Below are 57,671 nucleotides of genomic sequence, written 5' to 3' on the forward strand. Positions count from 1 at the left end.
TGCATTCTGGCGCATCAACATTAAAAGATGCGTGTAATGAAGCATTACGCGATTGGGCTGGTAGCTACGAAGAGACACATTACCTGTTAGGCACAGCAGCAGGTCCTCACCCGTTTCCGATTATCGTGCGTGAATTCCAAAAAATGATTGGCGAAGAAGCGAAACAGCAGTGCCTTAAAAAAGAGGGTGTATTACCCAATAAGGTAATCGCTTGTGTAGGTGGCGGTTCAAACGCAATTGGTATGTTTAACGACTTTATCGAAGATGAGTCGGTTGAACTGATTGGTGTCGAGCCTGGTGGTCATGGTGTAGAAACAGGTAAGCATGGCTGCCCTATCTCATATGGTTCAAAAGGTATCTTCTTTGGTATGCATTCACTGATGATGCAAGATAAACATGGACAAGTGCAGGAATCATATTCGATCTCTGCGGGACTTGATTTTCCATCTGTTGGTCCACAGCATGCACATTTAGCTGAGACTGGTCGTGCACAATATGTGAATGCCACCGATGATGAAGCACTACTTGCCTTTAAGGCATTAGCACAGCAAGAAGGTATTATTCCTGCTCTTGAGTCTGCACATGCCCTTGCTCATGCGCTTAAAATTATCGAAACAGATGATAAAGATCAGATAATTATTGTTAACTTATCAGGCCGTGGCGATAAAGATATCTTCACCGTGGCAGAGATTTTTGAAGAAAGAGGAATGATGTAATGACTACTAAACGTTATCAAACCCTATTTAATCGTCTTAACACTGAAAATCAGGGTGCATTTGTTCCTTTTGTAACGATTGGCGATCCAAACCGTGATTTATCTATCAAGATCATCGACACCTTGGTGACTGCAGGTGCGGACGCACTGGAATTAGGTGTCCCATTTTCAGATCCGGTTGCCGATGGTGTGGTTATCCAAGATGCATCGACACGTGCACTTGATGCAGGTGCGACGCCAGATGGTTGTTTAGATATAATAAAAGAGGTACGTAAACTGCACCCAACGGTGCCAATTGGCCTGCTTTTATACGTAAACCTAGTTTACCGAAATGGTATCGAAAATTTTTATGAACGTTGCGCAGAAGCGGGTGTAGATTCTATTTTGATAGCCGATGTGCCATTAGAAGAGAGCGCGCCATACCGTGCAGCTGCCGATAAATTTGGTCTACAACAAATCTTTATCGCACCGCCTAATGGTGATGTTGAAACACTGCAAAAAGTGGCAGAATATAGCCAAGGTTATACCTACCTGTTAAGTCGCGCAGGTGTGACTGGTGCAGATGCAAAAGCGGGGATGCCCATTGAGCATATGTTAGAAACGTTAACCAAACATAACGCACCACCATCGCTACTTGGTTTTGGTATTTCTAAACCAGCACAAGTAAAAGAGGCGATAAAATCTGGTGCTGCAGGTGCAATATCAGGCTCTGCTGTGGTTAAAGTGATTGAAGCAAACCTAGATGATCCTGATAAGTTATTACAACAGATGGATAAGTTCATCGCTAAAATGAAAGCCGCGACCTATCTTTAAAGATCAATTTATAGGTTAGCTTAATAACATGTGTTTCTTGATCATCGGTTGCTTAGGCAGCGTTCAAGAAACACATTTAGCAGCGTCATAAAAACTAACTTAACTAATTTACTAACATAACTCCTCTTCCCTATTCTACCCAGCTCAATTCCAATAAATTATTTACGTATCAGCAACAATTTATATCGCTGATAAATGTAATGAATGCTATCTTTTAATCTGTTTTTATTCGAAGAAACCACCTATTCAATTAATAAATTAAGGCTACTTACCTAGCTTTTAATGGAGTGTTTTATGATGCGTTTACTCTTTATTACCCTATTTGCTTTATCTGTCAGTGCTTGTGCCATAAAACCAGCAACAGATTACCGTAGCAGCCAAAATTTTTCTCAATACACCACGTTTGCTTTTGCAGCATTACCCGAAGGTGTCGTTGATAGTCTCGATAATTCACGCATAAGAGAAGCCGTTGCAGCGCAACTTGAAAAAAAAGGAATGAGTCAAATTGACCTTAAAGACGCCGATTTACAAGTTTTGTTTCGCATAGAAGATGAAAGTGAAATAGAAGCATTTGGTACTTCAGCCCATTTTGGATTTTCTCGCGGCAAAGGCGGCGTCGCGATGAGTACACCAGTACAATATTATGAAAATAAATACGGTAAATTAGTGTTAGAGCTAGCCGATGCGAAAACACAATCCATCATCTGGAAGTCAACGTCCCAAAGAAGATTACGAGAAACAACAAAGGTAGAAAAACGCACCCAATTTATTAATGATGAAATTGTAATGATGCTTGCGGAATATCCACCTGAAAGCAAGTAAATGAGGTGGCTTTAAGGTGGGCGGCATTGCTCACATTTAATCATTTATTTGTACAACAAGAGCATGTTACAAGCAGTTCATTGACAGATAATATGCTAATGTAAATGCTTGTTCACGCCATATAGCATAATGCTACAAAAGAGAAATACATGAAACAGTTAGTAGAATTTATCCCCTTAGTCATCTTTTTTATCGTTTATAAAATGGTTGATATTTATGCTGCAACTGCTGCATTGATGGTAGCAATGACCATCACCTTTATTTATAGCTATTTTAAGAATGGTAAAAAAGCGGAAAAAATGCAGATTATCACTCTCGCGATGATCTTAATCTTTGGTACTTTAACGCTCGTTTTACATGATGATGTATTTATAAAATGGAAAGTGACACTGGTATACGCTGTTTTTTCTATCGCGCTGTTAGTGACACAGTTTATCTTTAAGAAACCCGCTATCAAACAGATGTTGGGTAAAGAGCTCGAATTGCCTGATAATATTTGGAACAACCTTAATCTTGCTTGGGCACTCTTTTTTGCATCGTTAGGAGCGATTAATGTTTATGTGGCTTTTACTATGTCGCAGGAGGTTTGGGTAAACTTTAAAGTATTTGGTTTGCTTGCAGTGACACTGCTTTTTACCATTTTGAGTGGCCTTTACCTTTACAAGCACCTACCTCAAGATAGCCAGAAAAATTCAGTTAATGACAAAAAATAAAAGGAATAGAGATGTTATACGTAATTTTTTCACAGGATGTACAGAACAGCTTAGCACTGCGTATTCAATCACGCCCAGCGCACCTTGCTCGTTTGCAGGAATTGAATGATCAGGGGCGACTATTCGTTGCCGGCCCTAATCCAGCAATTGATAATGAAAACCCTGGTGATGCCGGATTTACAGGATCAACGGTGATTGCAGAATTTGATTCATTAATTGATGCACAAGCTTGGGCAGATGCAGATCCCTATGTTGAAGCAGGCGTCTATGCATCAGTGATCGTTAAACCCTTCAAAAAAGTATTACCTTAACAAAGTCCACCATGACAATAAGCCAGTGGCAACCTTGGCTTATTGTTTTGAACTGCCTACCTAAGTTGAAAAAAAGGGGAAAAAACATAACCAGGACTCCCCCTTTATGCCCTATTAACAATACGCCTAGCAATAGCCTAATTTTTCATTGTGAACGGTTTTATAGGCAACAATGACCTTGGTCTTATATTAAGCAGAAACACGCTATTGCAGCTCACAGAGGCTCTTAAAAGTAGGATTTAAGTGTGCGACCAACTTTTGTGCCTGTAATTGCTGTAATGGTGATAGTTCGCTGTATAACAGCAAACTAGTCTCTGTGGTTAACGTTTCATGCACAACAAACAACTCCCCTGCTTGTAAGTAATAAAAGCAATTAAGGTACTTTCTATCACTCCCACAATATTTATCTAATGGCTGTACTCTATTGAATTGACGATGATTAAATTGCACCGCAGACTCTGCTTTATCAATATGCGTCATATTGGCTGATAATAAATGGGCTGGATACTCTCTTTGCTGCTGCGCTGATTGTGCGTGTTGGATTTGTTGTTTAAACAGTGTTGCCTCGACAATAGGCAAACTCACAAAAAGATCAGCTAATCGCTCTTTGGATAAAAGTAGTGCTTTTTGTTGTGCTTTTTCAGCAAGGTAAAAACGAGTTAACGGTAAACATTGTTTACTAACAAAATACTCAGTGCCCACGTTGTTTTTTTCTAATACAGCCCTTAATTGCTCTGCGGGTGGCATCAATATCGGTAAGGCGCTATTTAAATTTTGATTAACTTGTTGCTGTTCTAGTAAATTAAAGTGAGTAAATAAGTCGATTAAAGCCGTTCTATTTTTTAGTAAATAACTCATCATATTCTCCTCTAAAACACCCAGACCTCTACTCGACGATTTTTACTTCGTCCTATTGAACTTTTATTTGAAGCGATAGGTAACTGCGCACCAAAACCTTCAACGGCGGTAACATTTAGACCATAGCGATTAAGCGTTTTTTCTAACTTTTTAGCACGCACTAATGATAAAGAGGTCTTCATTTTGGGATCACCTAGCGAGTCAGAGAAGCCCATTAACACAACTCTTTTTCCTCGATGCTTGGTAAGGTAGTCAACAAGTCGTTGAATGTCTCGCTTGCCTTTATTATCAAGTTCATTTTTACCACTTGTAAAACGGAAGTTTACCGATAAACGGCTCGCAATCTGAGCATAATCATTATAATTTTGCGGTGCATTTTTTATAACGGAAGCATCTTCTAACTTAATGTTTTGAGAGACTAACCCGACTTTCTCAACAATACGCTGGCCTTCATCTGAAATAACAAATCGACTGAACTGTTGCGCCATCTGATTACCACTACTCGGGGTATACATATATAAACGACGTGACAGTAAATAATCTTCGGTACTCACGCTAAAACGCGTTGGATAGATAACCATACTTTCAGGTGTTTCTGAAATGGCTAATGCCTTATTATTATTGACATAAGGTAAACCAATAAAGCCGATAGCAGCAATATCCTGTGAAACGTTATTAGACAGTTCACTGCTTGATTCGAAGCGTAAACTCTGCTCGCTAAGCTGCTTATTATGAACGTTTAAAAGTAAGTTATTGAAGGTGTCCCATGTGCCTGAGTTTTTATCCCGCGCATAAAGGTTAATTGCTAGATTTTGACCTCCAAGTTGCTGCCAGTTATCAATTTCTCCTGAGAAGACTTGGGCAAGTTGTTCACTGGTAATATCAGCGATTGGATTATTTTTATTAACAATAACCGCAACACCATCGAGGCCGACAATATACTCTTGACCCGATCTTGATAAATCGCCCTTAGTGGCCCTCAGCGCTTCTATTTCTGATACTTTTATCTGTCGTGAAGACATCGCCGAATCTGCAGAGCCATTAAGTAGACTTTGAAAACCAGTACTCGAACCATGTGCGTATAACTGAATTGCATGTACTTTGCCATGCTGAATATATTGCAACTCACGTTCAACAGCGACATCCCCCTGTAACCATTGCATTTGAGTCACAGAAAGCGATCTAAGGTAGGCTTCCAATAATGCGGGGGCTAACTCTTCTCCGACGGTATTTGAACCATGTAAACGGAGCTTTACAGTACGCTGCATGCTAGGTAGGGTCAGAGGCTTCATAATAGTAGCACTTTGCTCACTAAAGGGCTGGGTTGCTTTAGCATTAACTGCACTAATATTAAGATAACCATTTTGCCAACTCACAAAAAATGCAATGAGTGCAATTAAAATGAATGAAATAAGCAGGACGACTAAGGATGATTTTTTTTCGGTTGTTTTTAACTTAGATGTTATTTCAATGTTTCTCGTGGTGCTTTGAATATAAACAGGGGTGTGTTTTAAAACGGTGACTAAGTCATTTAATATGTCACTACCTACCCCCTCAAGCTCGCTTAATACCGTTAAACAATAGTGCTTATCCGAGAACATCTTATGCACTGAAATTTCAATGTCGAGTTCAGATTTAGCACAGTTTTTGAGTAACAATAATTGTTTTTTAAATTTAGGGTTTATCGTTTTTTCTGCTCGCATCCGCTTTCCACACCCATGATTTCATCACTGTAATTTGTGATAATTATAAGGATTACTATGACAGGAGGATGACAGGTATTGATCGTAGGCGAGCGATAAATAAAAAAGGCTACATTAACAATAATGTAGCCTTTCAAAATAAAGAATAGATTTATAAACTAGTTAGAATGCAACATGCTATTTAGTTCAACAGCGCTCTTGTTTGCAAGGCACTCAATTTGACCCGTCATTGAGTTACGACGGAATAATAGATCATCTTTATTAGCAAGTTCACGTGCTTTTGCAAAGCCAGCATCGTTACCTTCATTATCTAGCATTTTTACTTTTGAACCAGCAGTAACGTATAAACCAGACTCGATAGTACAACGACTACCTAGTGGAATACCTAAACCAGCGTTAGCACCTAATAGGCTATTTTCACCTATTTTGATGACCATTTTACCGCCGCCGCTTAATGTCCCCATGATAGAAGCACCACCACCTATGTCAGAACCTTCACCAACCATCACACCAGCAGAGATACGACCTTCAACCATGCTTACGCCAGTTGTACCCGCATTGAAGTTAATGAAACCTTCGTGCATAACAGTTGTACCTTCACCAACATGTGCGCCTAAACGTACACGCGATGTATCCGCAATACGTACTCCAGCAGGCACCACGTAATCCACCATTTTAGGGAATTTATCAACACAATCAACGGTGATTGTTTCACCATTTAGGCGTGCTTCAATTTGGCGATCAGCAAGTTCAGGTAGGTCAATTGCACCTTTGTTTGTCCATGCGATATTGTGTAATACACCAAAGATGCCATCTAATACTAAACCATGTGGTTTAACTAAACGATGCGAGATAAGTTGTAGTTTCAGATAACCTTCAGCCACGGTAGCCGGTGCTTCATCGGTTGCTAGAATAGTTAAGACAAGTGGTTGTGCTGATTTAGTCGCAGCAGTTGCAAAATCTGCATTTGCAGTCTCATCGGCACCATTGAACGCAGCGCTAAGTTGCTCTGCAACTTCAGTGCTTACTTCGATAGTTGCATTACCACCTTCATAACCAACTAACGCACCAACAACAGCAACAAGGTCATCGCTTGGGTTTAATAGTGGATTAGGGAAAAAGGCTTCAATAATTTTTTGATCGCGATTTTTAGTAGCTGTACCAAAAGCAAGTGCAAATGTAGACATGAATTAAGCTCCAATTTAAAAGTCTAAAATAAAGCAGTCATCATAAAGAAGTAAGCGAAGATTTAAAGCGTTAAATGCAAAACAGCCTAATTAATTGATTTTTGCTGTTGCTTAGTTATCCATTTTCTAAATAAAAGCGGTAATAACATCAATAAGATTTCTAGCAAAATAGTAGTTACTGTCGCCACGCTTAAACCGACAATAATAGCTTGCTTATTGAGCACGATATTAGCTTGGTAATTGTTTTGTGTTTCAATAAATAGCGGTTCATTAATCTGAGTGATTAAAAAAGCGAAACGTTGAGAGAGAGGACCTTGTAAATTTATTTTTTGATTTGATAAAAATGTATTACGTTTTATCAGTGTTTCAATGATCTCAGTCTCCGCCTTAAAAAGCGCTATTTCACTGTTTTTATGCTTTTCAACTAGAGCGGCTAAGTCACCAGCAAAAAGTAGATCAGCTAATTTCTGATAATGACTTAACTGGGTATTTGACTCGAGGTAATGTGCGTCGAGACGTGTTTCATATTGGTCTAAAAAATGCGGAAACTGAATCCCTATTAACAACGTTAAAGCAAAGGTTAACTTCAAGCTATAACGCTGTAACAGAGACCACATCATTATTTAAAACCGCGTTTTTTGCGCAATGTTTCATAAGCTTGCTGAATATCCTGCGCTTTCTCTTTAGCAAGATTCATCATCTCTTCAGGTAAACCTTTTGAAGCTAATTTATCAGGGTGATTCTGGCTCATTAATTTACGGTAAGCGCGTTTCACCTCTTTATCAGTTGCTGTTTCATCAATACCTAATATTTTATAAGCATCATCAGCACTCGCTTGTTGCTGTTGTTGCTGTTGTCCTTGGTGATAATGTTGTTGCCCTTCAATCATTTGTAATAAACGATCTAACTCAATACGAGAGAAACCCAGTTGCTCAGCAATGGTGTAGAGGATCGCTTTCTCTTTTTGGTCAATACTGCCATCAGAAAAAGCAACTTGTACTTGAATACCTAAAAACATCTGCAGTACGTTACGATCGCCACGTACCATCTGCGCAAATTCAGCTAATGTTTGCTCAAGTGGAAAATCAGCGTTTTTCCCTTCAGCAAACGCACTTTGTGCTTGTGAACGTGCTTCACCTTGCAAACGCATCTGATCCATATAAGCATTAGCAACTTGAATGTCTGTTTGTGTTACTTGCCCTTTGGCTTTAGCAACATGACCCATTACTGAAAAAGTGGCTTCAAAAAACAACTTTTGCTTCTCTTGGCTCGTTGCACTATTACCAAATAATCCATTTTGGATATTGAAGTTTCTCGCACTTGCACGATCAAAGCGATGGCCTAACCACAAGCCAAATAATAAGCCAATAGGACCACCAAGCATGTAGCCAAAAAAAGCACAGAGTATTTTTCCCCAAATTCGCATAAACCTTCAAACCTTTTTGTATTTAAATATATATTTTCTCCATTTTGACCAACTATCACCTAATTTGCCAATTTTTTAACTTAAATTGAAAAATTTAACTAAAAATAGCGACCAAAAATTGGAGCGTTTCTTTGTTTGCTGATATTCTTAGCTATTTGTGCTTAGCGCCTTCTTATTTCCTAAGCTATTTTGTGAGTAGTTAATGCTTAAAACAATCCCATGGTTATTACTGTTACTGCCATTAACGAAAAGTTATGCTGAGCAGGAGACAATTCAACAAACTGATAATGAAACAGAGAGTGCTATTGAAAATAGTGAATTACTCACTGAAGAGCAAATTATCTCTCCACGAAATCGCAATGAATTTCTGCGTCAATGTTATATTAGAGTACCTGCGCAAGTACCCTCAACAGAAACACGTCCCGATGAACAAATTCCGGTTAATATCGATGCATTGTCTGTTTCAGGTTCAAAAGCGAAATTTATCTATCAAGATGATGTATACCTTAAACAAGGTGATAAAAATCTCTCTGCGGATAAAATGACCTATTTTGTTGATCAAGAGCGGGCAACAGCAGAAGGAAATGTGAACTTCGTAAATGGTGAATTAACGCTTTATTCTGATGATCTAGAAACTAATCTTAACAATGATCAAACCACGTTAAACCAAGCCGATTATCAATTTCATGGTCAAGGTGGCCGTGGCACAGCAGATCGCATCTACGATAACGGTTTAGACCTTTATGAGTTAAACGCGTCAAGTTACACCGCGTGTCCGCCTGAAGATACCACTTGGCGACTTGATGCCACCACGTTATATATCGATAATACAGAAGAGATGGGCAGTGCTTATAACGCCGTATTACGTGTTAAAGACGTACCGGTATTTTACTTCCCATATATTAGTTATCCATTAACAGATAAACGTAAAACAGGCTTACTTTTCCCAAGCGTGGAATACGCCAACACCAATGGTTTTACTTATACGCAACCCCTATATATCAACATTGCCCCTAATATGGATGCAACGATCACTCCAACCTATATGCAAAATCGTGGAACAAAATTGGCAGCAGAATATCGTTACCTGTTTGACTCGGGTAAAGGTAGCCTGCAGGGTGAGTACCTCGGTAACGATAAAATTCGAGGCTACGATCGTTACCTTTACCACTGGGATCATAATGTATCCTTTGGCCAAGGTTGGAATTTCAACGCAAAATACAACAAGGTAAGTGATGATTACTATTTCACCGACCTCGATACTGAATACGGTGACCGTAGTGATAATCAGCTGTTACAAACGGCAAAATTAAGCTATCGCCAAGAGAGTTGGAACAGTGAACTTGAAGTACGTGACTTTCAAATTTTAGGTTCAGGTGATACACCTCATAGCGTAATGCCAAAACTTGCTTTTAGCGCCTATAGACCAATCGACTGGAAAAGTTTACAGCTAGACCTGTATTCGGAAATAACCCAATTTGGGCATGATGATGAAGATGTGTATACCGGTACACGTATTCATATTGAGCCAAAATTATCCTTACCACTTTATTATAACTCTATGTTCGTCAATACTGAGCTTAAGTATATGCTTAGCTTTTATGAACAGGATTTACCTGATAGCAATAAAGAGAGCTGGTACAGCGACCTAGAGCGCACCGTAACACGAAATCTACCTTCATTTAAAATCAACTCGGGCGTGAATTTTGAACGTGATTTCTCTTTTATGGGAAGTAACTACCGCCAAACATTAGTGCCGCAGGTACAATATTTGTACGTACCTTACCAAAACCAATCTGCAATAGGTACTTACGACACCACTAGCTTGCAACAAGATTATTATGGTCTTTTCCGTGATAACCGCTATTCAGGTTACGACCGTATTGCCGATGCCAACCAAGTAACTTTGGGTATTTCAAGCAGCTTCTTAGATAATAATGGCAAAGAAAAAATGCGCTTTGCAATTGGTCAAAACTATTATATAGAAAGCTCAAAAGTACATTTGCCTGACAGTGATAATATCTCGGAAACGAGTCGATCATCATTGGTAGGTGAGTTTGATATGAATTTCAAAAACAACTATTTTGTTCATGCTGGCATCGAATGGGATACTGATAACAACCAGATTAAACGTGCTAATGCGACCCTTGAGAAGCGTTGGTTGTATAATACCTTCGCACAAGTAAACTATCGCTATCTCGGTTTTTCAGAGGATAATGAACTAGCAATTGATGAAGATGAAGTGGTAAACCAACTAGGCGCAAAAGCAAATTGGTCTATTAATAGCCAATGGACCGCATTTGCCAGTTACTATCATGATTTAGAGTACAACCAAACCTTTGAAAGCATTATTGGCGTTCAGTATCAATCTTGTTGTTGGGCAGTGGGATTAACTATTGATGAGCATATGCTCGCTTATTATGGTGATCTATCAGATATTACAAGTACGCGTGAAACAGAACAAAGTATTAAATTAAACATTGAACTAATGGGACTTGGTGGCGTCGGATTTAGTTCCGGTGATCAAGGTCTTTTTGATTATGGCCGCCCTTTCTACTTAAAATAACGGACAAAAAATGAAATCACTGAAAAGAGTCTTTTTACCTTTTATTTGTGCAACACTTTTATCGCCAGTTAGCATGGTTTCAGCACAAAATGAACAGCTCGATAAAATAGAAGCTGTTGTTAACCAAGAAGTAATATTAAGCAGCGACATTACACGCATGCGTAAAGATATTATCTCTCGTTATGAAAAAGGTGGACAAGCATTACCCGCTGATGAAGATTTACAGAAACAAATTCTGGATAAATTAATCGCGGATCGATTACAGCTACAAATTGCAGATCGTATTGGCTTACGTATCAATGATGCTCAGCTTGATCAAACCCTACAACAAGTTTCAAAAGATGAGGGTTTAACGCTTAATCAATTTAAAGAAAAAATAACCCAGCAGGGTGATAGTTATACCGCTTATGTTGATATGGTGCGAAATGAACTGACCATTAATGAGATTCGTCAAATTCAAATTCGTCGACGCATTAATATCTCAGAGCAAGAAGTTGAACAGATGGTAAAACGTCTTAACGAACACGGACAAAAAACCACTCAATTTAATTTTTCTCATATCATGCTTAAAGTATCACAGGACGGATCTGAAAAAGAGCAGTCATTAATACATAAACAAGCAGATCTACTCGCTGAACAGATCAACCAAGGTGAAGATGTCAGAGCATTAGCGATTGAGTACTCTCAAGGACCTAAAGCACTTGAAGGCGGAGACTGGGGTTGGCGTACTATCGATGAGATACCAAGTCTTTTCGCGAATGTATTTGATGACCAAAAAACCCAAAAAGGCGATTTGATTGGCCCATTTCAAACCAGTATGGGTTTTCATTTAATTAAAGTATTAGACAAAAAAGGCACTGAAAATGTGATTACGACAGAGGTCAATGCACGTCATATTTTAATAAAATCGAACATTATATTAAGTGATGAAAAAGCTGAAGAGTTGCTTGAAAAATACCGCCAAGAAATTTTAGATGGCAGTAAAACATTTGCAGAATTAGCGAAACAAAACTCTCAAGATCCTGGTTCTGCAATTAAAGGCGGAGATCTAGGCTGGGCAGACCCGAGCATGTACGTGCCTGAGTTTAGAGATCTATCGCTTTCAATGCCTGTCGGTGAAATCAGCAAACCTTTCCGTACGATGCACGGTTGGCATATTTTACAAGTGATGGATAAGCGCGAATCGGATACCACCGCTGATGCTACCAAACAAAAAGCGTACGGTATTTTATTTAAACAGCGCTTTCCTGCTGAGTTATACGCTTGGATGAATGAAATTCGTCAAGAAGCGTATATTAAAATTAACAACCCTGATTATGTAATGGACGAAAATTAACATGAGTTCACTAAATAACACATATGCAGGTGTTAAACCGATTATTATTACTGCAGGTGAGCCTAGTGGGATCGGTGCTGATATTATTCTTAAGCTAGCTGAAACAGTTTGGCCTATCGCACTTATCGTTTGTGCAGATAAGTCACTCTTAGCAGCGCGAAACAAGCAACTTGACCTGAATGTAGAATTAGTTGATTACGACAGCACAAAAATGATTACCCCAGTTGGCATAGGTCAGTTAATTGTCGCGCATCAGCCATTAAATAGTCCATCTGAAGCGGGGCAACTTGATAAAAGCAATGCGCAATACGTGCTTGATACGTTAAGCTTTGCTAATGATGGCTGTTTATCGGGCGAGTTTTCTGCTGTTGTTACCGCTCCTGTCCATAAGGGCATCATTAATGAAGCGGGCATCAGCTTTAGCGGCCATACGGAATTTTTTGCTGAACAGTCAAATACCGATTTAGTAGTAATGATGTTAGCAACAACCGGGTTACGTGTTGCTCTTGTGACAACACATTTGCCGCTTAAAGATATTTCAGAGGCAATCACAGAGGCGCGCTTAACTTCAATCATTAATATATTAAATAAAGAATTACAGCTTAAATATGGCATAAAAACACCTCGAATCTATGTGTGTGGATTAAATCCACATGCGGGTGAAGGTGGTCATATGGGCACAGAAGAGATTGAAACAATAGAACCAACACTTGAAAAATTGCGCTTACAGGGAATCGACCTTATCGGTCCATTACCTGCCGACACCCTTTTTCAAGAGAAATATCTGGAAGATGCAGACGCAGTACTAGCGATGTATCATGACCAAGGACTACCAGTATTAAAATACAAAGGTTTTGGTAAAGCGGTCAATATTACCTTAGGGCTTCCCTATATTCGCACCTCAGTTGATCACGGCACCGCCCTTGATTTAGCGGGTACAGGAAAAGCGGATACGGGGAGTTTACTGTGCGCAGTAGATGAAGCAATTACCATGGCAACTAGCCAACAAAGCAGATTAAATAGAGCAAAATTATGAATGATAAAACACACTTAGGCCACACCGCACGTAAGCGTTTTGGACAAAACTTTCTACATGATGATTACATCATCGATTCGATTGTGGCAGCGATTGCTCCACAACCTGATGATAATATTGTAGAGATTGGGCCTGGTTTAGGGGCGTTAACAGAGCCAGTTGCAAGCAAAGTAAAAGTGCTCAATGTGGTAGAGCTAGATAGAGACCTTGCGGAGCGTCTTGCTAAGCACCCAACATTAAGCGAAAAACTAAATATCACTCAAGCGGATGCGATGCAGTTTGATTTTGGACAATTAGCAAGTGAAGAGAGACAACTACGTGTATTTGGTAATTTACCTTACAACATATCAACACCGTTAATGTTCCATCTTTTTGAGTTTGCGACCAAAATTAAAGATATGCACTTTATGCTACAAAAAGAAGTGGTAAACCGTCTTTGTGCTGGTCCAAACTGTAAAGCTTACGGCCGCTTAACAGTAATGGCACAATACTACTGTAAAGTTATCCCCGTGTTAGAAGTACCACCAACGGCGTTTATTCCAGCACCTAAAGTTGATTCTGCCGTTGTACGTCTAGAACCTTATGATGTGCCACCATTTATCGCTAAAAGCATGAAATCGTTAAACCAAGTATGTTCAATGGCGTTTAACCAACGTCGCAAAACAATCCGTAATGGCTTACGTGAAATTCTAGATGTCGAAGAGTTACAAGCACTCAATGTAGACCATACTAAACGCGCTGAAAATATTAGTGTTGAAGAGTATGTACGTTTAGCAAACTACGTGTTTGACAGAAAAGAAAAACAGGCACAACAAGATTAATGGCAACCTATATTGTTGGTGATATACAGGGCTGTTGCGATGAACTTCAGCAGTTACTGGCTTTAGCCAACTTTGATGCACATTGTGATGAGCTTTGGATAACCGGTGACTTAGTCGCACGTGGTCCAAAGTCGCTTGAAACTTTGCGCTTTGTAAAAGGGTTAGGTGCAAGCGCGAAGGTGATTCTTGGCAATCACGACCTGCACCTGCTCGCTATTTGGCAAGGTATTCACCAAGCGAAAGATAACGATAAATTAACCCCATTATTAGCGGCCCCGGATTGCGATCAACTATTACACTGGTTACGCTTACAACCGCTTTTATTACGTCACCCTGAGTTTAATTTTGTGATGGTCCATGCGGGTATTTCACCACAGTGGAGTATTCACCAAGCCGAACAATTAGCCAATGAAGTAGAACAGCGATTGCACTCAGATCAGTTCACAACACTATTACAGAACATGTATGGCAATCATCCTAATAGCTGGTCTGACAACTTAGCGGGTGATGAACGTTTACGCTTTATCATCAATGCATTTACGCGAATGCGTTACTGTTTTTTAGATGGCAGCTTAGAGTTTAAAAATAAACTTGGCCCTGAACAGACTGACAACAGTGTAATGAAGCCTTGGTTTGAAATTGAAACCTTAGATAAGAGCAGTGCCATCTTATTTGGACATTGGGCAGCGTTGCTTGGACAAGTTGACGAGGAAGGACTATACGCACTTGATACAGGCTGTGTGTGGGGAAATAGTTTGACTATGTTACGTTGGCAAGATAAAAAAACATTCTCGCTAAACTGCGCGATACATAGCAAGTAACCCCCTGCTATGTGATCATTCATCTTATATTAACTATCAAGTAAAACGAGTTGGTTGCGACCATTTTCTTTTGCTTGATATAGCGCTTTATCCGCCATTGTTATTGCCGATTCAATATCCAGAGACGGATCGGTAAATAAACCAATACTTGCGGTTACTTGTAAATTAAACCCATCATTTAAGACAAAACGCTCCTTTTCAATGTGAGCACGTAAGGTTGATAGCTTTTGTTGCATCTGTTCAGTATTTTCAGCAACTAATAAAAAACAAAACTCTTCTCCACCAAAACGCGCAACAACATCATGGTTTGCATTATCAGCTTCAAAATTTTCTATCAATAATGCCCCTAACTGACGTAACACAATATCGCCTGCATCATGCCCATAATTATCATTTACTTTTTTGAAGTGATCGATATCTAATAATGCAATGCCAATTTGTAAGCCTTTCTTTTCATAACGCGTTAATACTTTATTGCCCACTTCAAAGAAATGACGACGGTTAAACAACCCGGTTAGAAAGTCCCTTGTCGCTAAGAATTTTAATTTATTGATGTGCTCAAGTAGATCCATATTCTGATTAATACGACAGAAAAACTCTTCTTCAAGGAAAGGTTTATTAATAAAATCACTACCGCCTAATTTTAAAAAATGTGCTGACAACTGATTATTACCAAAAGCTGACATCCCAATAATTGCCATCTGCTGACTGCTATGTTCACGACGTAGTGCTTTGGTTAGCGCTAAGCCATCCATATTTGGCATGTTAAAATCTGTTAATACTAGGCTGATAGATGGATTTTCTTTTACCATTCGCAATGCATCAATACCATCAACCGCTTCCAATACATTAAACTGATAGATAACCAGAAGGTGTTTAATGTAAGAGCGAATACTTGCAGAGTCATCTACCACTAACACATCAATGTCGCTGTTGCGCTTTAATTGGCTTAATAAAGAGACAACATATTCAACGTTAGCGGGTCCCTCTTTTAAAACATAATCAACCAAACCTTTGGTATAGATTTTTTTTCGAAAACTATCATCAAGTTTACTGGTAAAAATGACTGACGGTATATTATGTGCTAAAACAAAATCAATCACTTCGCCGTTAGGTGCATCGGGTAAATTAACATCTAATAAACCGGCAAAAAACTGCTGTTTTTTCTCCGCTAATAACACTTTTAAATCTGCGAAGTTTTCCACTGCAACCACAGTAAAATCCCCCGTGGATTCAATACTGCGCTTCAGAATGCGAGAAAACATAACACTGTCTTCTACCACTAAAATTTGTTTTGATGACTTACTGTACATGACACTTCCAAAATCCATTTGACTAAAATTAACTATTTAACGTCTATATTTACACTTTATCTAATGTAACAAATTGATAGTTATAACCGTTTTTTTCATCCTTTAGGTGCTTCTCCCGCTCAACTTCTTGCCATTGTGCGCTCTGTAGATAGTCAGGGAATTGTGTATCACCTTTAGTTTCAAGATCAATAAACGTTAGGTATAAGCGATCGGCTTGCGCTAAAAACTGTTCATAAATCGTCGCACCACCAATAATCATCACCTCATCAACATCACCGACTAATTTCTGTGCCTGCTCAAGTGTTTGTACGCACTCAACACCATCAATACTTAGATTAGCATCACGACTTAATACAATATTCTGACGGCCTGGTAATGGGCGCCCAATTGACTGATAGGTTTTACGTCCCATGATCACCGGCTTACCCAGCGTGACACGTTTGAAAAACTGCAGGTCAGCAGGTAGATGCCAAGGCATTTTGTTATCTAACCCGATAACGCGGTTGTTAGCCATTGCAGCAATCATTGAAACTTTCATATTATTCCTCGAACTATGTAAACGTGATTTTCTGCAAGATTATCAAATAAATAGTTTAAATGATGCATAAAATTTTGAGCATTGTTATGATTAATAGATGACCTCTCTTAAAAATGGAAAGTATGATGTTAGGAAAAAAATCAATTATTAGTGGCGTGTCTATTATTACCTTAATTCTTTGGCTTGTTTCTATCTGGTGGGGATGGATGCCAAGCGCTTATGACGTAAAAATAAAAACGACTGAAACCGCACAAATTAATAACCATCAAGCAGTATCAGGTTATACCACTGTATCAACATTGATTGATGTTACAGAGTGGCTCATCAACAAGCCAGGTGGATTCATTGCCAATGATATGACCCCTCCAGGAATATTTATGGATAATATGCCCGCATTTGAATTTGGTGTATTAGAGCAATCACGTGATTTAGCCCTCGCAATGCGTTTAAATTTCAGTCGTTCACAATCACAATCAACAGGTGACAAAGATTTAGAAACGGCACAAAGCAAACTTAATATTTCCCACAAAAGCTGGCAATTACCCAGTGCTGAAAATGAATATAGCGATGCAATTAAAGCATTAAAGCGTTACCGTACACGATTAATATCAACAGAAAATAGCGATGCACAATTCTATACTCGCGCAGATAATTTAGGTGCATGGTTACGTGATGTTGAAAAACGTTTAGGCTCAATCTCACAAGAGCTAAGCGCAAGTGTCGGATACGATAGATTTGATACAGCACTATCTGGCGACCCAACAGCAAAACAATCAACCGCAAGTGCAGCAGAGTTAGAAGTAAAAACCTCATGGTGGAAAATTGATGATGTATTTTATGAAAGCCGTGGTTCAACTTGGGCTATTTTGCATTTCTTAAAAGCCGTTGAGATTGATTTTGCCGACGTACTTGAGAAGAAAAATGCGCAGGCGAGTTTAAAACAGATCATTCGTGACTTAGAGTCAACACAAGATACTGTCTGGTCGCCGATGGTCCTAAATGGTAACGGCTTTGGATTATTAGCCAACCATTCATTAGTCATGGCAAATTACGTTTCGCGTGCGAATGCAGCGTTAATCGATCTGCGTATATTATTAGAGCAAGGTTAATAAGATGAAAGGAGCAGGCGGTACATCGGGTGGAATTGGAACATTCTTTATCGGTTTAATAATGATGATCGGAGGATTCTATTTATTGCTTAATGCCATATCTGTTACCTCTAATTTTTCACTAGGTCGCAACTTATATCGGTTTTCAGGAATGGGAGGAAACTATTCGATTACCAGCGGTATGGTAATGATTCCTTTTATGTTTGGTATCGGCCTTATTTTCTACAACAGTAAAAATATTATTGGCTGGGTATTAGCAATAGGATCGATTACAGCACTTATCTTTGGCGTTATTGCATCGATCCAGTTTAGTTTTAAAAGTATGACGGCTTTTGATTTGATCGTCATCTTAGTGCTTGCTATAGGTGGCTTAGGGCTGTTTTTTAAATCCTTAAAAAGCATGCCATAAAATAAACGAGTCATTTACAGACATAAAAAAACCGCTTAAGGAGTTAAGCGGTTTTTTTATGTCTGGGCTTTATGAACGATTAACCGCAGCACTTTTTGTATTTTTTACCGCTGCCACATGAGCAAGGGTCATTACGCTTTGGTGTTTTCTCAAAAGTCGTTGTTTTAGGTTTATTTAGAAAACCTTCAAGCTCTACAATATTTTCTGCTTTGCTTTCATTTACTTCAATATCAGCAAATAATCCATGCTCTGTTAAGAGTGCTTCAACTTCTACTTTTCTTGCTTCTGTTTGCACTAATAAAGCAAATGGGAAATCTTCTGTACCTGATTTTGCAGTACGTTTAGTATTAAAACCGTAACTTGAATGTTTTGGTTTCTTCTCTTTTTTCCCTTTAAAGAAAAATTTATCTGACATGGTTTGTTCCTCAATATTAATTGAGCGCAGTTTATACGATTCCAAAAATGTATTAAAGCTATTAATAGCAATTGCAGCTAGAGAGGTATTAAGACTGCTCGAACAAAATAGAGCAGTCTCAAAAATTTCAGTGAGATAAGAGGCTAAAAGCAGTTATACGATAGGTCTACCGCGATAAATTAATATTGAAGGTAGTGCTAAGCCAAAACTTAATGCGCCTAATATAAACAGTGTTTTCAAACCATTTTCTGTAATAATTTGCATTAACTCTACACTATAACCGGCGGTATTAAGCTCAACCAAACCAATCATAGTGGTAAATGCGAAACTGCCAGGGATCATCGGGATAACCGATGCTACCGTGAAAACGGGCCTTGGAATTAAACGCTTACGCGACCAATACAGGCCTAAAAATCCCATTGAACTGGAGGCGATTAAAGTTGCCCACTCAATATGCAAGCCAAAATCCATCAACAAAAAGCGTAACGAGTGTGCAAATGCGCCGCCCACAGCACAATAGATCAACATTTTTTTAGGGACATTAAATACCATAGCAAAACCTACCGCCGGCACAGCAGCGAACATGGCATCGATGATGATTAACGCTATCAACTCCATGTTATAACCACCCAGATACGTTAGTTAAACTCATAGATGCAACAATCCCGATAGCCACACTAATACTTAGCAAGGTAGCAAATACCCAGCGTGCAATACCGGTACTGATATGTCCTTTCAGCATGTCAGATACAGCATTAATCAATGGAAAACCTGGTACTAATAACAATACCGAAGCCGCCATCGCAATTTGCGGGTTTTCACCAAACTCATAAATAACCCCAATACTCGCAATTGTAGTCGCCACAAAAGCCGCTAAAGCAAAGTTAACAAAGGGGTTATGGTGGCGATGGGCTAATTCTTGACGCAGGATCATCGCGCCAGAGGATGCAAAAAACGTAGTAATATAAACCGCTAAGTCACCGCCAAAAAAATGGCTAAAACTCGAACAAGACAGCCCGATCATAAATACCACTAACCAGCGGTTATATTTGTAGGGCTTGAGACGTGTTAAGCGCTCTTTCACTTGATCAGCTTCTAACAAACTTTTTTCAAGCATGATACAGATACGTAAGACATCACAGACCATTTGCATATTAATGCCACGATCATAGCAACGCCTAGTGGTGGTTACACAATTGCCTTTAAATAAGCTAGTGATCACTATTGCATCAGAACTGACTGACAGCTCGATACTTTGTGCACCAAGCGCCACACCAATACGCTGCGTTGTTTGCTCAACAAGGCGACTCTCTGCACCATGCTGATGTAGTATTTGCCCCGCTGTAACTGCAATGCGGGTCAATTCCGTTTGTTGCTCATGACTTAAACTCATGGAAGCTTTATCCTGATGGTAAAAATAAAATGATAACTAAACTGAAAGATATTTCTTTGTTTTTTATCATACAAAATAGATGATTTAAGGAATACCTGAACTAATATGCACTGCCGTTATGCAACCAATATTTTATATCTGCGATTCTGCTAATTTCAAATCTAAGGTCGCTTTAAGTAGCTTAAATAACAAAATAGCCGCATCAATCTCTTCTTTACGGTTTGTTAAGCTTTCAATATTCAGACCGAATGGAATATTTAACGGTAAACAAGCCTGCAGAATTTGTTCAAAATTGTTACGGTTAATTAACAACGATTCTTTAAGTGGATTTTCAGACTCTAAAATACGTAACTTGGTTGCTTCTGGCACCGAGATACCTAACCATTCAATAAACTCTAATGTTTTAGCACTACCACAAGGAGAGAATGTTAATACGATGCGTTTAGGCTTAACCCCATCAGCTTTACATTGAGAAGCATAACGCGTTAATAGGTCAATCGTCGCTTGTGCATTATAAACCGCTTGAGAGATAAAAAAATCACATCCCTGCTGTACTTTATTACCAAGACGCAAATGCTCATCACCTTTGCTGATATGGCGTTCTGCAATGGTAACTCCACCTAAATGAAAGTCTAAATTATGCTTTTCTAATACACTGTAAGCATCGTTTAATGACAGTTTAATCTCACCTTCAGCCGACGGACTACCCACCAGCACAATATCGCGTACCGAGAATTGGTGCCATGCATCATTTAACCAAGCAGAGAAGTCATTACCGTCACGTTGTGAAACACTTTTATAAGTGATCACCGGTTTATTGCATTTATCATGAAGCAGTTTGGAGTAAAGACGAGAATCATGGGTATATTTAAAAGGGAAAGGACGAGGTTTATCGATACGTGAAGTTTCATCTTGAATATCGTAAACAATTAAACCGTCATAATCTATCTCATCTAATCGATTCAAAAGCTTATCCGCAATACCAGACACTAATTCAATGTCTGTATCCTGTTTTGGTGGTGTTGTGCCAATAAAATAAACGCCCTGTTTAGGATCACTAGATTTACTTTTTAAAATAGAGTCAGCCATGCATACTTCCTTGAAATAATTGAGCGCAAATTGTCGCATAGTTAGTAATTAATTAATAACAATAAGCGTTAGTTTTCAACAAACTTTTCGCGTTATACTTAAGCCATTATTAGTTAACAGTGCTAAACATTATGCGACAACCTAGATTTTATGACTCACAGCCATTCAGTATCGATACAACTTATACGCTTGGTGATGACGCAACTCAACATATCCGTGTATTACGCCTTAAAGTTGGCGTGACTATTACGCTATTTAATGGTGAAGGTGGTGAGTTTCATGCAACCCTAAGCGATGTGCAAAAACGCAGCTGTAGCGTACACATTGATAGCTTTCATGAAACAACGAATGAAAGCCCACTCCACTTGCATTTAGGACAGGTTATATCACGTGGTGATCGCATGGAGTTTGTTATTCAAAAAGCGGTTGAATTAGGCGTAAATGAGATAACCCCACTGATTAGTGAACGCTGTGGCGTCAAAATTAATGTTGAACGTATGGCAAAAAAACAACAACAATGGCAAAAGATAGCGATTGCTGCCTGTGAACAATCAGGTCGCAATATTGTGCCTGTTATCCATTCCACCAAGCAACTGAACGAGTGGTGTGCAACCAATAGCGATGCAGTGAAACTCACTCTGCATCCGCGTGCTAAATACTCGATTAATACTTTGCCAGAGCAACTCAATAATATTGCATTGCTAATTGGTCCTGAGGGTGGCCTTAGTGACCAAGAGATTGAGTTAACAGAAACACTTAACTTTACTGAAACGCTTCTTGGCCCGCGTGTTTTACGCACGGAAACAGCAGCATTAACCGCAATTACTGCACTACAATGTCGCTTTGGCGATCTAGCTTAGGATAAAATAATGACTATTAAAATCGGGATCGTAATGGATCCAATTAAAGACGTAAAAATTCATAAAGACTCAAGCTTTGCGATGTTGTTAGAAGCGCAGTCACGTGGTTGGGAACTCTACTACATGGAGATGAAAGATCTTTATTTAGATGACGGACGCTGTTTTGCAAGCTCTCAAAAGCTGACGGTACAACGTGAAGTGGGGAACTTTTACCAACTTGAAGAAGCCGTTGAGCATCCCCTTGCAGAGCTAGATGCCGTATTAATGCGTAAAGATCCTCCTTTTGATACCGAGTTTATCTATGCGACTTATATGCTTGAACGCGCTGAAGAGGAAGGTTGTTTAATCGTTAATAAACCTCAAAGCCTACGTGATGCAAACGAGAAGTTGTTTACCGCTTGGTTTAGTGAATTTACCGCAACAACATTAGTAACGCGCAGCAGCGACAGAATCCGCGCCTTCCACAATAAACATAAAGACGTCATCTTAAAACCACTTGATGGCATGGGTGGCGCATCAATTTTCCGTATCAAAGAGAAAGATGCCAACTTAGGTGTGATCATCGAAACTCTTACAGAGCATGAAAACCGTTACTGTATGGCACAAGCGTTTATCCCTGACATTACCAGTGGTGATAAACGTATCTTAATCGTTGATGGCGAGCCAATGCCCTATTCACTTGCTCGTATTCCTGCGAAAGGTGAAACACGTGGTAACTTAGCCGCTGGCGGTCGTGGTGTTGCACAACCTCTTTCAGAGTCTGATTGGCACATTGCGAATAGCATCGGTCCTACCCTTAAAGAGAAAGGGCTTATTTTTGTCGGGCTTGATGTCATTGGTGACAAAGTGACTGAGATTAATGTGACTAGCCCAACCTGCATTCAAGAAATAGATAATGCATATGGTACTAATATTGCGGGTAAATTAATGGATGCTATCGAAAAACGCATTCGATAAGTTGCCATAAGTTGCAATACGTTGCCATACTCCAAATAGATGAAGTATGGCAACAGCAAGGACCTTCACATGACAGATAAAAACATTGAAAGCAGTAAGCCTGAACTCCAAGGCAATGAAATTTGTGTTAGTGGTGAGAATACAGAAGTAATCAATACCCTTAAAAATCATTTCTTAATTGCAATGCCAGTATTGACTGATCCCTACTTTAAAAAATCAGTGGTTTACCTGTGTGAACATGATGAAGGTGGTGCGATGGGGTTTATCATTAATTTCCCAGTTAAACTGACGGTGCAAGAGCTACTTAGCAATGTAGAAACAATTAGCCACCAGCCAGATCCACCACTTACGAATCCTGTATTTTTAGGCGGGCCACTTGAGCTTGAACGCGGCTTTGTATTACATAGCCCGCTCAGCGACAACTCACAAAGTACTGAGCTCAATGAACAATTATTATTGTCTAACTCTAATGCCGTATTATCAACATTAGGGACTGACAATGAACCTGAAAAATATATGGTGACTTTAGGTTATGCAAGCTGGAGTTCAGGACAGCTAGAGCAAGAGGTTATCGATAACCATTGGCTAACCATTGAAAGTGAGAATGATATTATCTTTAATACTCCCGTTGAAAAACGTTGGAGTGAATCATTACAGCGTTTAGGTATTTCACCAGAACAATTAACCACCACAAGCGGACATGCATGACAATCAATATGACAACAAGTACAAACACGGATAAAGCCCCACAGACACTGCTCGGCTTTGATTTCGGCACCAAGAGTATTGGCGTTGCTACTGGGCAAATGATCACCGCAACCGCACAACCTATCGACGCAATTAAAGCAAACGATGGTATTCCTAACTGGGATACGGTGGAGAAAGTAATTAAAGAGTGGCAGCCAGATTTAGTCGTGGTTGGCTTACCCTTGAATATGGATGGCACTGAGCAAGCCATTACACAACGCGCTAAAAAGTTTGCCAATCGTCTTAATGGACGTTTTGGGGTAAAAACCGCCCTACAAGATGAACGCCTTACTACAGCCAGTGCTAAAGAGTTTATTTTTGAACGCGGGGGATTTAAAGCGTTAGATAAAGGCAAGATAGACAGCGTTTCCGCTGCCTTAATATTAGAGAGTTGGATGGAAAATTATTATCATCAACCTTGATTAATACGCTCAGCAAGCGCTTTATACTCTTCACCAATATTATCGCCAAACAGTGGATCATCATAATGGTTATGTTGCCACTGTTGTTGAAGGTTAACCCAATCATCGGCTGATAAACTTGCACGAATAGCTGGCAAAATTTGGGATTCTTCATACATTAGGTGCACCGCTTGCATCTCAACAAAGTTAGTCAACTTCTCAATGCATAACTCCTTTGGCACAATTGCATCTAACAATACCATCTCAACTAGCTCATCAAGTTCAACCGTCGCTCCCTTAATCAGTTTATGTTCTCGTGATAAACGATTAGCAACTTCATCAGGTACCACCCTATACTTTAGATAATGAGCATAAATAAGATCTTCCATCGGATGGTGATACTTATCAGAATAGTTTCTTAAATAGCTAATAATGACCTTAATTAAACGATAATCAATCTCTTCATCATTCTCTAATAAATTAATTTTTTTACGTAATATTCTGAGCAACTGATTAATATTACGGTGATCATTGTGAATAATTTCTAGCATAGTAGGTATCCATTTTTGAATTCAGTGCTTAGTATAATCACTGAAAAAGATAAAATCTCTGGCTTAAGTCAAACTACCAGTTGATTTTACTTTTACTAAAAGAGGTTAATATTTCATTAACTTCGCTAAAATGCCCGCAACCTAGAAATCCACGATATGCCGACAAAGGTGATGGGTGAGTTGACTTTAAAACACGATGTTTATTGCTATCAATGAAGTGGCCTTTTTTATGTGCATAGCTGCCCCAGAGAAGAAAGATAATATCAGACTGTGTTTCGTTTAAGTGTTTAATCACATTATCAGTAAAGGTTTCCCAACCTTGTTTAGCGTGGCTTCCTGCATTACTTTTTTCTACCGTTAATACGGCATTTAATAACAAAACCCCCTGCTCAGCCCAATGCGTTAAATTACCCGACTCAGGTGCTTCAAAGCCATCAATACTCGCCGCTAACTCTTTATAAATATTACGTAATGAAGGCGGCACTTTGACACCATCAGGAACCGAAAAACTTAATCCGTGTGCCTGCCCTTCACCATGATAAGGATCCTGTCCTAAAATAACCACTTTGACACTTTCTAACGGTGTTAACTGCAATGCATTAAAGCGTAAATGATCTGCTGGGTAGATCGCTTTACCCTGCTTTTCCTCATTTTCTAAAAAAGTTGAAAGCGTTTGATAATACGCTTTTTTTTGTTCTACTTTTAGGAATTCATTCCAACTCATCTTTGTTCCTCGACCGTTTTTACTTTTCACAAATATAACACATAAGCAATTGTTAAATATTAACTTTATTTTAACATTTCATTAACCACCCACTATGATGTATTATTACACCCTCGAAAATTGACCTAAAACAAAGTCTTACAAGCAACATAACGGCGTTACAGAAAAAGCACTGACATAGCGCAACAAATAATCAATTAACCCACAGAAAAAATATGTGATTATTGATTTACATCAAGCAAAGTAGCCCATATAATCAAGGTAGATTTATTAAACGCAGTTTTGTATATTCGTCGAATTGTTACGTAACTGTAATTTTATTACATACTTTAAACTTTATTTAAGGAGCTCAACATGGCTTTCGGAATCCAAATCACTAAATCAGACAATGCATCTCTACTTAACTCTTTTTGGTTATTAGATGAAGCAAACGCTCAAGCTCGTTGCCTATGTGTAAAAGATAATGCATATGCAGAAGATCAAGTTATCTCAATTGCAGATCTTGGTGAGATTGAATATAAAGAAGTGGCAGTACAAGCGCCTGCAGCACAAGAAGGTGGCCAACACTTAAACGTAAATGTATTACGTCGTGAAACGCTACAAGATGCAATCGAACATCCAGAAAACTACCCACAGTTAACTATCCGTGTATCTGGTTACGCAGTTCGCTTTAATTCTTTAACAGCAGAGCAAAAAGCAGACGTAATGGCACGTACATTTACTGAAGCACTATAAATCTAGACTCAGTTAGCTTTAACAAGCAGAATTGATATTAGGTTAATATAAAAAAGCCGCATTTTAGATAACTAGAATGCGGCTTTTTACGTTTGTACGGTCACGATTTAAGAATAGATAAAGCAATACTGTCTTTACCTCGCAGTTATTCAACTTACTAATGTTAAGCTGAGTCCATCAACACAACCTTCAGCGCCTCCATATTCAGTATAAAGGGTTACCAAGGTTTCAATACCAGATTCAAACTGTATCTCAACCTCACTCCAGTCTTCATTAATATCACTGCGAGAATAGAGACGGCCAGCCACATTAACACCAAACTGAGTACTTCCCTTAACATAAGCCTTGAGAAGGTAAGTCCTATTTTCAGTTACCGCCACATTACGTTCGATGCTCTTTTCCCATTCAGAGAACATGGTGTCAGCAACGTAACTTGAAGTAGTATCGCCATCCCCCCTGTTATCAAAGTGAGCATCGAAACTAGCATTGGCTAATATCGCCTCCATTGAGGCTAAACTATCATCATCAATGGCATTGAGCTGTTCTGCTTGGGTTACGCTAAAGGCATCAAAGGGCCATTCATCATTGCCGTATTCAGCAAAAACAGTAACACTTGTTTCTGCACCTGAATAAAATGCGATGTTAACCTCAATCCAATTTTCACTACTCTCATTTTTTGAGTAAACAGTAGCCCCTACGTTAACACCAATTTGACCACGCCCTCTCACGTAAGCTTTCATGCTATAAGCAGTATTTTCAATCACATCAATCGTGCGCTCAATACGTCTACCGTTATCTAAAACCTTAACCGAATAATCACTTTCAGAACGACGGTTAAAAATTTCAACTGGCTCTATATCGGTCCAATTATCAAAACTCGTTTCAAAACGAGTATTCTCTAAGATCAGTTCAATCGAACTGTTACTATCAGAGCGGTTCGCAGTACTATTTAACTCAGTAGCGACAGCATCACTCAAGGGAAAGCTAACAAACCCTATTAATAAGTAAGAGGGAATAACATTTAAAATCATCAACAACATCCTTATTTTGTAATAATGTATTATTAATGTAGTGTGACAATTTTTATTAACCAACTTCCAGATGATTAAATATTTACCATTTTAACACCCCTTTATAGGTATATAAGTGACAATAAGAAGGTCAACATACTAATAAAAAAAGAATTTTGATAAATTTTAATTACCTTTCTGATAAAGCTTATTTAGTAAAATTGAGATCATGATATACAAGCGGTCGTTTAGCCTTGTTTAACGACTTTTAAAAAGTGCAAACAACGTATTTAGATAGACAACAAAGATTCTCAGCGCTTACTGATAACAAAGAAGATCAAGGTAGCACCTTACCTGTTTAAAAGGCCTCTGTATTAACACCATAACCAAAGTCATTTAAAAGACAATATTCTATTCTTGCTCTCTGATCGAAAGATCTGATGTGTTAAGGTGAGTTATAGATAACTTACTTAGGATATAAACATGAAGAAACTAATTGTTTTTTTTACCTTACTTAGCATCTCATTTGCTTCTTTTGCAGGAAATGTTGAAAAAGAACGAGCAAAAGTGTTAGATACAAAAACAGAGATATTGGCCCGCCTCTATCAAGAAAGCCCAGAAACTAAGGGTAAAATTGCTAATGCTGCAGGTTATGCAACCTTCTCAAATGTTGGCGTTAATGTAATTTTTGTTTCTGCCGGTGGTGGTAGTGGCGTTGTTCATAATAATGAATCAGGAAAAAATACATTTATGTCGATGGGCTCTGGTGGCCTTGGTTTAGGTCTTGGTGTTAAAGACTTCAGAGCCGTATTTATTTTCAATACGCAGAAAGCAATGTCTGATTTTACCAACAATGGCTGGGATTTTTCGGGGCAGGCTGATGCAGCGGCTAAATCAGGTGATAAAGGTGGTGAAGGCAGTGTTGCCAAAACCGCTGTTAAGGATGTAGAAGTTTACCAAATGACTGAAAACGGTATTGCGCTACAAGCGACTTTACAAGGCACTAAATATTGGAAAAATGACAAGTTAAACTAATTACAAGTCCCCTCCTTATAAGATAGTTAAATAAAGCGCCTTTTATTGAAAAATATAAGGCGTTTTTTATCCCTCGCAGCGATTAGTTTAAGCGACGAGATAGATTATATTGTAGCTGTATCAATAAAGATCCTTTCCCTCTCCCTATTCGTATTGGTAATTATTATGTAATTAAATCAATGAGGGGAATGGTATTAATTTTAAACATTTCAGCCAAGATGCATTAATGCAGATGCCCAATAGATACCGAGCAAGGTTTGTGAATAGCCTATCTGGTTTTAAAAGCGTTAATCTAATTGGTACGCAAAACGAAAACCAGCAAACTAACCTTGCCATATTCAGCTCTGTAGTACATCTAGGTGCTAACCCTGCGTTAGTAGGTTTTGTAATGCGTCCAGATAATGGCCAAAGAGACACGCTCAATAATATCATTGCTAGCCAACACTATACGATTAACCAAGTATCAAACGCCTTTTATCGTAATGCACACCAAACATCCGCACGTTACCCAAAAGAGATAACTGAGTTTTCCGATTCAAACTTAACTCCAGCTTACATAAAAGGGGTTAATGCCCCTTTTGTTGCACAGAGCCAATTAAAGTATGCGCTTCGATTGAAGCAAATTTTGCCAATTGAGCTTAATAATAGCCAGTTTATTATTGGAGAAATTACCCATGTAATTTGTGCAGAAAATGCACTTCAAGATGATGGTTATATTGATATTGAAGCACTGCAAACGGTATCAGTCTCCGGTCTGGATAGCTACCACCTAAGCCAACGTTTAGCGCGGTTAAGTTATGCAAAACCAGATAGTTACACCAGTCAAATATCCTTAAGCGGAGCAAAAAAAGGTCACAATCAACATGATTAAAACTAATTTTTCAAGCAAAACAAAGAGGCAACTGGCTACATGGGAGTGGCTAGGGTATATGGGCTTACTACCTTTTATCATTTGCCTATGGTTATTTAAATTAATCGGTAATGACCCAGAGCAACTGTTTAACCCGCAGCAAGCCTTTCAATTTTATAGCGTTATTATTCTCACTTTTCTGGCTGGCACACTATGGAGAAAAGAGAGTAATACTATCTACTCAAGCGCACAGATCATTAGTAACCTATTTTGTTTATATGCCTACATTTGGTTATTTATGCCTCTTTTTTATACGTTAATTTTTTTACCACTAGGCTATGTAGGTTTACTGGCAACAGAATACCTCCTACTGCAGGATAGAAAAACAGTTACTACAAGCCAGTATTTTATAATGCGACTAACCCTCACTACCGCAGTAGTGGTGTTACATGCTATCGCACTACTTGCGTGGTTTTAATAATGCTATTTACGAAGGAAGATTCAATGCAAGAGAATATACTCACTATTTTTTATGATGGTAATTGCCCATTGTGTAGCTTAGAGATGGAAAAACTCAAACAACATGATCAGCATAATAGGATCCGATTAGAGAACCTTCATCAGCCGAACTTTGAGCAACGCTTTCCCGATATTAACGTTGCTGCGGCATTAAAGGTTTTGCATGGAAAATATCAAAATAAGCGACTGCTCGCATTAGATGTCACCCATCGAGCCTGGACACTCGTTGGTCGTGGTGCTTGGGTCGCTCCATTGCAATTTCCAGTTATTAAACAAATTGCCCATGGTGGTTATTTACTACTGGCAAGGTACCGCAGACCGATATCTCACTTTATCCACCAACGCTTTGGCATAGGCATCAAAACCTGCAATAAAGGAACCTGTTATGAAAAACCAAACAACACTGATCATTGGCGCTAATAGCGGCATTGCAAGAGCGCTTGCGATACAAATTGCAACACAAGAAAAAAACACTCAACTTATTGTAATTAGTCGCAATAGTGACTTTTACCAGCAAAAAATATTTAATGATAGTGCAGTATTCACTGTGGCAGACTATCAAGAAGAGACAATTAAAAAGGTAATACAACAGGTTTGGGAGGTCAGCCGTACTCATATAGCACAAGTATTTATCTGCCATGGTGTTTTGCACACAGATAGAATCAAACCAGAAAAAAAGCTACAGGATTTTTCAGCTGAAAATTTATCTGAATTAATGCTCAGCAACGCCATTACCCCCTTATTATGGCTAAAACGGTTAACCCCGATGCTAAGCGGCAATAATCCATGTAAAGTAGTGTTTTTTAGCGCACGGGTAGGTAGCATTAGTGATAATAGACTTGGTGGTTGGTATAGCTATCGCGCGTCGAAAGCTGCACTTAACATGTTAATTAAATCAACTTCTATCGAGCTAGCAAGAAGCGCTAAAAATATTAAGTTGATCTCTTTTCATCCAGGTACGACAGATACACCGCTCTCTAAACCATTCCAGAAAAATGTCCCTGAAGATAAATTATTTAGCAGTGATTTTGTAGCAACTCAACTACAAAAAATAGTAATAAATAGTGATATTGATGGGCAAGCTAGTTTTATTGACTGGCAGGGAGAAGCCATACCTTGGTGAAGCGACACTAGCTATAAAACTCAACCTCAAAGACAGACAGCAAAAACATCTTTTTCTGTTTAGACGCGATCATAAAACCGACATTTGTCACGGTATCCGCTTTTAGGGTGGGGGCATCCTCAATAATGGAGCCCCTAAAAGAAGCTTTAAAATCAGTAAAGTGAAAGCGATAGGTTTCTGTCTGGTTAGCATTAGTTGGAAAATCAACTTTATAAAGCAATTCTTTCCCCATCACGACAGTGCGCAACCTCAGTTGATAAGTATTGCCATCCCCCTTAATAGTGATAGCAACGCAGTCTATCTGTTTAGATAAGTGTATTAATTGACTATAGGTACTACTAAACCCGCCCTTATTTTCTGTCGATATCAAACCATAGAAGCGCAAAGCTTGTGCTTCATGTTGTGCATGCCCTTCAGATAAACCGCCCATCACACTATCATTAATCACATCCCAATGCTGAATAACGGGGTCAGTAAAACTTATTATTAATGTCTCATCACTCATATTGATACCCTATCGGTTTATCGCTATTGAATAAATAATACGAAAGAGAATAATAATTGGTTCATTAATTATTTTATTAATAACTATTTAAATTATAGGCATATTTATACTTTATTTAAGACTATTATTTTTTCGATCACGTCACCCATTGTTTTTCCATCAATATCAGCTTGACGATATAAAGGGTGATAGCCTATACCACTTCTATCAATATAAGCAGCATGCATTCCCGCACAGATCGCACCATGTGTATCCCAATCATGAGTCGCCACCAGCCATAATGAATCAATTGACCGATGTACACGATTTGCAGCAAACTGGTAAACATTAAAATCCGGTTTAAAACTACCAGAGTCTTCTACCGAGACAATATCATCAAAATAATCGTTTAATCCGGCATTGTGAATCTGCTTTGTAATCAGATGTTGCGAGGAGTTTGAAAAGGCAATAGTGCGAAATCCGGCACTACGTAATTTTTGTAGTGCTGGTTTAATATCAGAATGGGCAGGAAGATCGGCAAAAGTAGCGAGGATATCACTGCAATCCTTATCCGTTAGTGTAACGTCCAATTTTGCAGCAATCGCCTTGAGCATCACTCGAGACAATGTTGCAAAATCACTCTTCACTTCGGTTAAGCTGCAGACTACCGAACTATGCAGCAGCATAGAGAACCAAGTAGAAACAACTTTTTCATCACCAAAGACGGCTTTAAATTTAGGTTTTAATGCACTGAGGTCGAGCACCGTTTCATTAATATCAAACAGAATTGTATTACTCTTCACTAGTATTCTCCTTGGCTATTTACCACCAACACGGCGATCTAACGTTAAATATCACAGTATAGTGATTTACTCCGCCTTGCGATTTAATATTTAAAACATAAACGATAAATGCTCAGATTGGTTATTGCTAAGCACACCATCATTTTTGTAAACTGACCATTAGTTGAAGTTATAACAACATTTCCACTTTTGTTCTCACTTTATAACGCTTCAAACTATCAAATAATAAGCGTGACCTTTCCTTACTTCAAACACCACTGCATCGGTTATACCAACTTAGTTATATCTGCTATAGCAACTATGTCATTGTTGTAAAAGCAGTATTGTTCTATCTTTCTGAAAATTAAAGAAGTATAGGGAAGCACTTCATCAATCTACCACTTACTCTGGAATTATCGATGAAAAACGGTTTAATTTTTAAGAATCACAGTCACAAAACCCTACTTGGTTGCACACTATTACTCTCATTACCCAGCTTTGCTGAGGATCAACCATTACAGGATATGTCCGATCCATTAGCTGTTTATTCACAAGCTGGCGTGGGATACACCGATAAAGGGATAAATATTAAATTTGGACAAGCCTATGATACCGGTGAAGACACCACTATGGGCATGAATATTATAGAAATAAAAGGGATTGCAGGCGAAGAATTTGGCTGGAATGGTGAAGCACGCGCAAGTAATGATAATAGTATTGACAGCATTCGCTTTCGTAATTTTGGTGTCGATCTTACCAATGGACGTGGAACTCAATTAGATGTTGAAATTGCATTCACGGATAATAATGGGGCGCAAGGCTCTGCTTCATATAGTTTTATGCAGGCACTGCCTAAAATGGGACCGGTTAATATTTATCCTTTAGCAGGTGTCGGCGTTGCTTTTGGAGAAACCTTTGATGGACAACGTCAAGGCGATGCCCAGATGAGTGAACGTTGGGATTTACATGGTACTTTTTACGTTGCAGGCTTATACAGCAAAATTGAGGTAACTGATAAAATTTGGTTAAATTATAATCCTATGTATCTTGGCACTATTTCAGGTGCAGACAATTACAAACAATATGGGATGCAGGGAGATGACACGGTATTTCTACACGAAGCTTCTGTCAGTTACCAATTCAATACACGTAGTAATATTCGATACTATGCAAATTGGAGTGAAAATGAACGTTACCGTAATGGCGATCATCGCATTGAGGTAAATTATCAATTTTAAACCTTTTATTTCATTGAAATGAGTAACAGGCACGATGCTATTCACCAGTCAGTTTAAGCTTATTGATGAATAGCATTTTTATGGAATAATCCCATCAACCAATTTTTCAATCCATAAATACTTTTCAGATCGCATGTAGCGACTATTATAAATCAACGCAATTTTCATCTCATTACGCTTTCTTTCATCAATCACATTTACATAATTGTATTTTCGATCATCTAAGAAATCTAATAAGCATATAGGGGCAACAAATAAGATATCAGAGTCACTAATTTTCTTTAATATAGGATTCACCTGTTGGCAACGAAACTTAGGCTTGATATCAATCCCATCGCCCATCATATGTTGTACCAACATGGTTTTATCATTGAACTCAGGCACGATTAACCCCGCTAAATCCACATCTAACATCTCATTAATGGTAATAGATTGCATTGCAAGAGGATGCTGACTACGACAAATCAACTGAAACTCTAATAGACCAATGGGTACTTGTCGCAACTCTTTAGAAATATTTAAAGGATAATAACTAATTGCAAAATCTATCTCGCCAGCAATTAATTCAGCGGTGCTTTTTGCACTATAGCTGTGTAATTCAATATCTAAATTGGGGGCTGCTTTATTAATTTCTTCACAAATTTGATAGCCATAGGTCTCAATAATGAAACCATTCATTGCAACCTTCATTAAGCCAGATTCTTTTTCAGGTAAAAAAGGCTCTCCACTCAGTGTTGCTTGTAAACCATCAAATAATTTAGGTAGGCTTATCGCTAATGCTTCCGCCTTAGGTGTCAGTTTTAGTCCACGTGAATGACGAATAAAGAGAGGATCATCAAAATGCTCACGTATTTTAGCTAGCGTACGACTCACCGCAGGTTGTGATTTATTTAACCGTTCAGCAGCCCGATTAGTATTTTTTTCCTGCAATAAGACAAGCAATGTTTTTAATAAGTTTAAATCAAACGTTGTCAAATCCATATTGCACCTTTGTTATAAGAGAAGAACACCATATATCATATAGTACATTTCATTGAATACTAGGCGGGATTGAACATTGCAACAACTTGAATTAATAAACCATCAATTTATAGCTAATTAACGCTATAAATTGATGATTCTGCTACAGATAATTAGTGGGTTTGGAGTCGCTAGGCGATTAACTTCTCTCTTGGCGGTGTTCCTTCGATGAAGTCTAATAATTGTTCTTTTGTAAGCTCACCTAAGCCCAGCGAGGTTAACGTTCTTCCCTCCTGGTAAAAATCTCTTGATAAAATCCCCCCTGACATCTCGATTAAACGATGACATTCAGGTACTTTAATACCTAATTTTTCTGCTAATGATGCCAATAATACCAACCCCATCGGAACATCTTCAGTGATATAACGATTATCAAAACTGTAAGGACCCGGTGGAGATGACATTTTGTAACTTTCAAACACTGCACGTGGATCCTGAGTTAAATCCTGTTCATTCCTAAATAAGCATGCATCTAAATAAGGAATCGCTTTGCAGCCTAACGCACTTAATACTGCCATTTTTTCAGCATCTAATTTTTCAATCATCAACCACGCCATATCAGTTGATAATGCATCACGGTACATATAAGGCACTTCTTCAGGATGATGTTTTGCACAATACTCAAGCATTGGATACATCACATATAAGCCAATGGTGTGCACAATAATATTAGGATTATGTAAGGCTGAATCAAAGATATGTTGACGACTGCTACTTTTATTAATGTTATAAGCAGGAAATAGACGGCTTGCAATGGCCATCCCTTTAACACTTCGACTGGCAGGGAAAAAAGAGAGAGCGTTCCTAACGTTTTTAAATAGTACTTTAACAGTACCGGGTTCAACAACCCTTGCATCATTTGGCGTAGACTCGCCCTCTGCAAAAATCGGATTATTAGGGCAATGTTGACGATAAAAGATGCTGCCCGCATAACCAGGAATTAACATCACCAGTTGATTATCTTGAAAGTAAGGTGCGATTTTTTTAGCTAATGCTTCATGATAGGTTGTTTGAATGAAAATCATAACGACATCCGCCCCCTCGATCGCAGCTTTAGAATCACGAGTAATTAATGCTAAAGGTTGGAATGATTTTTTGGCATCCTCTTCACTATTGGTAAAATGCCCTGCTGTTGTATTATCAATACAGTATATTCCCTTGTTGCTCGCCATTGTTTCAAAATGACTATCATGGGTTATCTTATTTGAGGTTTTTAAAATAGATACTTCATGACCCGCTTCAGCAGCCATAAACGCACAAGCCGAACCAGCATTTCCGGCTCCTACTATGGTAATCTTCATTTTACTTCCTTTTAATGTATTGAATATGCTTTCATAGCAATCTCACTAAATACTCGACCATTATTCCCTGCTAAATACCACTATAACGACTTCAAATTACACCATTAGCATAACCAACTAGCGGTCCTTGACTCCGATTATAAATGAACGTATTTAGGCAGTTTTACGGGTAATTATTTATCTAGATTAATATTTAAAAGGAAGGTAATTGTCTTCCTTCAAAGCTTGAATTTTTAGGTATAAGAAATGTGTAGATGTAGAGATGCATCGATTAAAAAACTATCGATAAAAAATGTGTAGATGCAGAGATATATCGATAAAAACTGCTATCGATAAAAACAGGGTGATGTAGAGATTCAGTCACGAAGAAATGTGGGAATATCGAAAATATTTTTTAGTATCAATATACTAAAAAGCTATTTAAAGCTGAATATATTTCCAATCCCGCTAGCCAACAATTAAGAGTCAGCGTGGATATAACAGCTGCATGATACCTCATATCCCTTAATTATGTCGGGATAATTGCTATCTCATCAGCTTCAAGAGGTAAAGAAAATCTACTCTGATGACTAAGTTAAGCCATTAAAAACAAAGTAATAAACATAATTAACAGGTAGTTAGGTATAACTTATTGGCTCAGTTTTAAAATTTAAACAGACAAAATAAACCACTCAAATAAATCATATAATCAGGGCTATTAAGCGCTTACATTTTTATTTAATAGCCAGAGCAGGGTTAATATTTAGTTTAAATAAGTGCATGTTGGATCGTTTAAAACGCTGTTTTGTGTAACTGGAACTGTTTGATAATCGCTTCATGCTTTTCTGCTAAAGCACCTGCCTGAACAGGGGGAATACGCATATCATCAACCTGTTTATTACTTTTAGTGAATTCGCTAGCAAAGTGTGCAGCTAACTCATGCTTACGACTCTGTTGTGAGAGAGAGGCTATTTCTGCAATATCTATGTCAGGATCAAAACGAAAAAAGCCCTTATAACTAAAGTGTTGATCAACATGCAGGTCACTCAAACGAATAAACTCCTGCATCACTGCACGACAAAGGGTATTGAGAGAGAGATCTTGTAACTGCAAATATAAGGTTTGCTGTTCAATTTCAGGCAGGCTACTCAGTTCACTGCAATGCACTGCAATATCCACCAACCACAAATGGTTAGGACGTTGCTGCACGGCGGTAGTTGTCAATTGACAACCGTCGTAATCGATACAACTTAGAACCGTGTCTATTTGCTTCTGCGGTGTTATTTCATTGCGAGATGTTTTATGCTGTTGCTGAGGTTCATAAAATCGCGCCATTAGCGGCAGGTCAATATGGGTATTAAAAGGAGTGGTCACCGTATTGTTAACACTCAGTTTAAAAAGCTCACGTATCTCATGCTCTCGCGATTTTTTGATTGCTAAGAATACCGTTTGAATAATTTCAGAGGTTGATAGCTCTGGTTCAACGCGCCACTTTCGACCAAATAGCAGCTTTAATTTACTGCCCTGCAGGCTGTTATTATAATTATCATGGCCAACAACGCCGACTTGAATATAGATGCCACTCTCTTGCTCAGCAGCAAAAACCACATAACGCGGATCATAATCAATGTCACAAATCAGGGCTTCAACACTCTCCAAAGTATGCTCATAGGTTAAATAATGCTGAGGAACACAATACTCGCCATTGTTTAATTGCACCATCGGAGCCTGTGGCATTACTTTTTCACCTAAATGTAACGGAACTTGTGTTGCCATGTGAGCATCCTTTTTGATTATTCATTTAAGTTATCTATTTCAATTCGCTAGCGCTACTTAGCGTTCTCAATTAGAGACTTAATACGAAACTAAAAAGGATGCGGTTCACTCGAGAATAAAAAATCGTTATTAATTTTTTAGTCTACTTTAAGAGGACGCTTCATGAGCAATGATAAGTGTTTTATAGGTACTCCATACAAACAGCGGCAAGACAACAATAAATGAATCAGATGAGCTATAAAATAATGCAGTTATGCTCGGATTTATAAATAACACAATACTAATAATAAATGCGACTAGCACGGGTAAACGACACCTCGCAATATAAAAACGAATAACGAATGCTGCCAATAAAGGTAATAAAAGAGTGATTAAATTAAACCAGTGGGTTGAGTAATACTCCATTATTGGTTGTTCAGATGCAAAAGTCCCCATTAGCATAAACCCGATTGCCAAACCTAATGTCCAAGGCATCTCTTTTATTAATCTTTCGGCATGTTCAAAGAGTGCCCACTCATATGGGTAACAATAGTTGCATAATCTATCTTTAAGCTTAAAAAAACCAACGGGATTATTACATTCATAACAAGCATTAAGCTTTTCTCTGCTTGTCTTCGCAGCAGGATACTGCACTCCATCTGATTGAGTAGACTTTACAACTGGCTCCTCTGCTCGCAATGCAGGAACGCGTAATACCGCATAAGAAAAAAATGGAAAGATGATAAAATTTGCCAGTAGAATAAGAGTCGGCAACATAACATGTACTTTCGTGCAATCAATAATAAGTATGCTTAACAAACCTAATGTTAACGAGATTAAAAATGCTTTCCACCCCATTACTTTTTGATCTGTCATAACAAACCGATATACATAAGTGAGTAGCAACTGTACCGATAAAGCGAATATTAACAGTACACTCACCATAATATGCTCGATAATACCTACATTGCTTAATACACTTTCAGGAGCAACTTCAGCCCAGGGTAAGATCTGTAAGCCCCACGGAAGAGTGAACAGAGAAAATAAACTTAACATGAGTAAAAAAGTCGTGACTGGTGCACTTTCTGCTATTCGCTTTAAGGTATCTAAATAACGAGTAGGTTGACCTAAACAGGTATGACATAAACCATCTGATAGCTTAGCTATTTCAGCTTGTTGTTCACAATGTCGACATCGAGTGTGCATGTTACAAATTTCTCCATTTTCTATTAATACCAATTACGATAAGTTTCTATATATACGTGACTTATAAATAAAAAGAAAAATACACTTTTTATATTAAAATCAATAGCTTTAAAGTTTGATAATAAAAAAAACGGATCATTTTTTCAATATACTATTTAACTTTTTGAGTTCATATAAATAACAAAAACAGTAGTGTCATAAGTACATAGTAAGATATTGATGGTATAACTAGATAACGGTCATGAGTATTGAACATCACAACGAATAGGATTTCATATGTCAAAATCATCACTAAACAAAATACAGCTTTATTATGTTTACGACCCAATGTGTAGTTGGTGTTGGGGTTACCGTCCAACTTGGCTAGCGTTAAAAGATGCCCTACAAACACAATTGCCAGAAGTTGAAGTGAGTTACCTGTTAGGTGGGTTAGCAGCAGATTCTGATGCGCCGATGCCAGAGGATATGCAACAATTTTTAGCGAAAACATGGCATACAATAGCGAATCAGCTAGGTACTCAATTCAATTTTGATTTTTGGCAAGATTGCCAACCAAGACGTTCAACTTACCCTGCTTGCCGCGCATGTTTAATCGCAAGGGAGTTTGGCTTAGAAGAGCAGATGAAATTTGCAATCCAGCAAGCTTATTATCTACAGGCAAAAAACCCATCCGATGACAGTACGCTTATTGCGCTAGCAGGACAATTAGGAATAAATGAAACGGAGTTTAGTGACAAGTTATTAACTTCAGAAACACAACAAAAATTAATGGCTGAAATAGAGTTGGCTCATTCATTACCTATTCGCGGCTTTCCTTCGTTGGTCATGAGTATTAATGGCAAGTTTCATTCCATAGCCATTGATTATCAACATTGGGAAAATAGCTTTAAAGAGATTAAGAAAGCGATCAGTTATTAACTATCGCGCTCAGTTACAAACCTTAAGTCAAAACCTGATAGTGCCTTGTGGTTTTGACTTAACTGATAGCTGACGGCTGAAAACTAATAGCTACTTATCTTCACTCTTTTCTTTCGCTTTAACTTTCACCTTTTTCTTACGAATCAAGCCCTCTTGAATCGTAGAAGCAACCAGCTTGCCTTCACGGGTAAAAAATTGACCACGTACAAGACCACGCCCATCTGAAGCGACGGTGCTTTCAACCGAATACAGTAACCAATCGTCCAAACGAAAATCATGATGAAACCACATAGAGTGATCCACTGTGACTACCTGCATATCCGGTGAGAAAAATGACTCGCCATGGGGTTGTAATGCAGTGGGCAGAAAATTGAAATCTGATGCATAGGCTAATAGATAGCGATGAACTCGAATATCATTAGGCATTTTCCCGTTAGCTTTAAACCATACGAACCTTTTTGGCGGTTCAACCTCTGGCTCTATAGGATGCACAAAAGTAACCGGTCGCATTTCAATGGGTTTTTCACAAATCAATTTATCACGAATACTCTCAGGCAACATATCAGTATGGATCAGTGCCATATCTTGCTCTGAAATTAAGTCTTCTGGCGCAGGTACATCTGGCATTTCATCCTGATGTTCAAAGCCTTGCTCTTTCGCTTTAAAGGAGGCAGTCATATAGAAGATAGCCTGACCATCTTGAATCGCTTTGATACGCCTTGCTGACAGGCTACGACCATCACGAATTCTTTCTACATCATAAACAATGGGGCGATCTGTTTTACCCGCTCTTAAAAAGTAGGAGTGAAAAGAGTGTACTCTATGCCCCTCTATAACAGTTTCTTTTGCGGCAGAGATAGCTTGCCCCATTACTTGACCACCAAATACGAGCCCTAATCCAAGATCCTGACTTTGGCCACGAAAGAGATTCTCTTCCAGTTTTTCCAAACTAAGCTGGTCGAGCAAATCATTTAACACTTTTCCCATATTAAACTCCTTGGCAAATAGAAAAGGGCGTATTAAACGCCCTTTTAAGTAATGTATTCAGTTAATTATACTAAAGTAGTATTAAAAAACTATAACGCCATTAACAGTTCTCGTACTTGTGAAAAATCGACTGGCATCTCTTTAGAAAGCAAGTCTAAATCTGCACGTGAAGCAAGCTCTTCAGGAATGAAAATTTCACGTCCTAAAATTTCTTCAACACTCTCTTTAAATTTTGCAGGATGAGCAGTACATAGGAATAAACCTGTTTCGCCCTCTTGAAGTTGCTTAGTTAACTCACTGTATGCGATTGCACCATGTGGTTCACATAAGTAACCAAGTTTATCCATCGCCACTAATGTTTCTTTGGTTTCTGCATCACTTAACTTACCGTAACCTAGCTCACTTAAAGACCAACCTTTCACTTTAAACAGCTCTTCAATACGCGGCCAATTGTTTGGCGCGCTCACATCCATTGCGTTTGAAAGCGTAGGAATTGTCGTTTTTGGCGTCCAAGCTTCACCCGCTAAATAACGAGGAACAGTATCATTTTCGTTGGTTGCAGCGATGAAACGTTTGATCGGCAAACCTAATGCTTTTGCTAATAAACCCGCGGTTAAATCACCAAAATTACCACTTGGTACTGACACAACTAACGCTTTACGTTGTGTTTCATCTAACTGAGCAAAGGCTTCAAAGTAGTAACAGATTTGTGCAACTAAACGGCTGATATTGATTGAATTTGCAGAATTAAGACCAATCGCCTGTTTAAGTTCTTGATCATCAAATGCTTGTTTAACCATCGTCTGACAATCATCAAAGGTACCTTCAATGGCAATCGTCGTAATATTACCACCAAGTGTACAAAACAGTTTCTCTTGTAGTGGGCTGATTTTACCTTTTGGATAAAGGATAACCACATCGATATTTTCCATGCCATAAAAAGCATGCGCAACCGCGGCACCAGTATCACCTGAAGTCGCTGTTAAAATAGTAATTTTACCGCTGTCTTTAAACGATGCTAGACACTGCGCCATAAAACGGCCGCCAAAGTCTTTGAATGCAAGTGTTGGACCGTGGAAAAGTTCTAACGCATTAATATTATCAGTCACTTTTTTAACTGGCGCTTCAAAAGTAAAAGCATTCGATACAATGCTTTTTACCGTTTCTTTGCTCAGCTCATCACCAATAAGGTGTGATAATATTTCTGTTGAACGGTCAACTAAATTCATTTTAAGTAGTGCGTCAATATCAGCTAATGGTGCGATCGTTTCAGGGAAAAATAATCCTTGTCCGCGTCCTAGGCCTTGTTTAACGGCTTGTTGAAAATTAACTTGTTCGCTGTTGTCGGTGATGTTGTATAAATTCATAGTTCTGTTCCTAACACGCGCGCACCCTGTTCATCAAGGTGGCAAATATGACAAAATCCTTCATCGTTTTGAAGGAAGTTTTCCGTTAACCAATGTTGCAAAGATTGAGCTTGCTTCAGGTCTGTCATCACGGCAAAGACCGTTGGACCAGATCCTGAAATACCCATCGCCATTGCGCCACTTTGCTCAGCAAAAAGACGCGCCTCTTTAAAGCCCGGAATCAATTGCGAGCGATAAGGTTCAGCAATCACATCCTTAAGCATTTTTGAAGCCAACTCAGGTTGATTGCTATGACAAGCATGCACAAATGCGCCTAAACGACGGCCATAAGTGAGGGTTTCACTCAAACGATACTGCGCAGGTAAAATGTCACGTGCTGCAGCCGTTGAGATAGTAATACCAGGGTAAGCAACCACCCAGCACCAATGTTGAAACGAAGGAATTTTCTGACTAATAATGTCACCTTCGTTAATCATTAATTGCATGCCACCTAAATAACAAGGTGCCACATTATCGTAATGTACGCCACCACTAATAATGCCCTCCATCTCGCCCATAATAGCAAGCATGACGTTTTCATCTAGTGGGTGCTTATGAAGTGCATTAAGTGCCTCTAATGCCGCAACAATTGAGCTTGAACTTGAACCTAAACCGCTGCCGACTGGCAAATTTTTCTCAAGGGTAATATCTACGTTTAATAGTTTTGTATCGGTTTTTAGCAACGCAGCTTTAAACGCGACATAACAATCGAAAACGATGTTCTTTTTAGGGTCATCTGGTAGTTTATCGGCAAAACGTCCGACACAGGCAAAGCTAAACGCTTCACTGCCTTCACTAATTTTTACACGGTCACCTAATTGCTGACCATCGATAGGCGTTAAAGCGCCCCCTAATACATCAAACCCGACGCTTACATTGGCAGTAGAAGCCGGTGCGTAAACAACTAATGACATATTAAAACTCCTGTTTCCAGTTCAGAGTACGTAAAACATCAGCAAATACCCCTGCCGCTGTTACTTCAGTACCTGCACCGTAACCACGTAATACTAATGGAATTGGCTGGTAATATTGGCTGTAGAACGCCAGTGCATTTTCACCGTCTTTAACTTTGTTTAATGGGTCATCAGCATCAACCGCTTGGATACTACATTTACATTTACCATCAACGATACTACCGATGTAACGTAATACTTGGTTATTCTCATCGGCTTTTGCTTGCAACTCTTTAAAGTAAGCATCAGCTTCTGGTAGGCGAGCCATAAACTCATCCGCGGTGCCTGTATCGTCAAAGCCCGGTGGTAACGCTTGCTCTATCTCAACATCATCCAGTGAAATTTCCATACCGGCTTCACGTGCTAAAATAAGTAGTTTACGCGCAACATCTGTACCGCTTAAATCATCACGCGGATCAGGTTCAGTAAAGCCCATATTACGTGCTTGAGTCGTTACATCAGAGAACGACTGACCTTCATCAAGCTTACCAAAAATGAATGATAATGAGCCTGATAAAATACCGTTAAATTTAACTAACTGATCACCCGCGTTAAACAGGTTTTGCATGTTTTCAATGACCGGTAGACCTGCGCCTACGTTTGTATCGTAAAGAAACTTACGACGCTTCATCAATGCCGTTAAGCGTAATTGGCGATAGTAGTCCATGCTACTGGTATTGGCTTTTTTATTGGCCGTTACTACATGGAAACCCGCGCCTAAGAAATCAACATAACGCGCTGCTATTGCATCGTTACTCGTACAATCAACAATTACCGGGTTAATAATGTGAGAATCGTTTACTAATGATTGCATTTTAGAAAGAGAAAGTGGATTAGTTGCATCTTTTAACAGATCGCGCCAGTTATCAAGCTCAATACCCTTCTCATCCATTAACATCACGCGACTATTCGCCACACCACACACACGGATTTGAATATTACGATCCGCTAAGTGTGTTTGCTGGCGATGAATTTGATCAACCAATGCGCCGCCAACACCACCACAACCAATCAGGAATAGATCGATATATTGCGTACTGCCAAAGAAACAGTGATGACAAGCAGCCACCGCTTCCTGTGATTTTTTATTTGAAACAACCGCAGAAATAGAACGCTCTTCCGATGACGTTGCAATCGCAACAACATTAATAGAAGCTTCATTCATTGCCATTAAAAAGCGTGCAGCAACACCCTTGGTGCTTTTAATGCCGTCACCAACCAGAGAGATAATCGCTTGGTTTTCAATAATATTAATTGGCTCTAATAGCTTTTTCTCAAACTCTAAGGTGAACTCATCTTGTAAAACAGCAACTGTTTTATCCGTATCTGCCTCATGAATACAAAAGCTTAAGCTGTACTCTGAAGACGATTGACTGATTAAAATCAGTGAGACGCCTGAACGAGAAATAGTAGAGAAGATACGACCAGCCATACCTACAATACCCTTCATACCTGGGCCTGAAATGCTCAATAACGTTAGATTTTTAAGATCCGTAATACCTTTAACGTACAGTTCATCATCAACTTCACCGCCAATTAAGGTACCTGGTGCTTGTGGGTTATTGGTATTTTTGATCAAACAAGGAATATGATGCTGGGCAATTGGAGCGATTGTTTTAGGGTGTAAAACTTTCGCACCAAAGTAAGAAAGCTCCATCGCTTCTGCGTAGCTTAATGAACTTAATAGCTGCGCATCTTTTACTAAGCGCGGATCACAACTATAAACGCCATCCACGTCAGTCCAAATTTCACAACATTGCGCTTTTAAACAAGCGGCTAAAACTGCTGCTGAATAATCAGAACCGTTACGCCCCAGCACAAGAGTTTCACCCTGCGCATTACCCGCAGTAAAACCAGGCATTAAGTAGATAGCACCTTTTACGATACCCTCTGCTTCAAACAGAGCACGTGACGCTTCAATATCAATTTGCGCTTCTAGGTAGCCACCTTTTTTAGATAATAGCTTTTGTTGCGGTTTAATGACTTCAACTTTATGCCCCTTGGCAATTAATAACTGCCTCATGCAAGCAACACTTAACAACTCACCTTTACTTAAAATTTGAGCTTCAATGCTCGCAGGGCATTGCGATAGTAAACGCACACCTTCAAGTAGCTCACCTAAGTGAGAGAGCTCACGCTCAAAAAGTGTTTTTAACAGATCATCTGCAAGTTCTGAATAGGTACTTTTTAATCCTTTAATTAATTCGGCAAAAATACGTTGAATATCAATCAAATGGGTTTCAGCTGATAACCCGTTACTGGTTTTTTCTACCACTGCAACTAAGTTATTGGTCACACCTGCTGGCGCAGATAGAACTAAAGCAATTTGAGACTGCTGCTGATTATTAATTACGATATCGGCAACTTGATTAAAACGTTCAGCATTTGCTAGCGATGTTCCGCCAAATTTAAGTACGCGCATTTTTAGAATTCCTGCTTTCTATATAATAAAAAACCCGCAAATAGGGGCGGGCTTTAAAAGGTCATTTATCTCATTAATTTAACAATGCTTACAGCCTGTTTACAAAAACCAGCAAAATAAAGATTAAATTGATGAAATAAACGGCTATACATAATCTTTACTAAACTTATCATGAAAAAAAAAGAGAATTCATTGTAGCAAAGCTTTTAAAACTGTTAAACAATTCGCTGACTATTCTGCTTATTTTAAACAGATCAAATAGTCAGGTTGATTCATATCAATAACAACTTGTATATACAAGCGAATCCTAACAATATAGTTGTTATCTTAATGTTAACTATTTATAGTGACAGCCATTGAAATAGCACCCTTAACACGTTACAGATCACACTTATTTAGTGTCTATCTAAAGGTTATGTTATTTGCATCAACAAAAAAGCAACAAATGTAAATTCATTGACTAATTATTTAACTACAATAAAGAAAAGATCAACTACATTTGTTTGCAAAATTAAGTGCTTGTGTGATGTTACACATTAGCAGAAAAAATTTAACTACTCATATTTGTTAAAAACAGGTAAGCCGCATTTACATATTTAATTGTAAACACTCAAGCAAGGCAACGATGCTTAGGGAAAGAGGACGCGCAGTTTAATTGAATATTTCCTATGAAATAAGCTTCAATGGCAAGAGTTGAATAGTAACTAAAGAATTTAAAATTAGGAGTAAACCATGTCCACAGCCAATATACTTGTCGTTGAAGATGAGCTAGTTACACGCAGTACACTCAAAAGCGTTTTTGAAGCAGAAGGTTACAAAGTATTTGAAGCGAATGATGGCAACGAGATGCACACAGTCATTAGTGAAAACAATATTAACTTAATTATCATGGATATTAACTTACCAGGTAAAAACGGATTATTATTAGCACGTGAGTTACGTGAAATTCAAAATATCCCGTTAATATTTTTAACTGGTCGTGATAACGAAGTGGATAAAATTTTAGGTCTTGAAATTGGTGCTGATGATTACATCACTAAACCATTCAACCCACGTGAATTAACTATCCGTACACGTAATTTATTAACACGTACGATGCAAGATAACCTCTACTTTGAAGAAGTTCGTCAGAAAGTTGAAAACTATAAGTTTAATGGCTGGACACTTGAGATCGATAGCCGTTCTTTAATCAGTCCACGCGGTGATCTGTTTAAGCTGCCACGCAGTGAGTTCCGAGCGATGTTACATTTCATCGAAAACCCAGGGAAAATTCAGACACGTGCAGAGTTATTAATGAAAATGACTGGCCGTGAATTGAAAGCACACGATCGTACCGTAGATGTAACGATTCGTCGTATCCGTAAGCACTTTGAAAGTGTGCCAGAGGGTGCAGAAATTATCGCAACAATCCACGGTGAAGGTTACCGTTTCTGTGGCGACTTAGATTAAGTCCCAAACAAGATTATTAAAATATTAAGGCGCTTAAAGCGCCTTTTTTATGTCTGCTTGTAAAGCCAAGAAAGCTATCAGTCTTTAGCTATTAGCGGTCAGCTACAACTTTAAATCAAAAGCGCGCGCTTCTAGTTTCCTCTATTTCAGAAGTACTCGCTAAATACTCACTGGCAGCTTTTCATCAATGAATATCAATCACTTCATAATTAATTTTCTTACCAGCGATATTCACACTAATCTCTTGTTCAATTTTAGTTTGTTCAAGAACCTCACCTAGTGGTGAGCTTGCAGTAACCACCATGATACTTTTCCCTTCAAACGCAACTTTCAATCCACCAGCACAAGGTCCAAAGAACAGCCACTTTTCATTATCGTGCTCATCTAACAAAAGCACTAAAGCACCTAACGATACGCTTGTATAAGATTGTTCGGCATGAAGACTTTTAAATGCAGCAATATCAGCTGCACACTGCTCAACGCGTACTGATTGCCCATGAGCCAGATAAGCAGCCTCTACCGCTAAGGTATCATATTTGTTTTCAGCAATATTCTCGTTATCTGTCGCGGTTTCATGTGCACGTGTAGCCGCAACAACCGCATTTAGATGTACATTCTCTAATGCAGCGATCAATTGCTCTAATAATATTTTTTTATTCATCATTTAGCTGTCGTGGCCCTTTCATTAAGCATGATCTAGAGGTGTGATAATACCCAAAGAACCATGCAATACAAGGAAAGTCACGTTAGAAACAAAGACTGCTTTTATTAGTGATTACAAAGACAGAGATAATAAGGCGCACTTATTGATTTTACTGAAAGCTGAAAGCTGATAACTGAAAGCTGATAACTGATAGCTGGATTTTATTACAGACATAAAAAAACCAGCTAGAAGCTGGTTTCTTTAAAAATGGTGCCCGGAGCGAGACTTGAACTCGCACGCACAGAATGCACAAGATTTTAAATCTTGGGTGTCTACCGATTCCACCATCCGGGCAAAACTTTGAGTTGAACTTTACTACAAAAAAGCCTCGTATAAATACAAGGCCTTTCAAAATGGTGCCCGGAGCGAGACTTGAACTCGCACGCACAGAATGCACAAGATTTTAAATCTTGGGTGTCTACCGATTCCACCATCCGGGCAAAACTTTAAAATTTGGAGGCGGAACCCGGAGTCGAACCGAGATAGATGGATTTGCAATCCACTGCATGGCCACTCTGCCATTCCGCCAAATTTTATACTTAAATGGAGCGGCACAAGAGGTTCGAACTCTTGACCCCAACCTTGGCAAGGTTGTGCTCTACCACTGAGCTAGTGCCGCATCGTTATTTAAGTCTTTATCTTAACAAGAAGTGTTTAACGTTTCCCGTTTCGATGTGGCGCATTTTAGAGATTTTCTGCTTTGAGTCAACACCCTTTGCCACTTTTTTTTATAATTACTAACTGTTCGATTGTTTTTCACACTAAACGTTTAATAATTCATCTTTATTGAACGTTTATATTAACTTTGACTCTTCAGTGCAGGCCAAGCAGCTTTCAGATAAACAATCATTGACCATAACGTCAGTACAGTTGCAATAAACATAGATGCAAAACCAACCCACTCCATCATTTCAGATTGTTGCCAGATAAGAAGAAATAACGCTAACATCTGTGCAAAGGTTTTAACCTTACCAATATTTGAAACGGCAACACTTGCACGTTGCCCCAGTTCCGCCATCCACTCACGCAGTGCTGAAATCAATATTTCACGACAAATCATGATCATCGCAGGAATTGCTACCCAAATATGTGCGTAATGCTCAACAATCATGACCAATGATACTGCCACCATGATTTTATCTGCAACAGGATCTAAAAAAGCACCAAATGGGGTAGATTGATCTAACTTACGCGCAAGGTAACCATCTAAGATATCGGTGATACCCGCTAATAAAAAAATAAAAGCAGCCATTTGTGCAGCCCAGCTAACAGGCAAGTAATACACAACAACAAAAATGGGAATTAAAAATATACGAAAACCAGTTAAAACATTGGGAATATTAATCATTAAAAAATCCTTTCTATAGAACGCCTATTTTTGCATTTTATTGTTTGCTAATGCAAATAGTTCCCGCTTATTTATTACTTCAAAGTTAACGCTTCATGAATGTTTTCAGCTAAAGCCACACTAATACCATTTATTTTCGCTAACTCATCGACACTCGCCGCTTTTACTCCCTGTAAACCACCAAAATGATTAAGTAATAACTGACGACGCTTAGCACCAACGCCAGGAATTCCTTCTAAGGTGCTGGTTCGTCTTTTCTTATCCCGTTGACCACGATGCCCAGTAATAGCAAAACGGTGTGATTCATCTCGTATTTGCTGAATAAGGTGCAATGCCGGCGAGTCTGCTGCAATCTCCAATATCTCATGGCTATCAGCTAAAATAAGCGTTTCTAATCCAGCCTTTCGAGTCACCCCTTTGGCAATACCAATGAGCAATGGGTATTTTTCAGTAAAATTTTCAGCAAGGGAACTAATAATGGTTTCAGCTTGATTAAGCTGCCCAAGCCCGCCATCGATAAAAATGATATCTGGAATATTTTCGATACTTTGCTTTTCTCTAAAACGCCTCGCTAATACCTGCCCCATTGCCGCATAATCATCACCGGGTGTAATTCCGGTTATATTAAAGCGGCGATAGGCCGATTTTTTAGCCCCTTCTCGATCAAATACAACACAGGAAGCCACGGTTTTTTCACCCATCATATGCGAGATATCGTAACACTCCATGCGTTTGATCGGTTCAATCAACTCAAGCTTCTCTTCCAATAGCTGATAACGCTGTTGCACATTGTTCTTTTGACTCAGGTGAGTTTGCAGGGCAACTAGCGCATTTCTTTTGGCAAGTTTGACAAATTTGGCACGTTCACCACGCATTTCAACTTTGAGCGTGGTTTTATAACCACAATATTCAGTGAACAGTTCAGTGAAGGTAAAGCGCTCGGCAAAATCATCACTGAGTAAGATCTCTTTAGGAATTGCACGTCCATTTTGCCCTGAAAGATAAAACTGGCTCAGAAATGCAGTTAGCACCTCTTCGGGGTTAGAGTTTTTAGGCACTTTGGGAAAGTAGTTACGGCTGCCCAATATTCTGCCTTGGCGGACAAATAATAGATGAAAACTGGCAATCCCGTGTTCATAAACAAAACCGAGCACATCAAGTTGTTCAATATCACCACTTACCCACTGTTGTTCCTGTACTTTTTTTAACGATTGAATCTGATCACGGCGCGTCGCTGCTTTTTCAAACTCCAAGGTTTCACTGGCCAACTGCATCTCATCAATCAACAGATCGATCACACGTTGGCTTTTGCCAAGTAAAAATTCTGCCGCTAGCTCAACTTGATGCGCATATTCCGATTCCGGCATCGCATTAACACAGGGCCCTAAACAACGTTTTAACTGATACTGCAAGCAAGGGCGAGAGCGATTGGCATAATAACTATCTTCACATTGGCGTATAGGAAATAACTTTTGCATTAGATGCAAGCTTTCACGTACTGCCCCACCACTTGGATAAGGACCAAAATAGGTGCCTTTACGTTTACGATTTTGCGAACGCACTAAGGTTAACTGCGGATGTTTATGATCACTTATAAATAGGTAAGGGTAAGATTTATCATCACGCAACAATACATTGTACTTAGGTTTATATTGCTTAATAAAGTTATGCTCTAAAATCAACGCTTCCGTTTCGGTATGGGTAACGGTCACTTCGATATTAACAATATGACTGACTAGCGCGAGTGTTTTGGGATGTTTTTGAGTTAAGCTGAAATAACTACTTAGCCGTTTTTTTAAATTCTTCGCTTTGCCTACATAAATGATAATGTTTTTACTATCAAACATGCGGTACACACCTGGCTCAGTGGTAACCGTTTTTAAGAATGCTTCTGGGGAGAACTGTTCAGAGGGTAATTGGCTCATAAAAAAAAGACACCTTGCGGTGTCACTTCATCAATAACAGCGTTATTACACGCTGTTTTATAAAACACGTTAGCAGGTAGTTTATAGCGTATCTGCATCTAACATACCGTAACGAATAGCTAAGTGGGTTAACTCCACATCACCATTAACACCCAATTTATCAAATAAGCGATAACGGTAGCTATTAATCGTTTTAGGGCTAAGACTTAACTGCTCAGAGATATCAACAACACGTTGTCCTTTAGTGATCATCATCATTATCTGCAGTTCACGCTCAGATAAAACGCTAAAGGGATCATCTGAAACGGGGGAAATTTGTGATAACGCCATTTGCTGTGCGATTTCAGGTGCTAAATAACGTTGCCCCGCATTCACGGCACGAATCGCGGCTAGCACTTCATCAGGTCCTGCGGCTTTACTAAGATAACCGACAGCGCCCGCTTGCATCACTTTTGAAGGAAATGGGTTTTCTGTATGCATAGTGAGCATAATAATTTTAATATCTTCATTAATACGAAGAATACGATGCATCGCATCTAAACCACCAATACCGGGCATATTAATATCCATCAATACAACATCAGGGTGATTACTGCGACACCACTTTACAGCATCTTCTCCGCTTTCTGCTTCACCAATTACTTTCATGCCTCGAACATCATCAATGATACGGCTAATCCCTGTGCGTACTAATTCATGGTCATCTACCAACAGGATATTTATCAAAATTTTTCTCCGCATTGCTTTCAAGCAAAATATTTAAGGTCTAGATAGTAACGAAACTAAAACCTTTTTAACATCTAAAAACATCATGTCAGCCATTAATCAATCCCTAATTGTGATCAGTATAAGTGAGTTACCTCACCAACCAAACAAATGTAACATAAAATACTAAGTAAAATAATAATAACAGAAAGAATTAATCGGTAACTATCTGTATGGAAGGGATTAATAATGGAATGAAATACATAGCAAGAATGACAAAATCATCACATTAAAAGGCGTAAAAGTAGTTCGTCAGAAACACGCTATAATAGGTTGATATCTCATTAAAGGTAAAATATCGCCACTAAAATCAGATCGCAGTGTTGTACGTATTATTAAAAACAACGATAGATAATCAGACGTTATGACTATATGCCTCCTTATTTATTAAACATAAAATGTTATCTCGAATTGAAAAATGATTAAAATAAATTGCACCATTTAAAGCCCCCCAAACAAGAAACATCAAAAAAAGCAACCTTACACAACTCAGGCAAGTCCTTTTGAATTAATAAGTAATACAAATAAACAGGGCTTGTGGTTGTATTAATTTTGAAACGACAGACCAAAAAAACAACAACAAGTAATTAATAAATAATACAAATAGCTTAAATAAGAAAAAATAAACCACTTAAAAAAAACACCAGATCGGCTACAAAAGCACCACAAAACATCAAAAAACTGCCTCACACCGCACTAAATAGGCTATTTATTGATATAAGACAAAGAAACCACCCTCGAAATTTACTCTGTCAAGCCAGAATAATGATCAACGCCTCAATAAATACTACAAAACATGCCAAAAGAATGACCTAGTTTGTATTAGTTGACTAACTCCGTTTACTCCCCTCATTCCTTATAGTACTAATATAACAATATTATCAATGAACAATATTACTATTGAATAATATTAGCACTGCGCAATGTTGTTATTGTAATGAGTAATTTTTAAATTCGGGGTTAGCCGCCCCCTTTTCAAAGTTTTGATGGAGTAAAACGAAGATGTCGACTGTTAAGTTAAAAAATCTTGTGAAAAGTTACGGTGACGTAACTGTAGTTCAAGGTATCAATCTAGAAGTTAAAGCAAAAGAGTTTGTTGTACTTGTTGGGCCTTCTGGCTGTGGCAAATCAACAACACTAAGGATGCTGGCCGGATTGGAAGAAATTAGTGGTGGGGAAGTGAGTATCTCTGATCGTGTCATTAATGATGTCGCACCAAAAGACAGAGATGTTGCGATGGTGTTCCAAAATTACGCACTCTACCCACATTTAACCGTTGCTGAGAATATCGCATTTGGTTTACGTATTCGTAAAGTGCCAAAAGATGAAATTCGTAAAATAGTTGCAGATGTAGCAGAAACCCTCGAGCTAACCCCTCTTCTTGAACGTCGCCCAGCAGATTTATCTGGTGGTCAGCGTCAACGTGTTGCGATGGGTCGTGCAATTGTACGTCACCCAAAAGTATTTTTATTCGATGAACCGCTATCAAACTTAGATGCAAAACTTAGAACGCAAATGCGTGCTGAGATTAAGCAACTTCATAAGCGTTTAGGCGTTACTAGTGTTTACGTAACACATGACCAAGTTGAAGCGATGACACTTGCAGACCGAATTGTTGTAATGAGTGCCGGTAAAATTGAACAGGTTGGTACACCAATGGAGCTGTTTAATAGCCCTGCGAATACCTTCGTTGCAACATTCATCGGTTCGCCGCCAATGAACCTAATCGAAGCAACAGCAGAAGTCTCTGATGCGGGTTGTTATGCATTGTTTGAAGGCCAACGTTGTTTATTACCTACTCTTAGCCAATTGAGCGATGGCGAAGAAATCATCATCGGTATCCGCCCAGAGTACATTGAGATTGAACCTGTTGCAGATGCAACGGCCATTGATGTGAAGATTGATTTAGTTGAAACATTAGGCTCAGAAGCACTATTACATTGTAAATTTTTAGATAAGCCATTCGTTATTAAAGTTGAAACGCATGGACAACTGACTCATTTAGAGAATCTAAATAAGCTGTACTTCCGTCAAAATGCCATCACCGTGTTTGATAAAAAGACAACAAACGCAATGATTGCTTCAGATAAAAAATAGGTTAGAGAATATTATGGAAGATATTAATAATTCACTAAGCACAGAAGACTCAATCTTGGTTAAAAAATCAAAGTGGCTTGTTATGCATTTAAAAAAGGAGTGGCAGTTATATTTAATGCTTGCTCCGACCATTATTTGGTTCATCGTGTTTCTTTATAAGCCAATGTATGGCTTACAAATCGCCTTTAAAGACTACAGCGTATTTAAAGGTATTACTTCTAGCCCATGGGTTGGACTTGAACATTTCTATACTCTGTTTGATAACGACCAATTTATTCGTGCGATTCAAAACACAGTAATGATAAGTGGTGCAAGCTTAATATTTGGTTTTCCAGTGCCTATTATTTTAGCGTTGATGTTTAACGAAATCATTAACCCTAAATTTAAAAGAACTGCGCAAACTATTGTTTACTTACCGCATTTCATTTCGGCAGTAATCATTGCAGGTATCGTGATTACCGCATTTGCCCCCTCCACAGGTGTTATCAACCTGATGTTAAATGCGATGGGCTATGACTCCGTGTATTTCTTAACCAAACCAGAATGGTTCCGAACGATATTTGTTGGTACCGGGATTTGGCAAGAAGCAGGTTTTGGTTCAATTGTATTCTTGGCAGCGGTTGCTGGTGTTAACCCCTCGCTTTATGAATCGGCAGTGGTAGACGGTGCATCACGTTTTCAAATGATGTACAAAATAACGCTTCCTTGCATATTACCAACGATTTTAATCATGTTAATTATCCGTATTGGTAACATTTTAGAAGTTGGCTTTGAGATGATCATCATGCTCTATCAACCAGCAACTTATGAAACTGCTGACGTAATAAGTACCTTTATATACCGTCAAGGTTTACAAGCAGCACAATACGATTTAGCCGCTGCGGCTGGGTTATTTAACGCTGTTATTGCATTCTTGCTCGTTATTACAGCAAATACAATTAGTAAACGCGTTTCTAAAACGTCTCTTTGGTAAGGAAATATTATGAGTTTTAAAGAAAACATGAACTTGTATTCAAAAGGCGATAAAGCGTTTGTCTATTTGAATATGTTCTTAGTCGCTATGTTTACGATTAGTACGCTATACCCGTTTATCTACGTTGCTTCTTTGTCGGTCAGTTTAGGTGATGCGGTAACAGCAGGTAAAGTTGTATTAACACCGGTTGACTTCACACTCGCCGCCTATGACAAAGTATTATCAGATCCAGCTTTTTGGACTTCATATGCCAATACTTTCATCTACACCATTGGCGGTACGATAGTCAGCCTATTAATTATTGTTCCAGGTGCTTACGCACTTTCAAGACCTCAATTAGCAGGCCGTAAATATTGGAATATGATGATTGCATTCACCATGTGGTTTAACGCCGGCATGATTCCATTCTTCTTAAATATGAGAGACTTGGGATTACTAGATAGCTACATCGGTATCATTATCGGTTTTGCTTGTAACGCGTTCAACATCATCTTATTAAGAAACTTCTTCGAAGCCGTTCCCGCTTCTTTTGAAGAGGCTGCTCGTATGGATGGTGCGAATGACTTTCAAGTATTATGGCAAGTTTTCATTCCACTCGCGAAGCCTGCTTTAGCAACCATTACATTATTCTGTATCGTTGCTCGTTGGAATGGGTTCTTCTGGGCAATGGTGCTACTAAGAGATGAAAGTAAAGTACCTTTGCAGGTTTACCTACGTCAGATAATTACCCAATTAACCGACGATGATACCTTTGCGAGTACGTTGATAACCGCTTCGTACTCATACGAAACAGTAAGTTCTGCAATCATGATTTGTTCAATCATTCCTGTATTGCTGATTTACCCATGGGTACAAAAATCATTTAACAAAGGCATTATGTTAGGTGGTGTTAAAGAATAATTGATTTTCAATTATGCCTGTATTCCGTGCCAAGGAACACTGGTTGATTTAAAAGAGGATTTTTAATCAACCAGTTAGATAGATTAGGTATGTAATGTAGGTTGGAAAAACCAGTACGAAAAACATGTAAATTACACAAAGTAAAAACAACGGAGAAGTTTACTTATGAAAATGGTCAAAAGCCTAATTACATCTATTATTATCGGTTCTACCACTCTTGCGATGCCAGCGATGGCTGAGAAAGCTGCGGATGGCGCGTTTAAAGTTACAGATAAACCTTTAACACTGGACATTCACTTTCACACTAAAAAGTATGTTTATAACAACGATTGGTTAGTAGAAAAAGAAGCTGCTCGATTAACAAACGTTAGCTTAAATAATGTTGCTTCAATGGCAACAACAAAAAGTGCAGAAGCGTTTAACCTACTCATCGCTTCAGGTGATCTACCTGACATTGTTGGTGGTTCTTCGATTAAAGATAATGTAAACCGCTACGGTCCTGAAGGCGCATTCATTGGAATGAATGAGTTGATCGACAAACATGCACCAAACATTAAAGCTTTCTTTGATAAAAACCCAGATATCCGCAGCTCGATTCAAGCTTCTGATGGTGAAATTTACTACATTCCATATTTACCAGACGGTAAATTTGGTCGCGGCTACTTTATCCGTACTGATTGGCTTAAGAAGCTAAATCTTAAAGAGCCTCAAAATGTTGACGAGCTTCATGATGTACTTGTTGCATTCCGTGATAATGATCCAAATGGCAATGGCAAAAAAGATGAAGTACCACTGTTCATGCGTAACTGGGAAGAGATGATCCGTATGGTAACATTGTGGGATGGCCATGCATCTGGTTCAGATATGTTCCATGATTTCTATGTAAGAGAAGGTAAATTAAGCCACGGTTACACAGAAGAAGCTTACCGTGTTGGTATTCGTAACCTTGCTAAATGGTATAAAGAAGGTTTGATCGACCAAGAAGTATTTACGCGTGGTAGTCGTTCTCGTGAATATCTATTATCAAATAACCTAGGTGGTATGACGCACGATTGGTTTGCTTCCACTTCCGGTTACAATGACTCACTAAAAGACAAAGTGGAAGGCTTTGAATTTAAAGCTTTTATTCCACCAGCAGGTATTTCAGGTAAACGTGTGGAAGAACATCGCCGCGCTAAAGTGAAAGTAGAAGGTTGGGCAATGTCATTTACCAATGAAAATCCAATCGAAACAATCAAATACTTTGACTTCTACTTTACTGAAGAAGGTCGCCGTTTAGCTAACTTCGGTTTAGAAGGTGAGCATTACGATATGGTTGATGGCAAACCTATCTTCAGAAAAGAAGTACTTAACGCTGATGCGCCTCTGAATACAATCATGTGGCAAAATGGAGCTCAAATCCCACGTGGATTCCATCAAGATTATTCATATGAACTGCAATGGTCTAACAAGTACGCACTTGAAGGCATCGCTAAATATGAAGCTGGTGATTACCTCGTTGAACCCTTCTTAGGTGTTTCTTTAAACGCAAAAGAAAAAGAAGTATTCGATAAGAAATGGGCAACAATCCTTGATTACATGTTAGAAAAACAACAGTCTTGGGTCTTAGGTTCGGCAAACATTGATGATGATTGGGCTGCTTACACATCTCAATTAGAAAGAATGGGATACCCTTCTGTCCTTAAAGTGATGCAACAAGCTTATACGCGTGCATACACAAAATAACCTACAATCTATTTGTTAGGTAATGCACAAAAGGCAATGGTTTTTACCATTGCCTTTTTTTTTGATTTATACTGTGTGAGGCTATTAATTACCTACAATAACAAAAAGATAAGGAAATACTTCATGGGCTTTTTCTCTGGTTTAAAATCTCTTTTTTTAGGCGACTCAAGTGGCTCTGCAAAAACCTCTGAGACGATCAAATATAATGATTTTTCAATTATCCCTGCGCCTATTCGCGAAGGGGGTCAATATCGCGTAGCAGGCACAATAACAAAGGGGGAAGGAGAAGCATTAAAAACGCATAAATTCATTCGCTCAGATGTAATAGATAACCGTGATGAGTGTATATCATTAACCATTAGAAAAGCTAAATTAGCCATCGATCAATCAGAAGATCGAATTTTCAACTAGCCCCTTCAAGCAACAAAC

General features: G+C 38.7%; 58 protein-coding genes and 4 tRNA genes (1 of these 62 only partly in view). 30 read left to right on the top strand and 32 right to left on the bottom strand.

Annotation, left to right across the window (positions count from 1 at the left end):
• The 5 genes from trpB to QQK09_RS01145 all read left to right on the top strand — a co-directional run.
• A protein-coding gene (gene trpB / locus QQK09_RS01125; RefSeq protein WP_284202263.1) for a tryptophan synthase subunit beta crosses the window boundary here: on the top strand, positions 1-716 show its 3' portion. The gene continues 472 nt to the left of window position 1, outside the view; 716 of the gene's 1,188 nt are visible here — the last part of the coding sequence; the start codon falls outside the window, past its left edge; it ends in the stop codon at positions 714-716.
• Positions 716-1,528 (top strand): tryptophan synthase subunit alpha, encoded by an 813-nt coding sequence (trpA, locus tag QQK09_RS01130; protein ID WP_284202264.1) that lies wholly within the window; start codon positions 716-718, stop codon positions 1,526-1,528. The genes trpB and trpA overlap by 1 nt, the downstream gene beginning before the upstream one ends.
• 294 nt (positions 1,529-1,822) lie before the next feature.
• The gene (locus QQK09_RS01135; protein WP_284202265.1) at positions 1,823-2,350 is read left to right on the top strand and encodes a DUF4136 domain-containing protein; all 528 of its coding nucleotides are present in this window, start codon (positions 1,823-1,825) and stop codon (positions 2,348-2,350) included.
• A 149-nt stretch (positions 2,351-2,499) separates the two neighbouring features.
• Entirely contained in the window at positions 2,500-3,063 is a 564-nt protein-coding gene (locus QQK09_RS01140) for a septation protein A (RefSeq protein WP_284202266.1), read from the top strand.
• 11 nt (positions 3,064-3,074) lie between these two features.
• Positions 3,075-3,374 (top strand): YciI family protein, encoded by a 300-nt coding sequence (locus tag QQK09_RS01145; protein WP_284202267.1) that lies wholly within the window; start codon positions 3,075-3,077, stop codon positions 3,372-3,374.
• A gap of 204 nt (positions 3,375-3,578) precedes the next feature.
• Here the strand turns inward: QQK09_RS01145 and QQK09_RS01150 are convergent, their stop codons facing one another.
• The 5 genes from QQK09_RS01150 to djlA all read right to left on the bottom strand — a co-directional run bounded on the left by QQK09_RS01150 (position 3,579) and on the right by djlA (position 8,548).
• A complete protein-coding gene (locus QQK09_RS01150) occupies positions 3,579-4,232 on the bottom strand; it encodes a hypothetical protein (RefSeq protein WP_284202268.1) in 654 nt (217 codons plus the stop codon).
• Between the two features lie 11 nt (positions 4,233-4,243).
• Entirely contained in the window at positions 4,244-5,935 is a 1,692-nt protein-coding gene (locus tag QQK09_RS01155; RefSeq protein WP_284202269.1) for a phosphate ABC transporter substrate-binding/OmpA family protein, read from the bottom strand.
• Positions 5,936-6,093: 158 nt separating this feature from the next.
• A complete protein-coding gene (dapD, locus tag QQK09_RS01160; RefSeq protein WP_284202270.1) occupies positions 6,094-7,122 on the bottom strand; it encodes a 2,3,4,5-tetrahydropyridine-2,6-dicarboxylate N-succinyltransferase in 1,029 nt (342 codons plus the stop codon).
• A gap of 86 nt (positions 7,123-7,208) precedes the next feature.
• Positions 7,209-7,742, bottom strand: coding sequence for a DUF2937 family protein (locus QQK09_RS01165; RefSeq protein WP_284202271.1), 534 nt, complete (start codon positions 7,740-7,742; stop codon positions 7,209-7,211).
• Positions 7,742-8,548 (bottom strand): co-chaperone DjlA, encoded by an 807-nt coding sequence (gene djlA / locus QQK09_RS01170; protein WP_284202272.1) that lies wholly within the window; start codon positions 8,546-8,548, stop codon positions 7,742-7,744. Before djlA ends, QQK09_RS01165 begins: the two co-directional genes overlap by 1 nt.
• Before the next feature lie 202 nt (positions 8,549-8,750).
• Here djlA and lptD point away from each other — a divergent pair, with 202 nt between their 5' ends.
• Genes lptD through QQK09_RS01195 form a run of 5 tightly spaced genes read left to right on the top strand, consistent with a single transcriptional unit; the run spans position 8,751 to position 15,128 of the window.
• The gene (gene lptD, locus QQK09_RS01175) at positions 8,751-11,114 is read left to right on the top strand and encodes an LPS assembly protein LptD (RefSeq protein ID WP_284202273.1); all 2,364 of its coding nucleotides are present in this window, start codon (positions 8,751-8,753) and stop codon (positions 11,112-11,114) included.
• A gap of 10 nt (positions 11,115-11,124) precedes the next feature.
• On the top strand, positions 11,125-12,450 hold the full coding sequence (surA, locus tag QQK09_RS01180; RefSeq protein WP_284202274.1) for a peptidylprolyl isomerase SurA: 1,326 nt from the start codon (positions 11,125-11,127) through the stop codon (positions 12,448-12,450).
• 1 nt (position 12,451) lies between these two features.
• Complete coding sequence (pdxA, locus tag QQK09_RS01185) at positions 12,452-13,486, top strand: 4-hydroxythreonine-4-phosphate dehydrogenase PdxA (protein WP_284202275.1); 1,035 nt, start codon at positions 12,452-12,454, stop codon at positions 13,484-13,486.
• Entirely contained in the window at positions 13,483-14,307 is an 825-nt protein-coding gene (gene rsmA, locus QQK09_RS01190; protein WP_284202276.1) for a 16S rRNA (adenine(1518)-N(6)/adenine(1519)-N(6))-dimethyltransferase RsmA, read from the top strand. The genes pdxA and rsmA overlap by 4 nt, the downstream gene beginning before the upstream one ends.
• Positions 14,307-15,128 (top strand): symmetrical bis(5'-nucleosyl)-tetraphosphatase, encoded by an 822-nt coding sequence (locus QQK09_RS01195; RefSeq protein ID WP_284202277.1) that lies wholly within the window; start codon positions 14,307-14,309, stop codon positions 15,126-15,128. The genes rsmA and QQK09_RS01195 overlap by 1 nt, the downstream gene beginning before the upstream one ends.
• Positions 15,129-15,157: 29 nt before the next feature.
• Here the strand turns inward: QQK09_RS01195 and QQK09_RS01200 are convergent, their stop codons facing one another.
• On the bottom strand, positions 15,158-16,441 hold the full coding sequence (locus QQK09_RS01200; RefSeq protein ID WP_284202278.1) for a GGDEF domain-containing response regulator: 1,284 nt from the start codon (positions 16,439-16,441) through the stop codon (positions 15,158-15,160).
• Positions 16,442-16,490: 49 nt separating this feature from the next.
• Entirely contained in the window at positions 16,491-16,979 is a 489-nt protein-coding gene (gene folA, locus QQK09_RS01205) for a type 3 dihydrofolate reductase (protein ID WP_284202279.1), read from the bottom strand.
• A 122-nt stretch (positions 16,980-17,101) separates the two neighbouring features.
• Here folA and QQK09_RS01210 point away from each other — a divergent pair, with 122 nt between their 5' ends.
• Both QQK09_RS01210 and QQK09_RS01215 read left to right on the top strand, forming a co-directional pair.
• Positions 17,102-18,088, top strand: coding sequence for a DUF2333 family protein (locus QQK09_RS01210; protein ID WP_284202280.1), 987 nt, complete (start codon positions 17,102-17,104; stop codon positions 18,086-18,088).
• A 4-nt stretch (positions 18,089-18,092) separates the two neighbouring features.
• A complete protein-coding gene (locus QQK09_RS01215) occupies positions 18,093-18,497 on the top strand; it encodes a hypothetical protein (RefSeq protein WP_284202281.1) in 405 nt (134 codons plus the stop codon).
• A gap of 79 nt (positions 18,498-18,576) precedes the next feature.
• Here the strand turns inward: QQK09_RS01215 and QQK09_RS01220 are convergent, their stop codons facing one another.
• From QQK09_RS01220 to QQK09_RS01235, 4 genes are all read right to left on the bottom strand, one after another.
• A complete protein-coding gene (locus QQK09_RS01220; protein ID WP_284202282.1) occupies positions 18,577-18,912 on the bottom strand; it encodes a PBPRA1643 family SWIM/SEC-C metal-binding motif protein in 336 nt (111 codons plus the stop codon).
• A 153-nt stretch (positions 18,913-19,065) separates the two neighbouring features.
• Complete coding sequence (locus QQK09_RS01225) at positions 19,066-19,530, bottom strand: threonine/serine exporter family protein (protein WP_284202283.1); 465 nt, start codon at positions 19,528-19,530, stop codon at positions 19,066-19,068.
• Between the two features lies 1 nt (position 19,531).
• Positions 19,532-20,305, bottom strand: a complete 774-nt coding sequence (locus QQK09_RS01230; RefSeq protein WP_284202284.1) for a threonine/serine exporter family protein — start codon at positions 20,303-20,305, stop codon at positions 19,532-19,534.
• 132 nt (positions 20,306-20,437) lie between these two features.
• Positions 20,438-21,394, bottom strand: a complete 957-nt coding sequence (locus tag QQK09_RS01235) for a methylenetetrahydrofolate reductase (RefSeq protein WP_284202285.1) — start codon at positions 21,392-21,394, stop codon at positions 20,438-20,440.
• Positions 21,395-21,525: 131 nt separating this feature from the next.
• On the opposite strand from QQK09_RS01235, the gene rsmE reads away from it, so the two are divergent.
• From rsmE to ruvX, 4 genes are all read left to right on the top strand, one after another.
• Entirely contained in the window at positions 21,526-22,254 is a 729-nt protein-coding gene (gene rsmE / locus QQK09_RS01240; RefSeq protein ID WP_284202286.1) for a 16S rRNA (uracil(1498)-N(3))-methyltransferase, read from the top strand.
• A 9-nt stretch (positions 22,255-22,263) separates the two neighbouring features.
• Positions 22,264-23,211, top strand: a complete 948-nt coding sequence (gshB, locus tag QQK09_RS01245) for a glutathione synthase (protein WP_284202287.1) — start codon at positions 22,264-22,266, stop codon at positions 23,209-23,211.
• A gap of 69 nt (positions 23,212-23,280) precedes the next feature.
• Complete coding sequence (locus QQK09_RS01250) at positions 23,281-23,919, top strand: YqgE/AlgH family protein (protein ID WP_284202288.1); 639 nt, start codon at positions 23,281-23,283, stop codon at positions 23,917-23,919.
• Entirely contained in the window at positions 23,916-24,380 is a 465-nt protein-coding gene (gene ruvX / locus QQK09_RS01255) for a Holliday junction resolvase RuvX (RefSeq protein ID WP_284202289.1), read from the top strand. The genes QQK09_RS01250 and ruvX overlap by 4 nt, the downstream gene beginning before the upstream one ends.
• Here the strand turns inward: ruvX and QQK09_RS01260 are convergent.
• Positions 24,371-24,910 (bottom strand): hemerythrin domain-containing protein, encoded by a 540-nt coding sequence (locus tag QQK09_RS01260; RefSeq protein ID WP_284202290.1) that lies wholly within the window; start codon positions 24,908-24,910, stop codon positions 24,371-24,373. The genes ruvX and QQK09_RS01260 overlap by 10 nt on opposite strands.
• A 73-nt stretch (positions 24,911-24,983) precedes the next feature.
• Positions 24,984-25,634, bottom strand: coding sequence for a uracil-DNA glycosylase (ung, locus tag QQK09_RS01265; protein WP_284202291.1), 651 nt, complete (start codon positions 25,632-25,634; stop codon positions 24,984-24,986).
• A gap of 354 nt (positions 25,635-25,988) precedes the next feature.
• Here ung and grcA point away from each other — a divergent pair, with 354 nt between their 5' ends.
• Positions 25,989-26,369 carry an autonomous glycyl radical cofactor GrcA gene (grcA, locus tag QQK09_RS01270; RefSeq protein ID WP_284202292.1) on the top strand — a complete coding sequence of 127 codons (381 nt, stop codon included), beginning with the start codon at positions 25,989-25,991 and terminating at the stop codon, positions 26,367-26,369.
• A 149-nt stretch (positions 26,370-26,518) separates the two neighbouring features.
• Here the strand turns inward: grcA and QQK09_RS01275 are convergent, their stop codons facing one another.
• Positions 26,519-27,400, bottom strand: coding sequence for a hypothetical protein (locus QQK09_RS01275; protein ID WP_284202293.1), 882 nt, complete (start codon positions 27,398-27,400; stop codon positions 26,519-26,521).
• Between the two features lie 462 nt (positions 27,401-27,862).
• Between QQK09_RS01275 and QQK09_RS01280 the strand changes: the two genes are divergently transcribed.
• From QQK09_RS01280 to QQK09_RS01300, 5 genes are all read left to right on the top strand, one after another.
• The gene (locus QQK09_RS01280) at positions 27,863-28,414 is read left to right on the top strand and encodes a lipid-binding SYLF domain-containing protein (protein WP_284202294.1); all 552 of its coding nucleotides are present in this window, start codon (positions 27,863-27,865) and stop codon (positions 28,412-28,414) included.
• A 232-nt stretch (positions 28,415-28,646) separates the two neighbouring features.
• Positions 28,647-29,285 (top strand): flavin reductase family protein, encoded by a 639-nt coding sequence (locus QQK09_RS01285; protein WP_284202845.1) that lies wholly within the window; start codon positions 28,647-28,649, stop codon positions 29,283-29,285.
• Complete coding sequence (locus tag QQK09_RS01290) at positions 29,278-29,742, top strand: DUF3429 domain-containing protein (RefSeq protein ID WP_284202295.1); 465 nt, start codon at positions 29,278-29,280, stop codon at positions 29,740-29,742. Before QQK09_RS01285 ends, QQK09_RS01290 begins: the two co-directional genes overlap by 8 nt.
• A 26-nt stretch (positions 29,743-29,768) precedes the next feature.
• Complete coding sequence (locus QQK09_RS01295) at positions 29,769-30,203, top strand: thiol-disulfide oxidoreductase DCC family protein (protein WP_284202296.1); 435 nt, start codon at positions 29,769-29,771, stop codon at positions 30,201-30,203.
• A complete protein-coding gene (locus QQK09_RS01300; protein ID WP_284202297.1) occupies positions 30,169-30,906 on the top strand; it encodes an SDR family NAD(P)-dependent oxidoreductase in 738 nt (245 codons plus the stop codon). Before QQK09_RS01295 ends, QQK09_RS01300 begins: the two co-directional genes overlap by 35 nt.
• A 7-nt stretch (positions 30,907-30,913) precedes the next feature.
• Here QQK09_RS01300 and QQK09_RS01305 read toward each other — a convergent pair whose 3' ends face one another.
• Together QQK09_RS01305 and QQK09_RS01310 are read right to left on the bottom strand one after the other, a co-directional pair.
• Complete coding sequence (locus QQK09_RS01305; RefSeq protein WP_284202298.1) at positions 30,914-31,411, bottom strand: CIA30 family protein; 498 nt, start codon at positions 31,409-31,411, stop codon at positions 30,914-30,916.
• A 104-nt stretch (positions 31,412-31,515) separates the two neighbouring features.
• On the bottom strand, positions 31,516-32,193 hold the full coding sequence (locus QQK09_RS01310) for a haloacid dehalogenase type II (protein WP_284202299.1): 678 nt from the start codon (positions 32,191-32,193) through the stop codon (positions 31,516-31,518).
• A gap of 398 nt (positions 32,194-32,591) precedes the next feature.
• Here QQK09_RS01310 and QQK09_RS01315 point away from each other — a divergent pair, with 398 nt between their 5' ends.
• The gene (locus QQK09_RS01315) at positions 32,592-33,410 is read left to right on the top strand and encodes a hypothetical protein (RefSeq protein ID WP_284202300.1); all 819 of its coding nucleotides are present in this window, start codon (positions 32,592-32,594) and stop codon (positions 33,408-33,410) included.
• A gap of 78 nt (positions 33,411-33,488) precedes the next feature.
• On the opposite strand, the gene QQK09_RS01320 is transcribed toward QQK09_RS01315, so the two are convergent.
• From QQK09_RS01320 to QQK09_RS01335, 4 genes are all read right to left on the bottom strand, one after another.
• Complete coding sequence (locus QQK09_RS01320; RefSeq protein WP_284202301.1) at positions 33,489-34,391, bottom strand: LysR family transcriptional regulator; 903 nt, start codon at positions 34,389-34,391, stop codon at positions 33,489-33,491.
• 170 nt (positions 34,392-34,561) lie between these two features.
• Entirely contained in the window at positions 34,562-35,731 is a 1,170-nt protein-coding gene (locus QQK09_RS01325; protein WP_284202302.1) for an NAD/NADP octopine/nopaline dehydrogenase family protein, read from the bottom strand.
• Positions 35,732-36,502: 771 nt separating this feature from the next.
• Complete coding sequence (locus QQK09_RS01330) at positions 36,503-37,486, bottom strand: hypothetical protein (protein WP_284202303.1); 984 nt, start codon at positions 37,484-37,486, stop codon at positions 36,503-36,505.
• Between the two features lie 147 nt (positions 37,487-37,633).
• Positions 37,634-38,671: a hypothetical protein gene (locus QQK09_RS01335; protein ID WP_284202304.1), complete on the bottom strand. Its 1,038-nt coding sequence runs from the start codon at positions 38,669-38,671 to the stop codon at positions 37,634-37,636.
• 276 nt (positions 38,672-38,947) lie between these two features.
• Here QQK09_RS01335 and QQK09_RS01340 point away from each other — a divergent pair, with 276 nt between their 5' ends.
• Positions 38,948-39,589: a DsbA family protein gene (locus QQK09_RS01340; RefSeq protein ID WP_284202305.1), complete on the top strand. Its 642-nt coding sequence runs from the start codon at positions 38,948-38,950 to the stop codon at positions 39,587-39,589.
• Between the two features lie 90 nt (positions 39,590-39,679).
• On the opposite strand, the gene tesB is transcribed toward QQK09_RS01340, so the two are convergent.
• From tesB to thrA, 4 genes are all read right to left on the bottom strand, one after another.
• The gene (gene tesB, locus QQK09_RS01345) at positions 39,680-40,576 is read right to left on the bottom strand and encodes an acyl-CoA thioesterase II (protein WP_284202306.1); all 897 of its coding nucleotides are present in this window, start codon (positions 40,574-40,576) and stop codon (positions 39,680-39,682) included.
• Between the two features lie 89 nt (positions 40,577-40,665).
• Complete coding sequence (thrC, locus tag QQK09_RS01350; protein WP_284202308.1) at positions 40,666-41,943, bottom strand: threonine synthase; 1,278 nt, start codon at positions 41,941-41,943, stop codon at positions 40,666-40,668.
• Complete coding sequence (gene thrB / locus QQK09_RS01355) at positions 41,940-42,896, bottom strand: homoserine kinase (protein ID WP_284202309.1); 957 nt, start codon at positions 42,894-42,896, stop codon at positions 41,940-41,942. The genes thrC and thrB overlap by 4 nt, the downstream gene beginning before the upstream one ends.
• A gap of 1 nt (position 42,897) precedes the next feature.
• On the bottom strand, positions 42,898-45,357 hold the full coding sequence (thrA, locus tag QQK09_RS01360; RefSeq protein WP_284202310.1) for a bifunctional aspartate kinase/homoserine dehydrogenase I: 2,460 nt from the start codon (positions 45,355-45,357) through the stop codon (positions 42,898-42,900).
• A gap of 732 nt (positions 45,358-46,089) precedes the next feature.
• Between thrA and arcA the strand changes: the two genes are divergently transcribed.
• Positions 46,090-46,806: a two-component system response regulator ArcA gene (gene arcA / locus QQK09_RS01365; protein ID WP_284202311.1), complete on the top strand. Its 717-nt coding sequence runs from the start codon at positions 46,090-46,092 to the stop codon at positions 46,804-46,806.
• A gap of 184 nt (positions 46,807-46,990) precedes the next feature.
• Here the strand turns inward: arcA and QQK09_RS01370 are convergent, their stop codons facing one another.
• The 8 genes from QQK09_RS01370 to uvrY all read right to left on the bottom strand — a co-directional run bounded on the left by QQK09_RS01370 (position 46,991) and on the right by uvrY (position 51,508).
• A complete protein-coding gene (locus QQK09_RS01370; protein WP_284202312.1) occupies positions 46,991-47,470 on the bottom strand; it encodes a transcription elongation factor in 480 nt (159 codons plus the stop codon).
• Positions 47,471-47,717: 247 nt separating this feature from the next.
• Positions 47,718-47,803, bottom strand: a tRNA-Leu gene (locus QQK09_RS01375).
• Between the two features lie 60 nt (positions 47,804-47,863).
• Positions 47,864-47,949, bottom strand: a tRNA-Leu gene (locus QQK09_RS01380).
• A 14-nt stretch (positions 47,950-47,963) separates the two neighbouring features.
• Positions 47,964-48,037 (bottom strand) — tRNA-Cys (locus QQK09_RS01385).
• 16 nt (positions 48,038-48,053) lie between these two features.
• Positions 48,054-48,128: transfer RNA gene (locus QQK09_RS01390), tRNA-Gly, on the bottom strand.
• A gap of 180 nt (positions 48,129-48,308) precedes the next feature.
• Complete coding sequence (gene pgsA / locus QQK09_RS01395) at positions 48,309-48,857, bottom strand: CDP-diacylglycerol--glycerol-3-phosphate 3-phosphatidyltransferase (RefSeq protein WP_284202313.1); 549 nt, start codon at positions 48,855-48,857, stop codon at positions 48,309-48,311.
• A gap of 74 nt (positions 48,858-48,931) precedes the next feature.
• Positions 48,932-50,782, bottom strand: a complete 1,851-nt coding sequence (gene uvrC, locus QQK09_RS01400) for an excinuclease ABC subunit UvrC (protein WP_284202314.1) — start codon at positions 50,780-50,782, stop codon at positions 48,932-48,934.
• 81 nt (positions 50,783-50,863) lie between these two features.
• The gene (gene uvrY, locus QQK09_RS01405; RefSeq protein ID WP_284202315.1) at positions 50,864-51,508 is read right to left on the bottom strand and encodes a UvrY/SirA/GacA family response regulator transcription factor; all 645 of its coding nucleotides are present in this window, start codon (positions 51,506-51,508) and stop codon (positions 50,864-50,866) included.
• Positions 51,509-52,549: 1,041 nt separating this feature from the next.
• Between uvrY and QQK09_RS01410 the strand changes: the two genes are divergently transcribed.
• The 5 genes from QQK09_RS01410 (at position 52,550) to QQK09_RS01430 (ending at position 57,653) form a co-directional block, all read left to right on the top strand.
• Positions 52,550-53,644: an ABC transporter ATP-binding protein gene (locus tag QQK09_RS01410; RefSeq protein WP_284202316.1), complete on the top strand. Its 1,095-nt coding sequence runs from the start codon at positions 52,550-52,552 to the stop codon at positions 53,642-53,644.
• An 82-nt stretch (positions 53,645-53,726) separates the two neighbouring features.
• On the top strand, positions 53,727-54,617 hold the full coding sequence (locus tag QQK09_RS01415) for an ABC transporter permease (protein WP_284202317.1): 891 nt from the start codon (positions 53,727-53,729) through the stop codon (positions 54,615-54,617).
• A 9-nt stretch (positions 54,618-54,626) separates the two neighbouring features.
• Positions 54,627-55,517 carry a carbohydrate ABC transporter permease gene (locus tag QQK09_RS01420; protein WP_284202318.1) on the top strand — a complete coding sequence of 297 codons (891 nt, stop codon included), beginning with the start codon at positions 54,627-54,629 and terminating at the stop codon, positions 55,515-55,517.
• Between the two features lie 165 nt (positions 55,518-55,682).
• A complete protein-coding gene (locus tag QQK09_RS01425; protein WP_284202319.1) occupies positions 55,683-57,242 on the top strand; it encodes a type 2 periplasmic-binding domain-containing protein in 1,560 nt (519 codons plus the stop codon).
• Positions 57,243-57,365: 123 nt separating this feature from the next.
• A complete protein-coding gene (locus QQK09_RS01430; protein WP_284202320.1) occupies positions 57,366-57,653 on the top strand; it encodes an HlyU family transcriptional regulator in 288 nt (95 codons plus the stop codon).
• Positions 57,654-57,671: the final 18 nt, after the last annotated feature.

The sequence above is a fragment of the Psychromonas marina genome (genome assembly GCF_030161115.1).
In the GTDB taxonomy this organism is placed as follows: domain Bacteria; phylum Pseudomonadota; class Gammaproteobacteria; order Enterobacterales; family Psychromonadaceae; genus Psychromonas; species Psychromonas marina.

What these genes read in the sequence shown, in the direction of transcription:
- trpA (WP_284202264.1), top strand. Translation starts at nt 716, where the DNA reads ATGACTACTAAACGTTATCAAACCCTATTTAATCGTCTTAACACTGAA.
- QQK09_RS01135 (WP_284202265.1), top strand. Translation starts at nt 1,823, where the DNA reads ATGATGCGTTTACTCTTTATTACCCTATTTGCTTTATCTGTCAGTGCT.
- QQK09_RS01140 (WP_284202266.1), top strand. Translation starts at nt 2,500, where the DNA reads ATGAAACAGTTAGTAGAATTTATCCCCTTAGTCATCTTTTTTATCGTT.
- QQK09_RS01145 (WP_284202267.1), top strand. Translation starts at nt 3,075, where the DNA reads ATGTTATACGTAATTTTTTCACAGGATGTACAGAACAGCTTAGCACTG.
- QQK09_RS01150 (WP_284202268.1), bottom strand. Translation starts at nt 4,232, where the DNA reads ATGAGTTATTTACTAAAAAATAGAACGGCTTTAATCGACTTATTTACT.
- QQK09_RS01155 (WP_284202269.1), bottom strand. Translation starts at nt 5,935, where the DNA reads ATGCGAGCAGAAAAAACGATAAACCCTAAATTTAAAAAACAATTATTG.
- dapD (WP_284202270.1), bottom strand. Translation starts at nt 7,122, where the DNA reads ATGTCTACATTTGCACTTGCTTTTGGTACAGCTACTAAAAATCGCGAT.
- QQK09_RS01165 (WP_284202271.1), bottom strand. Translation starts at nt 7,742, where the DNA reads ATGATGTGGTCTCTGTTACAGCGTTATAGCTTGAAGTTAACCTTTGCT.
- djlA (WP_284202272.1), bottom strand. Translation starts at nt 8,548, where the DNA reads ATGCGAATTTGGGGAAAAATACTCTGTGCTTTTTTTGGCTACATGCTT.
- lptD (WP_284202273.1), top strand. Translation starts at nt 8,751, where the DNA reads ATGCTTAAAACAATCCCATGGTTATTACTGTTACTGCCATTAACGAAA.
- surA (WP_284202274.1), top strand. Translation starts at nt 11,125, where the DNA reads ATGAAATCACTGAAAAGAGTCTTTTTACCTTTTATTTGTGCAACACTT.
- pdxA (WP_284202275.1), top strand. Translation starts at nt 12,452, where the DNA reads ATGAGTTCACTAAATAACACATATGCAGGTGTTAAACCGATTATTATT.
- rsmA (WP_284202276.1), top strand. Translation starts at nt 13,483, where the DNA reads ATGAATGATAAAACACACTTAGGCCACACCGCACGTAAGCGTTTTGGA.
- QQK09_RS01195 (WP_284202277.1), top strand. Translation starts at nt 14,307, where the DNA reads ATGGCAACCTATATTGTTGGTGATATACAGGGCTGTTGCGATGAACTT.
- QQK09_RS01200 (WP_284202278.1), bottom strand. Translation starts at nt 16,441, where the DNA reads ATGTACAGTAAGTCATCAAAACAAATTTTAGTGGTAGAAGACAGTGTT.
- folA (WP_284202279.1), bottom strand. Translation starts at nt 16,979, where the DNA reads ATGAAAGTTTCAATGATTGCTGCAATGGCTAACAACCGCGTTATCGGG.
- QQK09_RS01210 (WP_284202280.1), top strand. Translation starts at nt 17,102, where the DNA reads ATGATGTTAGGAAAAAAATCAATTATTAGTGGCGTGTCTATTATTACC.
- QQK09_RS01215 (WP_284202281.1), top strand. Translation starts at nt 18,093, where the DNA reads ATGAAAGGAGCAGGCGGTACATCGGGTGGAATTGGAACATTCTTTATC.
- QQK09_RS01220 (WP_284202282.1), bottom strand. Translation starts at nt 18,912, where the DNA reads ATGTCAGATAAATTTTTCTTTAAAGGGAAAAAAGAGAAGAAACCAAAA.
- QQK09_RS01225 (WP_284202283.1), bottom strand. Translation starts at nt 19,530, where the DNA reads ATGGAGTTGATAGCGTTAATCATCATCGATGCCATGTTCGCTGCTGTG.
- QQK09_RS01230 (WP_284202284.1), bottom strand. Translation starts at nt 20,305, where the DNA reads ATGAGTTTAAGTCATGAGCAACAAACGGAATTGACCCGCATTGCAGTT.
- QQK09_RS01235 (WP_284202285.1), bottom strand. Translation starts at nt 21,394, where the DNA reads ATGGCTGACTCTATTTTAAAAAGTAAATCTAGTGATCCTAAACAGGGC.
- rsmE (WP_284202286.1), top strand. Translation starts at nt 21,526, where the DNA reads ATGCGACAACCTAGATTTTATGACTCACAGCCATTCAGTATCGATACA.
- gshB (WP_284202287.1), top strand. Translation starts at nt 22,264, where the DNA reads ATGACTATTAAAATCGGGATCGTAATGGATCCAATTAAAGACGTAAAA.
- QQK09_RS01250 (WP_284202288.1), top strand. Translation starts at nt 23,281, where the DNA reads ATGACAGATAAAAACATTGAAAGCAGTAAGCCTGAACTCCAAGGCAAT.
- ruvX (WP_284202289.1), top strand. Translation starts at nt 23,916, where the DNA reads ATGACAATCAATATGACAACAAGTACAAACACGGATAAAGCCCCACAG.
- QQK09_RS01260 (WP_284202290.1), bottom strand. Translation starts at nt 24,910, where the DNA reads ATGCTAGAAATTATTCACAATGATCACCGTAATATTAATCAGTTGCTC.
- ung (WP_284202291.1), bottom strand. Translation starts at nt 25,634, where the DNA reads ATGAGTTGGAATGAATTCCTAAAAGTAGAACAAAAAAAAGCGTATTAT.
- grcA (WP_284202292.1), top strand. Translation starts at nt 25,989, where the DNA reads ATGGCTTTCGGAATCCAAATCACTAAATCAGACAATGCATCTCTACTT.
- QQK09_RS01275 (WP_284202293.1), bottom strand. Translation starts at nt 27,400, where the DNA reads ATGATTTTAAATGTTATTCCCTCTTACTTATTAATAGGGTTTGTTAGC.
- QQK09_RS01280 (WP_284202294.1), top strand. Translation starts at nt 27,863, where the DNA reads ATGAAGAAACTAATTGTTTTTTTTACCTTACTTAGCATCTCATTTGCT.
- QQK09_RS01285 (WP_284202845.1), top strand. Translation starts at nt 28,647, where the DNA reads ATGCCCAATAGATACCGAGCAAGGTTTGTGAATAGCCTATCTGGTTTT.
- QQK09_RS01290 (WP_284202295.1), top strand. Translation starts at nt 29,278, where the DNA reads ATGATTAAAACTAATTTTTCAAGCAAAACAAAGAGGCAACTGGCTACA.
- QQK09_RS01295 (WP_284202296.1), top strand. Translation starts at nt 29,769, where the DNA reads ATGCAAGAGAATATACTCACTATTTTTTATGATGGTAATTGCCCATTG.
- QQK09_RS01300 (WP_284202297.1), top strand. Translation starts at nt 30,169, where the DNA reads ATGAAAAACCAAACAACACTGATCATTGGCGCTAATAGCGGCATTGCA.
- QQK09_RS01305 (WP_284202298.1), bottom strand. Translation starts at nt 31,411, where the DNA reads ATGAGTGATGAGACATTAATAATAAGTTTTACTGACCCCGTTATTCAG.
- QQK09_RS01315 (WP_284202300.1), top strand. Translation starts at nt 32,592, where the DNA reads ATGAAAAACGGTTTAATTTTTAAGAATCACAGTCACAAAACCCTACTT.
- QQK09_RS01320 (WP_284202301.1), bottom strand. Translation starts at nt 34,391, where the DNA reads ATGGATTTGACAACGTTTGATTTAAACTTATTAAAAACATTGCTTGTC.
- QQK09_RS01325 (WP_284202302.1), bottom strand. Translation starts at nt 35,731, where the DNA reads ATGAAGATTACCATAGTAGGAGCCGGAAATGCTGGTTCGGCTTGTGCG.
- QQK09_RS01330 (WP_284202303.1), bottom strand. Translation starts at nt 37,486, where the DNA reads ATGGCAACACAAGTTCCGTTACATTTAGGTGAAAAAGTAATGCCACAG.
- QQK09_RS01335 (WP_284202304.1), bottom strand. Translation starts at nt 38,671, where the DNA reads ATGCACACTCGATGTCGACATTGTGAACAACAAGCTGAAATAGCTAAG.
- QQK09_RS01340 (WP_284202305.1), top strand. Translation starts at nt 38,948, where the DNA reads ATGTCAAAATCATCACTAAACAAAATACAGCTTTATTATGTTTACGAC.
- tesB (WP_284202306.1), bottom strand. Translation starts at nt 40,576, where the DNA reads ATGGGAAAAGTGTTAAATGATTTGCTCGACCAGCTTAGTTTGGAAAAA.
- thrC (WP_284202308.1), bottom strand. Translation starts at nt 41,943, where the DNA reads ATGAATTTATACAACATCACCGACAACAGCGAACAAGTTAATTTTCAA.
- thrB (WP_284202309.1), bottom strand. Translation starts at nt 42,896, where the DNA reads ATGTCATTAGTTGTTTACGCACCGGCTTCTACTGCCAATGTAAGCGTC.
- thrA (WP_284202310.1), bottom strand. Translation starts at nt 45,357, where the DNA reads ATGCGCGTACTTAAATTTGGCGGAACATCGCTAGCAAATGCTGAACGT.
- arcA (WP_284202311.1), top strand. Translation starts at nt 46,090, where the DNA reads ATGTCCACAGCCAATATACTTGTCGTTGAAGATGAGCTAGTTACACGC.
- QQK09_RS01370 (WP_284202312.1), bottom strand. Translation starts at nt 47,470, where the DNA reads ATGATGAATAAAAAAATATTATTAGAGCAATTGATCGCTGCATTAGAG.
- pgsA (WP_284202313.1), bottom strand. Translation starts at nt 48,857, where the DNA reads ATGATTAATATTCCCAATGTTTTAACTGGTTTTCGTATATTTTTAATT.
- uvrC (WP_284202314.1), bottom strand. Translation starts at nt 50,782, where the DNA reads ATGAGCCAATTACCCTCTGAACAGTTCTCCCCAGAAGCATTCTTAAAA.
- QQK09_RS01410 (WP_284202316.1), top strand. Translation starts at nt 52,550, where the DNA reads ATGTCGACTGTTAAGTTAAAAAATCTTGTGAAAAGTTACGGTGACGTA.
- QQK09_RS01415 (WP_284202317.1), top strand. Translation starts at nt 53,727, where the DNA reads ATGCATTTAAAAAAGGAGTGGCAGTTATATTTAATGCTTGCTCCGACC.
- QQK09_RS01420 (WP_284202318.1), top strand. Translation starts at nt 54,627, where the DNA reads ATGAGTTTTAAAGAAAACATGAACTTGTATTCAAAAGGCGATAAAGCG.
- QQK09_RS01425 (WP_284202319.1), top strand. Translation starts at nt 55,683, where the DNA reads ATGAAAATGGTCAAAAGCCTAATTACATCTATTATTATCGGTTCTACC.
- QQK09_RS01430 (WP_284202320.1), top strand. Translation starts at nt 57,366, where the DNA reads ATGGGCTTTTTCTCTGGTTTAAAATCTCTTTTTTTAGGCGACTCAAGT.